This window comes from Cellulophaga sp. 3_MG-2023, from assembly GCF_030546975.1.
GTDB lineage: Bacteria > Bacteroidota > Bacteroidia > Flavobacteriales > Flavobacteriaceae > Cellulophaga.
The window spans coordinates 115,344-173,014 of sequence record NZ_JAUOPS010000005.1 but is presented as its reverse complement, the minus strand read 5'-3'; the positions used below and the strand labels follow the sequence as shown (position 1 = coordinate 173,014).

Genomic DNA, 57,671 nt, shown 5'->3' with positions numbered 1-57,671 from the left:
GGTGTCGTATTTTTTAAAACTAAATTATTTTTTACGAAACAGTCTACTTTGTGTTATTTTTTAACTTTTAATTAAGTTCAAGAACGTCTTTCATAGTAAAAACACCTGTTTTACCAACAATCCATTCGGCAGCAATTACAGCTCCAAGCGCAAAGCCTTCTCTGTTATGTGCTGTATGTGTAATGTCTATACTATCTACATCGCTATTGTAACTTACTGTGTGTGTGCCAGGAACTTCCGGAATCCTTTTTGCTACAATTGGAATGTTATTTTCGTCTGCCTCATTAAGCTGCCAGCCTTTGTATTTGGAGTGTTCTAAAACACCTTCTGCTAATGTAATAGCAGTTCCACTTGGAGCATCTAATTTTTTTGTATGATGAATTTCTTCCATAGTAACATTGTACTGTCCTAACGTTTTCATCATTTTTGCTAAGTAACTATTAAGTTCAAAAAATATATTTACACCTAGGCTAAAGTTTGATGCGTATATAAAGGCACCTTTTTTGTTAGTACACAATGCAACAGCATCATCATATTTATCTAGCCAACCTGTTGTACCAGATATTACAGGAATCTTATTGTTTATACATTTTTCAATATTACCAAAAGCAGCATTTGGCAGGCTAAAATCTATAGCCACATCTATGTTTGAAAAATCTATGTTTGTAGTATCTGCATCTATTTTTGCAACAATAGTGTGGTTTCGGTTAGTGGCTAACTGTTCTATCATTTTACCCATTCTTCCGTACCCGAACAAAGCAATATTCATACTCTAAAATTTTATTTGTAACGCAAATCCGTAATTAGGATCTGCTGTAATAGGATTGTACTCTAAATAAGGTTTAATGTTTAAACTAAGATTGTCATCTACATTAAACTGTCTAAGATGCGCTTTTACATTAGCTTCAATAATATTTAAAGCATACAAGCCAATAGTAATAAGTAAAGATAAATCTCTGTCTTCTTGGTAACGTTCTTGTGCTCTTTGTAAATCGTCATCACCTAACCTCGGATTTCCAGGATCTATTTCTTGACCGTTAAAGGTGTAAAACTCATCATCCATAAAACCAGCTTTTCTTCTTTTAAAAGCATCTCTGGTTCTATTGTATTGCTTATTGTTGTAAGTATATGCATATACACCAGTACCAATTGCAGCGTAAACCAAAGGAACTTTCCAAGTATCACCATTATAAACCTGACCTAAACCAGGTAAAATAGCAGAATAAAATGCAGCTTTACTAGGAGCTAACGGGTCTATTCTTCGGTTTTTGCTTAAAAGAACTTCGTCTACAAGTACTCCTTTTTCTTTTAAATCTTGTGTAAGTGAATCCTTTTCTTGTTTAGTTTTTTTTTGATCTTGTGACCAACCTAAAACAACAAAAAAACTAAAAAACAGTAGTGTAATTAGGTTTTTAAGCACCAGTAATTATTTTTTTTAATCGATCAAAATCTTCAGCAGAAGTAAAAGAAATTGTAATTTTTCCTTTTCCTTTTTCAGTTGCTGTAACAGCTACTTTTGTATTTAGATGTTTTTCTATTTTAGCAGAACCATCTTTTACAAAATCTGGAGATTTACTTGCTTTTTTAGTAGCGGATTTAGGTGTGTTACCACCTTCTTGATGTTCTTTTACAGCTTTTTCTGTGTCTCTAACAGATAAATTGTTTGATACAATTTTCTCGTATAAGTCTATTTGGTCAGACTTTTTATCAACGTTAACTAAAGCTCTACCGTGCCCCATACTAACAAAGCCATCTCTAATACCGGTTTGTATAATAGGATCTAGTTTTAATAGACGTAAATAGTTGGTAATAGTAGATCTTTTTTTTCCAACACGCTCACTCATTTTTTCTTGAGTCAGTTGTATTTCATCAATAAGTCTTTGGTATGATAATGCTATTTCTATAGGATCTAAATCTTGTCTTTGGATGTTTTCTACCAAAGCCATTTCTAAAGACTCTTGGTCATTAGCAATTCTAATATAAGCAGGTATAGTTTCTAGTCCAAGTAATTTAGAAGCTCTAAATCTACGTTCACCAGAAACAAGCTGGTACTTATTAAATTCTAATTTACGTACAGTAATTGGTTGTATAACACCTAATTCTTTTATAGACGTAGATAATTCTACTAACGCTTCTTCATTAAAGTGAGATCTTGGCTGAAAAGGGTTAACTTCTATTAAATCTAAATCTAACTCAATAATATTACCAACAACTTTGTCAGCATTTTTATCTTCAGCAGAATTAATATCATTTTCAGGATCTTTAAGTAAGGCAGATAAACCTCTACCAAGAGCCTGTTTCTTTGTTGCTTTCGCCATTATACTTTCTCCTTATTTTTTTTCATTATTTCGTTCGCCAAATTTAAGTAATTGGCAGCTCCTTTACTACTTGCATCATACTTAATAATGCTTTCTCCGTAACTAGGTGCTTCACTAAGTCTAACGTTTCTTTGTATTATAGTTTCAAAAACCATTTCAGAGAAATGTTTTTTTACTTCTTCTACAACTTGGTTAGATAGTCTTAATCTAGAGTCAAACATTGTAAGTAACAAACCTTCAATATCTAATTCTGGATTGTGAATTTTTTGTACACTTTTAATAGTGTTTAATAGTTTACCAAGCCCTTCCAAGGCAAAATATTCACATTGTATTGGAATTACAACAGAATCTGATGCAGTAAGTGCATTTAGAGTTAAAAGTCCTAAAGATGGTGCGCAATCTATAAGAATATAATCGTACTTGTCTTTAAGTTCCGCAATTGCTTTACGCATCATATACTCGCGTTGCTCCTTGTCTACCAATTCAATCTCAATTGCAACCAAGTCTATATGAGAAGGTATAAGATCTACATTAGGTGATGTTGTAGGCATAACTGTTTCAGAAGCAGATTTGGTGTGCTCTAACAGTTCATACGTACCAACTTCAACGCTATCAACATCTATACCTAAGCCAGAAGTTGCATTTGCTTGTGGATCTGCATCTATAAGCAATACTTTTTTTTCTAGTACGCCTAGGGAAGCGGCTAGATTAACAGAGGTGGTAGTTTTTCCAACTCCGCCTTTTTGATTAGCGATGGCTATTATTTTGCCCATTGTCATAGTAAGTTTAGTGGGGCTAAAAATACACTTTTTTACGACTATATAAAACCGAAGTTGTTAATAGTTTGCAAATAAAAAGCAGCTATAGGTAGCTGCTTTTGTTTTTTTAGTGCCAAAATCTGAGATAAATTTTAATTTTTTAACTCATTTTCAGCGTATTTTATTTTAAAATGAAATAAGTTTTACTCCATTAAAATTTCTAAAATTTGAATGGCAGCATCACTAATTTTTGTTCCAGGACCAAAAACGGCAACTGCACCAGCATCAAATAAAAACTGGTAATCTTGTTTAGGTACTACACCACCAACAATAACCATAATATCTTCTCTGCCGTGTTTTTTGAGCTCTTTAATTACAGCAGGAACAAGTGTTTTATGACCAGCAGCTAATGAAGAAACACCTAAAATGTGTACATCATTCTCTACAGCTTGTTTGGCAGCTTCTTCTGGTGTTTGAAAAAGTGGACCTATATCTACATCAAAACCTAAGTCTGCATAACCTGTAGCTACTACTTTGGCACCACGGTCGTGACCATCTTGTCCCATTTTGGCAACCATAATTCTTGGCCTTCTACCTTCTGTTTCTGCAAAAGCATCTGCCATAGCTAATGCTTTTTTAAAACTTTCGTCGTTTTTAATTTCTTTAGAGTACACGCCTGTAAATGATTGTATTTTTGCTTTATGTCTGCCAAAAACAGTTTCTAGAGCATCACTAATTTCACCTAATGTAGCTCTGTGCTTAGCAGCTTCTACAGCTAAAGCTAATAAATTTTTAGAAGTACTGTTATTTTTGCTAGCATTTTTACTCTCCTCAGCCGCTTTTGTTAAGTTGGCTAATGCAGTATTAACTAACTTAGTATCTCTTGTGGCTTTAATATGCTCAAGTCTTTCTACTTGTTGTTTGCGTACTTGTTCATTATCAACCTCTAAAATATGCAAGTCATCTTCGTTCTCTAATTGGTATTTATTTACCCCAACAATTACATCTTCATTACTATCTATACGTGCTTGTTTTTTAGCAGCAGCTTCTTCAATTCTCATTTTTGGTATACCAGCCTCAATAGCCTTAGTCATACCACCTAATTCTTCTACTTCTTCAATTAACTCCCACGCTTTTTGTGCAATTTCTTCGGTTAGTTTTTCTACGTAATAACTACCTGCCCAAGGATCTACTGTTTTTGTTATCTTGGTTTCTTCTTGTAGGTAAATTTGAGTGTTACGAGCAATTCTTGCCGAAAAATCTGTTGGTAGTGCAATTGCTTCGTCTAATGCATTGGTATGCAAACTTTGTGTGCCACCAAATGCTGCCGCCGCCGCTTCTATGGTTGTTCGGGCAACATTGTTAAACGGATCTTGCTCGGTTAAACTCCACCCGCTGGTTTGGCAATGTGTACGTAATGCTAAAGATTTTGCATTTTTAGGATTAAATTGTTTTACCAATTTAGCCCATAACATACGTCCAGCACGTAGTTTTGCAACTTCCATGAAGTGGTTCATTCCTATAGCCCAAAAGAAAGATAGGCGAGGAGCAAAACTGTCTATATCCATACCCGTTTTTAGTCCGGTTTTAATATATTCTAATCCGTCTGCTAAGGTATAAGCAAGTTCTATATCTGCCGTTGCACCAGCTTCTTGCATATGGTAACCAGATATACTTATGCTATTAAATTTAGGCATAAACTCACTAGTATATTCAAAAATATCTGCAATAATTTGCATAGAAGGTGTAGGTGGGTAAATGTAGGTATTACGCACCATAAACTCTTTTAAAATATCATTTTGTATAGTGCCAGCCAGTTGGTTTAAAGCAACACCTTGTTCTTGCGCGGCAACAATATAAAACGCCAAAATGGGTAAAACAGCACCATTCATAGTCATAGAAACCGACATTTTATCTAGAGGAATACCACCAAATAAAATTTTCATATCCTCTACGGAGTCAATAGCAACACCAGCTTTACCAACATCTCCAACAACACGTTCATGGTCACTGTCATAACCTCTGTGTGTAGGCAAATCAAAAGCAACAGACAATCCTTTTTGTCCTGCAGCTAAATTACGTCTGTAAAAAGCATTACTTTCTTCTGCAGTAGAAAAACCTGCATATTGCCTTATTGTCCAAGGTCTGCGTACATACATAGTAGAGTATGGACCGCGTAAATTTGGAGCTAAACCAGCAACAAAATTTAAATGATCTACACCATCTAAATCTTGCTTAGTGTATGTTTTTTTTACAGGAATACCTTCTGCAGTGTTAAAAATAGAAGTATCAGATTTTTTAGCACTGTCATCTATATTTAGTTCTAAGTGTTGTAAATCTTTTCTACTCATCTTTTAATCTGTTTTGTTCTAAGGTTTCTGCCAATCTTTTTTCAATAATTGGTTCTATAAGTGTTTTACGGGCATTTGTTTTTACAAACGGGTACAACTCTAAATCTTCCTTTATTTTGTCAGCTTTATTTATATACTTGTTAGTACCAACCAAGACTTCCTTTTCGGTATTAAAAAGCTCTTGTTCTTTAGCTGCACTTTCTTTAATTTTCTTTTGAATGCTGTGGTTTTTTAAGTTTGATAAAAATCCGCCACTAGCTTCTATCGATTTAAAAAGTTCTAATGCTTTTTCTGCTAATTGATGTGTTAGAGACTCTATATAATAAGCACCATCTGCAGGATTGGTAACTACATCTAAATAGCTTTCTTTTTTTAAAATAAGTAACTGATTCCTTGCAATGCGTTCTCCAAATTCATTATCCTTATGGTAAATAGCATCGTAAGCCAAATTGTATATCGTATCTGCACCGCCCATACTTGCTGCCATACACTCTGTAGTGGTACGTAGCATATTTACATTATAATCATACAATGTTTTATTTCGCTTACTTGGTACAGCTAAAATAGTACAGTCTGCATTTGTGTTGTATTCTGCAGTTAGTGTTTTCCACAGTAAACGTAATGCTCTTAGTTTAGCAATTTCAAAAAAGTAATTACCAGAAACACTAACTTTAAATGTAAAGTTAGGAATGGTATCTTCTTTAAAATAATTTAAATATTCGTTAGCGTGCGCCACAGCAAAAGCCAACTGCTGAACCATTGTGGCTCCTGAATTTTGGTATGTACTTACATTAACACCAACTGTATTGGTTACTTTTTTAGATATCTGAGTAAGTACCTCGTGGTCTTTCTCTAGATTATAATACCAATTGCCTGTAATGGCTAAATTACCAATTATGTCTATATTGTAATGTATATTTACTTCTTGTTTTTTACAGAATTCTTCAATTTTAGAAATATATTCTGATGATAAAAACTGTAGAAAAAAGTAAATTGTTTTATGTTTTAAATCGATGTTTTTTAATAGAACGTGAATCTTAATTTCATCATTAGGAATCGTAAAAATTAAGTCTTCAGCACCTCTTTCTAAAGCATTAATAGCTTTTTTATTTGCAGCAGCTTCGTTGTGCACAAAAATAGCCTGACCAACTTTCCAGTCTGGTGTAGCTACATTTGTTGTTTTGCCAGCAAGATCATCTTCATTGTAAAAAGGTTTAACCTTAATACCTTCTGGGGATTCCCAAACAAGCGTGTCATTATAGTCGGCACCTTTTAAATCTACCTGAATTTTTTGTTTCCATTCTTTGGTAGACACTTCAGAAAAATCATTAAACAATGTTTTTTTACTCATCTTCTTTAGTTTTAATGCTGTCTTGGTATTCTATTAAATAAATTTCTTCGTCTTTCTTTTTTAGAAAGTACTGCTCACGTGCAAATTTTTCTAATTCTTTAGGATCACTTAGTTTTTCAATAATTTTTTTGTCTCGTGCAATTTCATCCTTTAAATATTCTTTCTGCTTTTCTAGACTTTCAATCTGGTTTTGCAGTTCGTTGTGTATAAAGAGAGAGTTGGTGTCAAAAAAAATCATCCAAATAACAAAAACAGTAAGTACTAGCACATACATATTTGTAGCTACGCCAAACCATTTTTTACTTCTAAGCTTTTTAAAAATCATCTAAAAATTAAACTAATTTCTCGTTTATAATTGTACGTACAATATCTATGGCAACGGTATTGTGTTTGTTGTTTGGTATAATAATATCTGCGTATTCTTTACTAGGTTCTATAAACTCTGCGTGCATAGGTTTAATAGTACTTTGGTATTTTTCTAGAGTTTCATCTAAATCCCAACCTCTTTCATTAACGTCTCTTTTAATACGTCTAATTAAACGTTCATCAGAATCTGCGTGTACAAATATCTTAATATCCATCATTTTTCTAATTTCTGGATCTGTCATTATTAAGATACCTTCTACAATAACCACTTTTCTGGGTTGTGTAGGTACGGTTTCATCTGTTCTGTTACATTCTAAAAAAGAGTACACGGGCTGTTGTATGGTGTGTCCTTTTCTTAATTCTTCTAAGTGTTGCTTTAATAATTTAAAGTCTATTGATAGTGGATGGTCAAAATTCGTTTTTCTTCTTTCTTCTAATGATAAATGAGAAAGATCATTGTAGTAAGAATCTTGAGAAATTACGCATACTTCATCATCTGGTAATTCATTAATAATCTGGTTTACAACCGTTGTTTTACCACAACCTGTACCACCAGCTATCCCTATTATTAACATAAATTTAGTTTTTTTTGTCAAAAATACAATTTTGCTATTATATATTTTTGATTATTCCGTTTAGTATTGGTTTTATTACGTTAAACGCACTTACTTTAACTTAAAATTTAATGGGGTTAGCCTGTTATTTTAAAGCAAGTAGGTTATTTTTGCAGGATGCAAAAAAACTCTTCAAAAAAACAATTTGAATTTGTTGCCTTAATGGCCTCCTTAATGTCTATTGTTGCTTTAACAATAGATGCTTTATTACCTGCAATTTCTCATATAGGAGAAGCTATACATAGTTTAGACCCAACAAAAAATCAGATGTTAATTACAATGATATTTTTGGGGTTAGGAGTAGGGCAATTGTTTTTTGGACCATTATCAGATAGTTACGGTAGAAAACCAATTGTATATGCAGGTTTTACTATTTTTACTTTAGCAAGTATAGTTTGTGTAAATGCTACTTCTTTAGAGGTTATGATTGTTGGTCGTATTTTTCAAGGAATAGGATTATCTGCGCCTAGAACTATTACAATTTCTATTATAAGAGATAAATATAAAGGAGATTATATGGCAAAAATAATGTCTTTTGTTACTGCTTTTTTTATATTAATTCCTGTAATAGCACCGGCAGTTGGTAAAGCTGTATTAGATGTTTACAATTGGCAGGCAATTTTTTATGTACAATTATTTTTTGCTTTGGTTGTTTCTATTTGGTTTTGGAAACGACAAGAAGAAACACTGAAACTAGAATTTAAAATTCCTTTTACAGGGTCTATATTTTATGATGGATTAAAAGAGTTTGTTAAGCACAAAGAAACAGTTGCTTTTACATTTGTATCTGGACTTATTACAGGTGCTTTTTTGGTTTATTTAAGTGCAGCGCAACATATCTTTGAAGATCAGTTTAATTTGGTTGATGAGTTTCCATATATTTTTGCAGGCTTAGCTATATCTATTGGTTCTGCTACCTTTTTAAATGGTACTCTAGTTTTACGTTTTGGAATGCGTAAATTAATATTTATAGCACTAAGTTTATTTTGCGTAATTAGTATAACTTATTCACTTTTATTTTGGGGAAGTGCAAACCCACCTTTACCCATTTTAATAGGCTTTTTAGCTATACAGTTCTTTTGCTTAGGCTTTATTTGGGGTAACTCTAGATCTGTAGCAATGGAGCCAATTGGCCATATAGCAGGAGTGGGTGCTGCAATTAATGGATTTGTGGCTACAGTAATTTCTATACCAATAGCAACCTTAATAGGTAGTTATGTAGATACTACAGTCTTGCCTTTATTTATTGGCTTAGCGGTTTGTGGTAGCTTATCACTTTTGCTATTTATGTCTGTTAAAAAAACAAGAACAGCAGCTTTGTCTAAATAAAATTTACTGCGGAATATAAATTACACCACAACTAGAGTCTTTTTTTGCACCAGTAACCGATGCCAATGCATTGGGTCTTTCTAAGTGACGTAACACTCCCATAAATGCAAAAATTAAAGCTTCTTTAAATTCTATCACAGTTTTAGATGTAGTGTCTATTGTAAAGTTAACGCCTAATTTACTTTTTAAAGTGTTCATTAAAAAACCATTTAAAGCACCGCCACCAGTAACTAATAGTGAGTTATCTGTTTTACTTGATGCATTTAGTAAGTCTTTAGAAATAGTATCACAAATATGAATTACAGAGGTATGTAAAATATTCTCTGTAGCATCTTTAGTCTTTTCTATAATTGGAATAATCTCTTTTTTAAACCATTCATAGCCTGTAGATTTAGGGTAGGGCAGTTTATAATATTCTAAATTGTTTAATTTGTGTAGTAATTCAGTATTTACAAAACCGCTCTTAGCTAGCGCTCCGTTTTTATCGTACGCTAAGTTAATAGTATTAGTTACATAGTTTAGTAGCATATTAGCTATGCCAATATCATACGCTACTCTTTTGTTCTTTTGCTGAAAAGATACATTACTTATACCACCAAGATTTAGACAAAAATCGTATTCAGAAAACAAATGCATATCACCAATAGGAACTAAAGGAGCACCTTGTCCGCCAAGAGCAACATCATTGGTTCTAAAATCAGCAATAGTTGCTATACCGCAAGCATTAGCTATATGTTGTCCAGAACCAATTTGTAAGGTGAAGCCTTTTTCTGGTTTATGGTGTGTAGTATGCCCGTGACTAGCAATAAATTGAACTTCTAATTTATGCTCTTCTACAAATAGTTTTACTTGTTCTCCTAACCAAGTCCCGTAGGAGTTATGCAACTCTGTAAACTCTGGTACAGCTAAATTTATAGCATTTTTTAATTGTGCTTTAAATTGGGTTGTATAATCTACACTTTTTGTGTTTAGGATTTTAAACTCCCAAGTCTCATTTTTTTTAAAAAACTGACAATAAGCAAGATCTAAACCGTCTAAAGAGGTCCCAGACATTAGCCCTATTACGTTGTATGTTTGCATAAATTAATCTATTGTAACAGATAGTTTTCCTTTAGCATTTACCTTATCTAAAAAGTGTTCTGCTGCATTTTCCTGAAAAACAGAAAAGTCCTGGTATGCCACAATTATATTTTTAGCATTACTAGTGTCTATTTTTGTTAATACATAAGGGTTACCAAATACATATAATATTACATTTTTATTAGCCATTAAATTGGTTAATAATTCTAATTCATTATCAGATATACCAAAGTTATTTTTTGGTTTTATACTTGGCGGATATAAAGCTATAACCACATTTTCTTCAGTTTTTACATCTTCTTTTATTTTAGATATTGTAGTTTTAGTTGTGTTGTGGCTAACAAACTTTAATTCTTCTTTTATCCTATTAAAAAATGGATTCTCTTTATTACTGGTTATTTCAATACCAATAAAACCATCAGACTTAAAATTAGCAATAGTATTGGGATTACCTTTAACAACAGTTAAACTTTCAGTAGCTAAAACGGTATTTAAACTTTTAGCAGTATAGTAGTTTTTAGACGGACTAACAATAGTGTTCATTGCTTTTTCCTTAAGTTGCCAAACTCGTTTAAAGCTTTCTTCAATTTGTTGCTTTGTAGCATTTTTTAAAATAGTGGCAACACCTTCTTTAGGGTTTTCGGCAAAACATAAAACATCATTTCCAGCATCAAAAGCAATCCATTCTAACTCTCCTTTAACAGGGTATAGCTTAGAAACACTTTTCATATTTAAGGCATCAGAAATAACAATATTATTAAAATTCATTTCACCTCTTAAAAGTCCTTTTATTGTTTTTTTTGATAGGGTAGTGGGCGTATTTTTTTCTTCGGTTAGTGCAGGTACAGCTAAATGACCTATCATAACACTTTCTACTCCATTATTTATAAGTTGCTGAAAAGGGTATAACTCATTTGCTAGCAAAGCTTCTTTGGACTTATTTATTACAGGTAATCCAATATGTGAGTCTGTAGCTGTATCTCCGTGACCAGGAAAATGTTTAAGACAACTAATTATTCCTTGACTTTGCATACCATTAACAAAAGCAATGGCATTTTTAATTACTAGTTCTTTGTTTTCTCCAAAAGACCTATAACCAATAACAGGGTTATTTGGGTTGTTGTTTATATCTACAACCGGAGCCAAGTTCCAATGTATGCCTGCTTCTTTACAATCCTTAGCAATGTTTTTGCCAACTTCATATATAAGAGAATCTTTATTCTGTATTGCACCAAGTGTAATAGCGTAAGGATATTGCGGAGTGTTGTCTACACGCATTGCTAATCCCCATTCTGCATCAATAGCAATTAAGAGAGGATATTTTGCAGCTTTTTGATATCTTTTAATTAAAGATTTTAGCCTACTTAAACTAAGCGTATCGTTTTTATTTTGTCCGTCATAATTGGCAGCTGCGCTAGTTCTACTTTTAAAAAAGCAAAGCGCACCAATATTCTGGTTTTTTATAAGTTGCTCTAGTTTTACAATTTCTTCTTCAGTATCATTTATATAAGCAGCAGGCATAAAAAGTTGTCCAATTTTTTCTGCATTAGTAAGCTGTTCAGTAGCTTCAGCATATGTCTTAATTACTTGTAAACTTTTTGGTTTTTCTTCTTTTGCAACAGTTACTTCTTTAGGTTTGTTATTGCAACTAGCAAGTAAAATTACTGCAAAAACAAAATAAATTTGAATAGTGTTAAAGTAAGCTCTTAATTTAGGGTAAGTATGCATATCTAATTAAATAAGTTGTTATGCTAAAATAGGTTTTTTATAGCTTGATATTAAATGGACTTCTTAAAAAAGAGATATAAACAAGATTAAAAAACTTAAATTTGATTAATTTTTGATAAAACACTTCTATAAATGTTAGACTATACTAAAGTTACCGAAAGCTCATCAAACTATACAGATCTAGAATTAATGGACACTAGTACCATATTAACTAGTATGAATAATGAAGATAAAAAAATTGCAGATGCCGTTGCATTGTGTATTCCAGAGATATCTAAATTGGTTGATGCTTTAGCAGAACGATTTAATAAAGGAGGAAGGTTGTTTTATATTGGAGCAGGTACTAGTGGAAGATTAGGTATTTTAGATGCTTCTGAAATTCCGCCAACTTTTGGATTGCCACACACTAAAGTTATTGGTATAATAGCTGGTGGAGACGTAGCAATTAGGTTGCCGGTTGAAAATGCAGAAGACAATAAAGAACAAGCTTGGAAAGATTTAGAAGCTTATGATATTAACCAAAATGATACCGTTGTAGGTATTGCAGCATCTGGTACAACACCTTATGTAATAGGAGGGGTAACAAAGGCTAAGGAAAACGGATTGCTAACAGCTTGTATTACTAATAATCCAGGTTCGCCATTAACAAAAGCAGTAGAAATTGCAATTGCAGCTTTAGTAGGCCCTGAGTTTGTAACAGGTAGTACACGTATGAAAAGTGGAACATCACAAAAATTAGTGCTTAATATGATTTCTACAGCGCTAATGATAAAAATAGGTAGAGTTAAGGGAAATAAGATGGTTAATATGCAACTAAGTAATGATAAGTTGGTAGACCGTGGAGCACGTTATGTGGTAGAAGAATTAAATATTCCTTATGCAGAAGCAGAGGCTTTGCTAATTAAACACGGCTCTGTTAAAAAAGCAGTAGAATCTTATACTAAATAATTTTTTTTAAAAAGAATTAAAAAAGGGTTTGTAACGTCTATTGTTTAAAATAGGTGTATTAATTTTATTCACAATAAAATTAATTTAAACATAAAGTTTTAAACGCAGTAATTCATATATTTTTAATGAGTTACTGCGTTTTTTATTGCACATAAGTTACACGTGTAACTTAAAATTAGGTGTGACGTTCATCGAATTTTAAGTGATAGTATTAAAAATAGTTGTTATTTTTGTAGTAAATTACTCACCTTGTAGGGTTGTGAAATACGGCGTTAACTGTTGTATAATGTGCTTTTATAGATTAAATACATAAGAGCAGACACTATTTTACATTTTTTGGCGTTTATATAGACCTAAGAGTTTTAATAATTTAAAAATAAAGTTTTTATAAAATTACTCTAAGAGTTTATTGCAATTCCCCAAGTTGCCATACTCTTTACAAAAATTGACTTAACCTATGCAACCAAGTAAAAGAAAACTTGCGTTATGTGCTATGCTATTAGTTTTTGGCTTTATAGTATGTACTAGCGCTATTGCTAACCCTAAAGTTTACGACTTTATAACAGACGTAATAACTTTTGATGATGCTTTATTTAAAGCACTAACATTGGAGGAGAAAAAAGAAACTCCTGCCAAAGAAAAAACAAACTTCTCCAAGTTTACTACTAAAACAGAGACAAAAGCCAATACGCTGGCAGCACCTGTAATGTTTGCAACTATTATTAATGGAGCAAATGAAGAGAGTACTTGTCCTGATGATGGTAGTACACTTGCAAAATTCTTTTTATGTGGTACTGGGGATGATAGAACTGTGTCATTAAGTTCGTCAGGGGGATCATATGTATGGCAAAAATTAGGTTCAGGTTGTTCTTTTGTAGGAGCAGATGATTGCCCTACATACAATAGTGCTTGTAGTGGAGATTGGGTTACAGTAGGTAATGACCCAACTTATTTATTAGATGCTAGTGATGCAGGGGTAGAAGGGGAGTATAGAGTACGTATAGGCTCTGGAGTTTACTATCATTTTAGAGTAACATCTAACCCATTAGATCCTCAAATAACATCAAAAAATATTATTTGTGGTAACTCAGGTAATATAGAAGTTACTAATGTACCTGCTGGGTATGAGTATAGTTTAAATTCTTCAACAGGACCTTTTCAAGATAGTCCTTCTTTTGATATTACAGCACCTGGAGATTACCAAGTGTTTGCACAGTTAAAAGATGCGCCAGCAACATCTTGTATATTTCCATCAGAAGTAATTACTATTACAGAGGAAACAATGACAGTAGATGTAACCAAAACAGATATTGTTTGTAGTGGTGAAAAAGGGAACGTAGGAGTATCTGTTTCTGGAGCAACAGGTTTTTATAGCTATAGACTTTTAAAAGGTGGAGTAACATTAGATACCTTTGGTCCTAGTGCTAATACAAATCATACTTTTAATAATTTAGGTCCTGGTACATACTCTGTACAAGTAGAAACTAATGATTGTGATGTAACCGTAACAGAAATTGCAGGTGACCCAATAACAATAGGTAATGGTTTAGATCCTATAGAAGCTACAGCTTTTGCAACAGATAGTTTTGGTTGTGGAGCAACAAGTGTAGATGTAACTTTAGATGTATCTGGAGGAACGTCTCCTTTTCGTTATAGTTTAGATGCAGGTACAACTTATAGCTCTACTTTTGCTAGTTCGGTTGTATTTACAGTAAGTTCTGCAGGTACTTATAATATATTGGTAGAAGATGTAAATGGTTGTACAAAAGAAGCAGCCGTAGAAGTACAAAATATACCACCACCAGTTTTTAATGTAACGGCAGATGATGCTAATTGTGGTGGAGCCAATAATGGTAGGTTAACGGTGAACGTTACAAATAGTAATGGTTATGCATTAGAGTATAGTAATGATAATGGTGTAACTTTTCAAAATAGTAATGTGTTTTCTAGTTTAGCACCAGGTTCTTATGATGTTGTTGTTAGGTACGAGCAAGATACTTTTGTGTGTACAACAGCACCTGTAACACAAACAATAGGCACGCCTTCATCTATAATTTCATCTACATCAACAACAGCAGAACCAAGTTGTGGAAATGAAAACGGAGGAGAAATTACGTTTGCACCAGCAACAGGTGGTACAGGACCTTATGAGTATAGTATTGGATCTGGCTTTGTATTGGGTAACACTGTTTTTCCAGGGTTATCACAAGGAAGTACATATACGCCACAAGTTAGAGATAGTAATGGTTGTGTAGAAACATTGCCAGATGTAACTTTTGCGGCATTAAATAAACCAACAGATATAGATTTTACTGTTTCTAGTATAGACTGTGCTACAGGTACAGCAACTGTAACTTTAGCTGTTACAGACGGAGGAACAATAACAGATTATGAGATTATAGCTCCAAGTCCAGTATCAAACGGTACAAACAATATATTTACGGGTTTAGGTATAGGTAGTTATACATTTAGAGTAACAGATGCAGGTGGCTGTTCTTACACAGAAAGTTTTGCTATTACAGATATCAGTTCTATTAAAGTTACTGCGCAATTACAAGATAATGTTACTTGTGTGGGAGATTCTGATGGTCGTGGACGTTTTGTTGTAGACGGTTTTTCATCTTCATACTCATATCAAATTGATGCTAATCCAGTTGTTTCTGGAGAGACAGATAATCTAATAAATGTATCTAGTTTATCAGCTGGTAGCTACACAATTACTGTAACAGATGATGAGACCAGTTGTGTAGAAACTGCAACTTTAACAATAAATGAACCTACAGCAGCTTTGGCAATGGCTCCTACGCTAACTCCAATGAGTTGCGATAATAATAACAGAGGATCTATTAGAGCAAATGCATCTGGTGGATGGGGAGGTTATTCATATACATTAGAAAGACCCGGAACATTGTCAGATATAGGTCCAAGAAGTAACCCTAATTTTACAGGGTTAAGTTACCCTGGTGCCTATGTTTTAACTGTTGAAGATAGTGAAGGGTGTTCTACATCATTCAATTTTACGTTAACACCATTAAGTTCACCATCATTAGTGATAGATACTAGTGCATCAGATTTTTGTTTTGATAGTACAGATGCTGCAACTATAAATGTAACAGCTTCAGGAGGAGACGGAAATTATGAATATCGTGTAAATGGAGGAGCTTGGTTTGCAGGTTCAGCTACAGAAAATATTCCTGCTCCAGGTCCTGGTAGTTACCAAATACAAGTTCGTGATGGTAATGGCTGTACAGATACAGTAGGTAGAAACATTAGACCACAAACAACAACAACAGTTGCAATACAAAAAGAATTAACCTGTAGTTTAGTTCCGGGAGACGGAGATGCAGAAATAAGAGTAAATGTTTCTAACGGTAATACGCCTTACCAAACTTATGAAGTAAGTTATAATGGCGGAACTTACTCTCCAGCAGTACCTTTTACAGGAGCTTCATTTGTGTATACTACTGCTTTAGAAGGAACATATCAATTTAGAATAACAGATAATGAGGCTTGTACAGTAGAAACAAATGTAATAACATTAAATCCTACAGAGCCAATTGCTGCTACTGCCAATGTTACAGATCCTACTTGTGGAGATGATAGTACAGGTAGTGTAGAATTAATAGCAGATACCACAGTTGGTGTACCTCCTTATCAATATAGTGCAGATAACACAACATTTACAAATCAGCCTGTATTTAGTAATTTATCTCCAGGTAATTATACATATTACGTAAGAGATAGTAGAGGCTGTAATATAGGAGTTCCTTTTACAGTAGGTCCTGCAGCACCGGCGGTAGATGCAACAGTAGATTTTACACCTCCAACTTGTGGTGTAGCTCCAGCAGACGGAGAAATAAATGTTACAGCCGTATCTAATGGTACAGCGCCATTTACATACACATTATTAGACACAGCGGGTAATGTTTTAGCAACTGTTGGTCCTACAGCGGCAACAACAGCTAATTTCCCTGGTTTAGCAGAGGGAGATTATGTTGTAGAAACTACAGATGCTAGTACTTGTGAAGACAGAGACGTAATTAATTTAAGACAAAATAGTTTAACAATAACTCCAGTACCAACACCAGGGCCAGATTGCTCTACAGCTTTTACTTTTTTAGTAGATATTGCAGGTGGAACAGCGCCGTATTTAATAGGTTTGGTTGGTGAAACATTAGTGTCTCCAAATGTAGATGCAGATACGCACGATTTTACAGGGCAAGTTGAGTATGGAATAACATATTTTGTTGAGGTTGTAGATGATAATGGTTGTAGATATATACAACAGATAGATCCTTTACCAACACTAGACCCATTAACTGTAGACGCTTCATCTTCAGCAGCATCTTGTTCTGTGCCAGACGATGCAGATATAGATTATGTAATAGATGGTTTACCAAACGGATCTGATATTATCATTAGTTTAACAAATACAGATACAGGAGCAGTTATTAGTGGTCCTATAACAGAAACTAATGTTACATTTCCACATTCTGGAACTTTTACAGGCTTGCCTATAGGTAATTATCAAGTAATAGTAACAGAAGACACGGGTACAGCTAATTACTGTAATGCAAGTGCTTTGGTTTCAATAACAAATGATAATCCAACACCAGTTGTGGAGCGTAATACAAATGCAAACTGTTTAAATCCAAACGGACAGTTAGTGTTGCGTGGAGTTGGTGGGTCGCCAGTATATACTTTTGGAGTAGTGCCAACAGGAGATCCAGCACCAGCCTTAACAACAAATAATGTATACGATTTACCACCAGGAACATATGATGTTTATATACAAGATAGTAAAGGATGTACTTCTTTATTAACAGGTGTTGTAGTAGATATGGATCCAGCCTTGGCAGATCCAACAGTAGATGTAACTAACCAATGTGTTGCCGTAGCAAATTATACTATAGATGTTACTTCGCCTTTAACAACACCAGGTGGTCCAGAAACTACTTTTCAATATGATATTGGTAATGGTTTTCAAGATAGTCCTAACTTTACAGTGCCAAATGCAGGTTCATACACAGTAACTGTGCGTGATGGTAATGGTTGTACAAGTAGTACGATTGTAGAAGTTTTCGATTTCTTTTCAATCTCAGCAAGTGCTTCATCACAACCATCATGTAATAATGCAGATGGTATTGTAACAGTAGAAACCACTGGCGGTAGTGGTAGATTTAGGTATGAGTTAAATGACGGTACAACTACAGTAACTCACGAGCCTACAGATACAGATCCAGAAGTTTTTACAGGTTTAGCACCAGGTAGTTATAGTATTACTGTTACAGATTTGGACTCTAATACAGCTCCATTATGTTCTGATATTACTACGGTAGAAATTATTACAGTTAATACACCAATTATAAGTAATACTGTTGTAGAAAATGTGTCTTGTAATGGCGCTGATGATGGTAGTATAACTGTAGAGTTAGATCCTGCTTCTGCTACAGATGCACCATTTACATATAATATTTATGTAGGGGCAAGTACAACACCATTACAATCTATAGAAGATCCAACTTTTGAAAATTTAGCACCAGGTACTTATCAAGTTGAGGTAGTTTCGGATAGAGGTTGTGCAGTGAGGTCTTTAGATATTGTTGTAGATGAACCAACTGTTTTACAAGTAGCTGTAGATGCACCAGATTTTACTTGTAATCCTTCAGCAAATTCATTTAGTACAACAACCATTACTATTTATACAGATGATAATGGAGATGGTACAGGAACACCAACAGGTAATGGCTCATATAGCTATAGCTTAAATGATGGTACTCCTTTTTATGACGGTACTAATTTTCAGTCTTCAAACACTTTTGAAATTATTGATAGAGGTGTAGACCAAACTATTGATGTTATTGTAAGAGATGATAAAGGTTGTGAGACTATAGAAACTATTACAATATTAACGCCTACAGACCTAACATTTAATTTTAATTTGTTAAGTGGTATTACTTGTGATGCTACAGGTGCAGGTTCTGCTCCAGGACAGTTAGAAATAATAATAGATCAGGGTCCTGGTAATTATGAGGTGCAAGTTTTGCCCCTTGGTTCTCAACCAGCGCAATTATCTGGTGGTACAGATCGTGTAGTTTGGGATGTAACAGTTCCTGGAGATTATATTTTTGCGGTAAGGGATATAGATAGCGGTACGTGTTTATTTGTTACACCAACAACAACAGTTCCGGACTTTAATGTTATAGAAGCCGTAATAAGTGAAGTTAAACCAGTTTCTTGTTTTGGTGCTAGTGACGGTGAAATAGGTATAGTAGTTAACAACTACTCTGGCGCTTATAATTACGAAGTGTTTTTAGTAGATAATACAGGAGCAGAAGTAACTACAGGTGTTACGGGTTCTTTTGATACTACAGCACCAATAACAACACCAGAAATTATAACAGGTTTACCTGCGGGTAATTTAATTGTAAGAGTAGAGGCGTTACAAACTCCGTTTTGTGATACATCTAGTAATACAGCACCAGTAAGATCACCAGATAGGGCATTAACTACTATGGCAGAGCAGACTGCTTATGTTACTTGTGAGGTTCCTGGATTGGGAGAAATTACAGCAACAGCAGATGGTGGTTGGGGTACTTATGAATATCAATTAGAGAAAGAAACAGCAACAGCAGGTACATACACTGTTGAGGTTGCTTATGGGACTTCTCCAATTTTTAGTGACTTATCGGAGGGTAATTATAGAGTTAGTACAAGAGACGATGGTGGTTGTATTGTTTTTGATGATATAACACTTAGTTTACCAGTTGCAATAAACTCAGATATAGAAATAGTACAACCTTTACTTTGTCCTGGAGCAAATGATGGTGTAATTAGAGCATTTAATGTAACAGGTGGTGAAGATTTAGATGGTGACGGTGAAGAGTATTTATTTCAATTAAATAGATTAGATAGTTCTGGTACAATTACAAACACAAGTGGATTACAAGAGTCTGCTACGTTCCCTAACTTACCAGCAGGTTTTTATACCATTACGGTTTTTGATGGGTGGAGCTGTAGCTTTACAACACCACAAATATCAATAATAGATCCAGAACCAGTAGAGGCGGAGCTAGTGGAAATTACACCTCCTGGATGTGGAGATTTAGGAAGAATTGGTCTTAGTGTAACTAACCCAGTAGCCGGTATGGAGTATTTTTATAGAAGGTCAGGAACAACAGATGCTTTCGTTAGCTTTGGCGGTCCAGATGTGATATCAGTAGTTATTACTATTCCAGATATTGATGTAGATCCAGGACCATTCCAGTATGATGTTCAAAACGGAAACGGATGTCCAGAGCAACAATCTAATGAGGTTGGTTTGGATAAAGCACTTCCTTTGGTTGTAGCTTTAGATTTAGTTGATGCACAAATTAAGTGTCAAGGAGAAGCAACAGCAATTGTTAGATCAGAAGCATTTGGAGGAATAGGAAACTATAGGTATACTTTAGTTAATAACAATTTAGGAGGTGTGCCTACAGTACCAACCGCTGCAGATATAGTTAGTCCAGAACAAGAGTCTGGTGTATTTAGAAATTTATCACCAGGTACATATTATGTATATGCTACCAGTGGAGGTTGTTCTGCAATATCTGATATTATAGAGATAGAACCAAAAACACCTTTAGAGGTATTAGTAGCTGAGTCTAACCCAGTTAGTTGTACAGGAGATTTTGATGGTAGTATTAGAATTGAAGCTATAGGCGGAACAGGGGAAATTAAGTTTTCTATCTCAGATACTTTAAGTGAATTTTTTGTTGGTGATGAAAACCCTAACACAATTACTTTTGAAGATTTAGCACCAGGTACATACTCTGTTTTAATACAAGATTCTGTAGGTTGTAGTATACTAAGAGAAATTATTGTAGAGGAACCAGAAGTACTTGTTGTAGCAGATGTAGACACTACACCAGAGTTGTGTATTAACGCATCAGACGGTACAGCTACCTTGTCTATAGATGGTGGAACCCCTTTTGTAGACCCGGTAACTGGAGTTGAGTATTATGAAACAAGTGTAAACTCATCAGACCCAGCAGATTTTGTTAGAAATGACAACTTGTTTTTTGATAACCTAGCAGGAGGAGAAACGTATGTTGTGTTTATTAGAGATGCTAATTTGTGTGATACTAATGCTATTATAAATATAGATTACGGGGTAGATTTAAGTGCAACACCAATTATTGAATACGGTTGTAGTGGTATATTCCCTTTTAGTACAGTAACTATAGATATGGCAGATAGTAGTGTTATGTCAGATTTAATGTTTTCTTTGGATGTAGATGATATTGCTTTGGCAACGACACAAAATGTATTTGGAGATTTAGCACCTGATACCACGCATACAGTATATATATATCATAGTAATGGTTGTTCTACTTCAGTAGACTTTACTTTAGATGCTTATGATCCGTTAACTTTATCAGCAATTAAAACTGGTCCTAATGAGATAACAGCTTTAGCCCAAGGTGGGTACGGAGGATATACATATTTCTTTCAAGGAATTTCACAAGGAGACAACACAATATATCAGTTAAATGAAGACGAAACAGTAACTGTACGTGTAGAGGATGCTCAAGGTTGTGTAGTTGAGGTTAAGTTAGAATTTGAGTTTACTGGTAAAATAGAAATTCCTAATTTCTTTACACCAAATGGTGATAATGAAAATGATAGATGGGCACCTAAAAACAGAGAGTTTTTTCCAGACATAGAAATTATAATTTATGATAGGTATGGTAGAGTAGTAGCAAGGTTAGATGATGTTACTTCTTGGGATGGTACTTATGAAGGTAACGAGGTTCCTACTGGAGATTACTGGTATGTGGTTAATGCCAATGATAAAGAAAAACAACGTTATGTTGGTCACTTTACACTATATAGATAATTTTAAATTTAAAAGGCGCTATTAGCGCCTTTTTTAGTTAATAGAGTCAAAAGTATTGGGTAATTTTGTACTGTAATTTATTGCTGTTATGAATGAAGAAAGATTAAACACTGCCTCCCACGCTATAGGAGCTGTTTTAGGTGTAGTAGGTTTATTTGTGTTGCTCTATTTTAATACTAATAAAACAACATTTGCATTATTTAGTTTAGTAGTTTATGGAGCTTCTATAATAGTGCTTTACACAGCATCTACGTTGTATCATGCAGCAACAACCAAAGCTTTAAAAGAAAAATATAGAATATTAGACCATAGTAGTATTTATGTGCTAATAGCTGGCACATATACACCTGTGGCGTTAATAACATTAGAAAGTGGTAATGGTTGGCTTATTTTTTGGGTTGTATGGGGTATTGCGCTTTTAGGTATTATTTTAAAGCTTTTTTTTACTGGTAGGTTTGAGGCTATTTCTCTATTGCTTTACTTAGCAATGGGGTGGTTAATTGTTTTAGACTACAGTAGCTTAGTAGCAAGCGTAAGTCCGTTTGCATTAAATTTATTAATGTTAGGAGGAGCGTTTTATACTTTTGGTATTGTTTTTTATGCTATACATAAAATACCTTACAATCACTTTATTTGGCACTTGTTTGTGTTAGCAGGTAGTATTTCTCATTTTTTCTTTATTCTAACACTTTTATAAAGTTATTTTAAGATTTAATAATATCACTATAATCTTCAAAAAAAGCTTCAAACTTTTGCATATTTTCATTTAAAAAAACCATAGTTTCTTGCCATGTGTTTTTGTTGTGTATGCTAACATTTTCTTTAATTACATAAATTCTAGAAATCTCTTTTTTATTATCTAAGATATAAGAATCTTTAAAAATGGCACCGGGTAAAAAATCTGAAGTTAAAATAGACTTTAAAGAGGCTAGTTTTTCCCAAGTATCTATTTGTTTCTCTAAATCGTTATGTTCTAAATCTAAAGTAACCATTGCGTTTTTCTTATCAAAATAGAACTTAAAAGATAAATTTTTAATATCAGTGTTATATAAAGTCCATTTTCTTGGAAACGATTTTCCAAAAGAAATCCAGAATTCTTCACGCAATTTTTTAGATTCTTCTCTACTAAACATATCTTAAATAAAATAAGCAATGGCTATACCAAAAATAATAACTAATAACTTTCTTAAATTAAATTTGTGACCTTCGGAACTTTCAAATAAAATAACAGTAGAAATATGTAGTAATACCCCAATAACTAAAGCTGTTATTTGTATCTGGTATGTTTTTAGTATAGTTAAATTATTACTTAATAAACTACCTAAAGGAGTCATAAAAGCAAATAGGGTAATAAACAATATTGCTTGTGCTAATTTAATTTTAGAATTAAGTAAAAAAATACTTAAAATTATAGCAATAGGAATTTTATGTACAAGTATGCCATACACAAAATTATGATTGTGGTGGTGTCCTAATGGCATACCTTCTAATAAGGAATGTATAGATAAACTTATAAAAAGCATCCAAGGCAAATTAACGTTATCAATATTTAGGTGTACGTGACCGTGTTCTGCTCCTTTAGAAAAAAACTCTAAAAATATTTGTAGCAGTATACCTAACATAATAAAAACACCAACTTGTTTTGGGTGTCCGTGCTTGTATACCTCAGGAAAAAGTTCAAAAACAGTTATAGCCAATAAAAAAGCGCCACTAAAAGCTAGTAGTAATTTAAAAATTTCTTTATTTTTTGGTTTGGTAACGTAAACAAAAATAAAACTAAGTAATACCCCAAGAATAGGTAAAATATAAATCATATAAATACAATTTTGCAGACAAAATGCAATAAGGGGCAAAATTAATGTATTTTTGCGTATTCTTTAATATACCTATGGATAATTATAAAATGATAGCCAAAACCTTATTTGGTTTTGAAGAGATTTTAGCAAAAGAATTGCGCAACTTAGGCGCTTTAAATGTAAAAGAAGGCGTGCGTTGTGTCTTTTTTGAAGGAGATAAGGGTTTTATGTACAAAGCAAACTTATGCTTGCGTACAGCTATTAAAATTATAAAACCAGTAACTTCTTTTAAGGTTTATAATGAGCAAGATTTATATAGAAAAATGTACGCTATAGATTGGGGAGAGTTTTTAACAACTGATACCACTTTTGCTATAGATACAACTATAAAGTCTGATATGTTTACTCACTCTTTATATGTGTCTCAAAAAGTAAAAGATGCTATTGTAGATAAATTTAGAGATACAGAAGGCGAAAGACCAAATGTAGATGTTAAGTTCCCAGATGTACGTTTTAATATACATATTCAGAATGATACTTGTAATGTGGCATTAGATTCATCAGGAAGATCTTTGCACCAACGTGGTTACAGAACGGCAACCAATATAGCGCCAATAAATGAGGTTTTAGCAGCCGGTTGTTTGTTGTTAAGCGGTTGGGATGGTCAGTGTGACTTTATAGACCCTATGTGTGGTAGTGGTACTTTTTTAACTGAAGCTGCAATGATTGCCTGTAACATACCGGCAAATATTAATAGAAAAGAATTTGCTTTTGAAAAATGGTCGGATTTTGATGAAGATTTGTTTGAGAAGATTGTAGATAGTAGTTTAAACAAAACAAGAGATTTTCATTTTAAAATAAAAGGTTTTGATAAAGCACCTTCTGCTGTACGAAAAGCTCAAGACAACGTAGAAAATGCAAATTTAGATGATTATATAACTGTTGAGCGTAAAAACTTTTTTGATACAGAAAAAGAGATCAACGGTCATTTGCATATTGTGTTTAATCCGCCTTATGGTGAAAGACTAAATATAGAGATGGAAGAGTTTTATGCGAGCATAGGAGATACGCTAAAACAAAAATATCCAGGAACAGATGCTTGGTTTATAACATCTAACTTAGAAGCATTAAAACACGTAGGTTTACGTCCGTCTAGAAAAATAAAAGTGTTTAATAGTCACTTAGAATCTAGGCTTGTAAAATATGTTATGTATGAGGGCAGTAAAAAGGCTAAATTTAATAAAAGTGTAGATTAGTATTAATTAACTTTTATAAAGATATAAATACTAAAAAAGGTCAAAAACATATGTTTTTGACCTTTTTTATGTTAAAAATAACTTTTTATATTGTTTACTATTTTTTTAGAGATTTTCTAGGTTTGCTATCTTCTGTAGGTTTAGATTCTTCTTCGGTTTGCACAGGTTCCTTTTTCTTTTTAGCTCTTTTATATAATGGTATTAAGTAGCTAATACTGTAATTATATCCAGTTCCAAAATTACTCCCTTCTGTAGTTTTATTAAATCCTGGTATCCATATATTAGCAAAACCATCAGCTGTTTTATTACTTAATAAATACCCTAAACGTACACTAGCGCCTAAATATAAATTTTTAAATATCTCTACTTTAGTGCCTAAAACAAACTCTAACCAAGATGCATTTAAACCATCAAACTCAGATAAGTTTTCTGTACCAGGCAAAAAATCATCTTGCCAATACCTATTACTATCATAAATTTGATAACTGTTTACTTTTTGTTTAAATGTACTGTATGCGTATCTACCTCCAATGTAAATAGAGTTATTCATTCCATACCAATTATCGTATACATTTATATCTACACCTAGTTTTAAATAGCTACCTGTGGTGGTAAAATTAAAATTATCCTCATCTCTGGTGTTTTCTTCGTTACCAAGTTCTGCTGCAACATATAGGTTTTGAGACAGTCTATAATCTCCTGTAATTTCTAAACCCTTGTAATCTTCTCTGTAGAAATTTTGAGCAAGCCTATTTAAGTCAACCCCTAAACGTATACCGTAAGGTTGCTTATAAACAAGCGTATCTTTTTTGTTTAAATCAATTGTTTTACTCTGGGCAAAGCCGTTAAAAACAATACTAAAAAGGAAAATACTAGTGATAAATTTTAACATGTGTTACGGCTATGTTTTCTACTTTGGTTTCTACTACTTCTACATTTTTAATCCAATTATCTGCATCTGCAGTAAGTGTGCTTGTTAAATCATTGTAATGAATAACATATCCACAGGCTCTAGAAATATAGACTTCTTTAGTAGTGTAATTAAACGTTACAGTATCTGTGTTACCTGTTTCGTCTCCATCTTCATTATCAGCAGAGTTAGAGATTAAATTATAGGTTGTAGAGGTTTCATTTATACGCAAAGGAATACTAATGGTTTTTAAATCGGTCCTGTCTACAACTGTGTCTACAGTGGTATCTTTACCTTCACCAACAACTCTAAGTTTAGCTACTGCTTTTTCAGTTTCTTCCTCTGCTTCAAAATCATAAAAATTTATAATTAATAAAGCAGTGTCACCGTCTACACAAATATCATCTTTTTCACAAGATGTAAAGCCTGTAAACAAAATAATTGCGGCTAATATTCCTATTTTTTTCATCAATATATAGTTTGATTTCTTTTTAATTTGGAACAATTATTATGCCCTCTTTTTTAAAAGTACAACATTTTCTACGTGATGCGTTTGCGGAAACATATCTACGGCCTGTAATCTAGTAATCTCATACATATCATTCATTAATTCTAAATCTCTTGCTTGCGTAGCACTGTTGCAACTTACGTAAACCACTTTATTAGGGGCAATAGCTAAAATTTGTTCAACTACATCTTTGTGCATACCTTCTCTTGGTGGATCTGTAATAATTACGTCTGGTGTACCGTTTTGAGAAATAAACTCAGGATTAAAAATCTTTTTCATATCACCAGCATAAAAAACAGTATTATCTATTTTATTATGCTTAGCATTGGCTTTAGCATCTTCTATAGCTTCTGGTACAGCCTCTATACCAACTACTTTTTTTGCTTTTTTAGATACAAACTGAGCAATAGTTCCTGTACCTGTATATAAGTCATATACTAGTTCATCACCGCTAAGTTCTGCAAAATCTCTAGTAATTTTATACAACTCATATGCTTGTTCTGAGTTAGTTTGATAAAAAGACTTTGGATTTATTTTAAATTGAAGACCTTCCATTTCTTCAAAAATATGATCTCTACCAGCAAAACAGACAATGTCTTGATCGTAAATAGTATCGTTATGTTTTTGGTTAATTACATACAATAAGGCAGTAATTTCTGGAAACGTAGTAGCCAAGTGGTTTAAAAGTGCTTCTCTGTTTTCTTTATGATCATCAAAAAACTGAATAAGTACCATAATTTCTCCTGTAGAAGAAGTACGTATCATTAACGTACGTAACTCACCTGTATGGTGTCTAGGGTTAAAAAATGTCATATTAGTTTTTGTAGCAAACTCTTTAGTTTCTAACCTAATTGCGTTAGATGGGTCTGCTTGTAAATGACACTTTTTAATGTCTAAAATTTTATCCCACATACCAGGAATATGAAATCCTAGGGCATTACGGTCTTCAATTTCTTTGTCTGATTTTACTTCGTCTAAAGTTAACCACCTACTATCAGAAAAAGAAAACTCCATTTTATTGCGATAAAAATATTGTTTCTCAGATCCTAAAATAGGAGTAATGGTAGGCAATTGTAAGTGTCCAATTCTTGTTAAATTGTTTTCTACCTCTTTTTGTTTGTAAAACAATTGGTGCTCATAACCCATATGTTGCCACTTGCAACCACCACAAACGCCAAAATGTTCGCATTGTGGTTCTGTTCTTTTATCAGATAAAGTATGGTAATTTATGGCAGTACCTTCAAAATATGCCTTTCTTTTTTTTGTGGTTTGTACATCTACAACATCACCAGGAACGGCGTTGTTTAAAAAAATAACACGTCCGTCAGGAGCTTTTCCTATAGTTTTTCCTTTTGCACCAGCATCTACTACTTCTACATTCTCAAAAACTACTCTTTTTGTTTTTCTTCGCATAGCGCAAAAATAGTAGAATTATTTGTTATCTAAATACTTGCTTATTATTAATTATGAATAAAATTACAGCTAAATTTAATTTATTAGTTTCAATATTATTTTGACGAATTATAAATTAAAGACTAATTAATTATTAATGTCTTAATTTTTTTATGCCCCGTTAGCAATTTGTAATTTGCAGCACATTAAAAAATAAGGTTGATTTCTCTCCTTAAAGCAGGAATCGTTTAAGTTTTATATTTAAAAGAATTAGATTATGTCAATTATTCAAGGATCGGCATCTGCAGACGCAATTGCATTAGAAGAAAAGCACGGAGCACACAACTACCACCCATTACCTGTTGTATTAAACAAAGGAGAAGGTGTGTATGTATGGGATGTAGAAGGTAAAAGATACTACGATTTTTTATCTGCTTATTCTGCAGTAAATCAAGGTCATTGTCACCCAAAAATAGTTGGTGCAATGGTAAACCAAGCACAAACATTAACACTTACATCTAGAGCATTTTATAATGATATGTTAGGTAAATTTGAAAAATTTGCCACAGAAACATTCAACTATGATAAGTTATTGCCAATGAATACTGGTGCAGAAGCAGTAGAAACGGCACTTAAAATATGTAGAAAATGGGCTTATGAAGTTAAAGGGATACCTGAAAATGAAGCGGAAATTATAGTTTGTGAAAATAACTTTCATGGACGTACTACTACAATAATATCATTTTCTAATGATCCTGTTGCTCGTAAAAACTTTGGACCATACACAGATGGTTTTATAAAAATTGAGTACGATAATTTAGCAGCATTACAAACAGCATTAGAGGGTAATAAAAATGTTGCAGGATTTTTAGTAGAGCCTATACAAGGAGAAGCTGGCGTTTACGTTCCTAGTGAAGGCTATTTATCAGCAGCTAAAGAATTGTGTAAAAAACACAATGTATTGTTTATTGCAGACGAAGTACAAACTGGTATTGCACGTACAGGCCGTTTATTAGCTACTTGTGGTAATTGTACTTGTGCAGATAAAAATTGTTCTGGAACTCCAGAGGTTAAAGCAGATATTTTAATTTTAGGTAAAGCATTGTCAGGAGGGTCATACCCAGTTTCTGGTGTTTTAGCTAATGATGATATTATGAATGTTATTACTCCTGGTAACCACGGTAGTACATTTGGGGGTAACCCTGTAGCAGCTGCAATTGGTATTGCTGCTTTAGAGGTTGTTAGAGATGAAAAATTAGCAGAAAACGCTCAGGTTCTTGGTGAGTTGTTTAGAGAAGAATTAGGTAAGTTTATAGAAACTAGCGATTTAGTTACGTTAGTAAGAGGTAAAGGTTTATTAAATGCTATTATAATTAACGATACAGAAGATAGTTCTACTGCTTGGGATATTTGTATGGCATTAAAAGAAAACGGTTTACTAGCTAAACCAACACACGGTAACATTATTAGATTTGCGCCACCATTGGTAATGACTAAAGAACAGTTGTTAGAGTGTGTTGCTATTATTACAAAAACTTTAAGTGAGTTTAAAAAGTAATAGTTACTTCTAAAAAAAAATAATAAAATTAAAGCACGGCTTTTTCTGTGATGGTTAACGTCATAGAGGCCGTGCTTAATTTTGCATTTACACCAATAGGAAATGTAAAATTTGCAGGTATATGCCCAAAAGACATTCCGTATACCGTAGGTATATTTAAAGGTTGTAACCTATCTATAATAACTTCTTTTAGCTTAAATGTTTTTGTTTTATTTGTTGTTTCACAGCCCGCAAAAACACCTAATACTAAGCCAGCAGCATTTTTAAAAGTTTTACCTTCTATTAGTTGTGTCAACATACGGTCTATACGGTAAGGAGACTCTTCTACATCTTCAATACATACAATTTTATTTGTAAAATCTATTTCATGCGGTGTGCCAATTAAAGCGTTAATTAATGTTAAGCTTCCGCCAACCAAAATACCCTTAGCATTACCGGGTGTAATAACATATCTATTATACTCTGTATCTTGTTTTTGTTCTTCCGTTAAGTCAGAATTATGAATAACAACATTCTTTTTAGGATTAATTACTAGTTGCTCTAGCATAGAAATTCCGTACTCGTTATCTAACGTAGTGCCAACAGGGCCGTGAAAACCAACCAAGCCAGTTTCTTTATAAAATCCGTTTAGTAAGGTTGTGATATCACTAAAACCAATAAAAACTTTAGGGTTGTTTTTAATGATGTCATAATTTATCATTTGCATAATACGTGTACAGCCATAACCACCACGTGCACATAAAATACCATCTACATTTGGGTTGGCAAACATTTCGTTTAAGTCTGCAGCTCTTTCTGTATCAGTATTACTAAAATAACCATAATTGCCAATAATACGGTCTGTGTGGTAGGGTATAAAACCCATTTTGCGTAGTGTAGTTTTGGCGTGTTCTAGTCCGTCTGAAGAAATAGCATAACCAGGAGCAACCAAACCAATAGTGTCTCCTCTTTTTAAATTTTTACCTTTTAATATGTGATTTTTAGTAGTGTTAAAATCACTGTTAATTATAGTAATTGGCAACATACTAGCTGCAGCCGTACTAAGGGTAGATGTAATAAATTTTCTTCGTTTAAGCATAGTAATAAATTGTATTTCTACTACTAATATACTCTTTTATGGTTTTACATCAGAACCATTGCCTTTTGATCTTTTTAACTGTCTATTAATTTTTTTTATGGCAGACTCAATAGATTTTTCTGGTTCTATAATATTGTATTCTCCCCAAAAGTTAGGATCTGAAAAACCTACAGCTTCATCACCTAAAATTATAGACATTTTAACTTTATCTTTTCCTTTAGGTAAAACATTGTTTGTATTTTTTTTCCAATCTGTAACTGCCATTTCACAGCTCATACTATAAACAGAGTTAAATAAACGACTATCCCAATCAATTTTAAATTCTAAAATAGCGCTACTGTAGCCGTAGTACCATTTGTTGTTTTTTTCTCTGTAGTCTACACGGTAAGCAACATCTGTTGGCCAAACTTTAGCTTTGTTTGGTTTTTTACGTACAAATAATTTAGCAGCTTTTTGTTTATCTGTAATGTTTAAAGAGTAAATAGCACTGGTAAGTATCTTTTTTTCTGCATCTATGTAAAGTTTTCCTTTATAAAGTGGGTCACTAGTTTTATCATTTTGTTTAAAACTAATAACATATACTAGTCGGTTATTAATGCGCGTAGAGTGGTCAAAAGCAAACTCGTAATATTTTAATGCATCTAGACCAAATATATATTGCGGATACTTCATTACATCTACATACAATGCATTAAAAGGTCCGCCTTGTAATTTTAAAGCAAGTGTATCCATTTTAGAGTAATTGGTGCTCTTTCTTGTTTTATAAAGCTCAACCGCATCTTTACGAGAATTAGAATAAGGAGCTTTGTAAATATTAACTACAGCTTCAGACAGTGATATGTTTTTTCTTCTTTTTTTTATGCTTTCTCTATAAAAGGCAGTCATTAAAGTAGGATCTTCAAAATAATTTTCACCTCTTTTTTTAAGTGTTTCCAAAACTAAAGTTCTAGGATCTTTTGGTGCAGATATATTTATTTCAGTTAAAGCAGTCACTGTAATGTCTAAATATATTTTATTGTTTCCAGATGTTTTTAAATCTTTAATAGCTATGGTTTTAGTTTTATAGCCTAAAAATGAGATAACCAATTGCTTTGTAGAATTCTCTTTTGGTATTTTTAATGAAAACTTACCTTCTGCGTTACTAATACTACTTATGTTAGAGTTTGCAACAGATAAAGTTGCAAAAACAAGTGGTTTTTTAGAGTCACTATCTAATATTTCTCCTTTAAACAAATTAAAATCTTGGGCACTAACATTCATCACCCCTAAAAAAAACAGCATAAAACTGAAAAGAAAATGGTGTAAGACCGACAATTTTACGGGTTTAGTTTGTAAGAGTATCATAGAAAAATGGTTTTTAGTTTGTTAATTACTGAGAATCACAGCCTTTTAAAGATACGTTTTTTTAACATATATTAAGGTTTTTTTAGCAATGATTTATAATAATCTAAGTCTAAAAACAACAAGAAACTTACAAATGAATGCTTAGTTTTATCGTTTTTTTAAACACAGTTTTTATTTAGAATAGATTGGTAAAGAGTTTTATCTTTGCCTTTATATAATCGTATTTATGAAAGTTAGCAATATTCCGTACCACAAAACAGGTTACTTCTCTAGTTTAATGTGCGATTATTTAGAAGAGAAGAAAGAGTTACAACCTTTTTATAATAGATTTCCTAATCTAGAAAATTTTAAACTTCAGATTGAAGAAAAGGCCAAAAACTTTCCAGTAGATAACAGGCTAGTACTAGCCAATGCTTTAGTAAACCAGTATGCAAACATTAATGCATCAGAAAAAACTAAAACAAATATATCTCTATTACAAGAGCAAAATACGTTTACGGTAGTAACTGGTCATCAGCTAAATTTATTTACTGGGCCTTTATATTTTTTATATAAAATTATATCTACCATTAATTTAACCGAAGAGTTAAAAAGGACGTATCCAGAGAAAAATTTTGTTCCTATTTATTGGATGGCTACCGAGGATCATGATTTTGATGAGATTAACTATTTTAATTTTAAAGGGAAAAAGTTACAGTGGAATAAAAATGCATCTGGCGGAGTAGGGAGGTTAAAAACAGATGGTTTAGACCAAGTTTTTAATGCTTTTTCTAGTGATATTGGAGGAGGTAAAACAGCAGAAGAATTAAAATCTTTATTCACCAAAGCTTATTTAGAGCACTCTAACTTAACAGAGGCTACAAGATATTTAGCTAATGAGCTTTTTAGTAGCTACGGTTTGGTTATTGTAGATGGAGATGATAAGGAGTTGAAGAAATTACAAATTCCGTATGTTAAAGAAGATCTATTAAACCATACAGGATTTTCTAAAGTTGAAGAAACAATTACAAAGCTTAGTGCAGTTTCTGAGAGTTACAAAATACAAGTAAATCCAAGAGAAATTAATTATTTTTATTTGGTTGATGGTGTAAGAGAAAGAATTATTAAAAAAGATGATTTGTATCTTATTAACAATACAGAAACAACATTTACAGAAGAGGCTATTTTAAAAGAGCTAAATGAGTTTCCTGAGCGTTTTTCTCCTAATGTTGTTGGTAGGCCATTGTATCAAGAAATTATATTGCCAAACCTTTGTTACATAGGTGGCGGCGGAGAATTAGCTTATTGGTTAGAGTTGAAAACATATTTTGAGAGTCAGAATGTTACTTTTCCTATGTTATTGCTTCGTAATTCTGCTTTATTAATAACAAAGAAGCAATCAGAAAAACTAGAAAAATTAAATGTAAGTATTGAAGACTTATTTTTAAAGCAAAATAGTTTAGTCAATAAAAAAATAAGAGAAATATCTAATGTAGATATAGATTTTGCTCCTCAAAAAAAGCATTTAGAAGAGCAATTTAAAAATTTGTATACATTAGCAGAGCAAACAGATAAAACTTTTTTAGGGGCAGTAAAAGCTCAAGAAATAAAACAAAAAAAAGGATTACAAGCATTAGAAGACAGATTAATGCAAGCACAAAAGCGAAAGTTAAAAGACCACGTTATTCGCTTAACAGATATTCAAAACCAATTATTTCCAAATAAATCCTTACAAGAAAGAAGTCATAATTTCTCTGAGCCTTATTTGGAGTTTGGACCTAATTTAATAACACAACTAGTAGCACAATTAAAGCCATTAGATGGTAACTTTTTAATATTAGAATTATAAAATAAATGCATAAGATAGATTTAGGTTTGGTAGAAATGACAATGGATGTAATGAAATATGCCATTGACAGAATATCTGCAACCGAAAGGGAAATAGGAAAACCAGTTAATGCTGATGAGTTAAAAAAAATGGTTGGCGAAACCATTACTAGTACAGGAATTGGTGGCGAAAATGCATTTAATTTATGGAAAAAACATTTGGCAAATGCAAATGTGCAAATAGACCATCCTAGACATTTAGCATTTGTACCTGCATCACCAACAAGAGCATCTATAATGTTTGATTTGGTTACTTCTGCATCTAGTATACACGGAGCTTATTGGATGGAAGGCGCAGGTGGTATTTTTTGTGAAAATGAAGCAATGAAATGGATTGTTTCTTTAACTGGTCTGCCAGAAGGTGCTTTTGGTGTTTTTACAAGTGGTGGTACGGCAGCAAATTTATCTGCATTAGTTACAGCAAGAGAACATTTTAGAGAAAAAGAAGAAAACAGAGGTAAAAAAGGTTTAATAATAGCATCAATTGGCGCGCACTCATCTGTAAAGGCAATGGCCAAAGTTATAGATGTAGATATACTTTTAGTAGATTCAGAAGAAAGTTTGCATCAATCAGAATTAGAAGAAACAATTGCAAATTTATCTACAGAAGAGCGTAACAGGCTTTTTGCAGTAGTAGCAACAGGTGGTACAACAAATGCTGGTATTATAGATGATTTAAGTGGTATAGCAACAGTTTGTAAGCAAGAAAATTTATGGTTTCACGTAGATGCTGCTTATGGTGGTGGAGCCTTGGTTGCAGATTCTGTTAGGCACTTGTTTAATGGTATAGAGCAAGCAGATAGTATAACTATAGATCCGCACAAATGGATGTTTTCTCCGTATGATTGTGGAGCTGTGCTTTATAAAAATATGCAGTTAGCTAAAAATGCGCATTCACAACAAGGATCCTACCTAGATATTTTTAAAGATGAAGGTGCTCACGGATTTAATCCAACAGATTATCAAATACAGTTAACACGTAGAGTAAGAGGGCTTCCTTTATGGTTTTCATTAGCAATGCACGGTACAGATAGGTATAAAGAAGCTGTAGAACGCGGATTAGAACTTGCCCAAATAGCAGGTAAAATGATAGAAGAACACCCAGATTTAGAATTGGTTAGAGAACCAAGTTTATCTTGTGTCTTGTACAGAAGAAAAGGATGGAAACCAGAAGATTATACGCATTGGACTTATGAGAATCATAAAAAAGGATTTGCTTTGGTAACACCAACAAAATACAAATTAGGAGATACTTTTGAGACTGTTTCTAGATTCTGTTTTATAAACCCTGATACTACAGAAAAAGACATAGAAATGATATTAGAAACTATGGTTTAAATTTTCAATAGTTTCGTTTAACTTTTTTATAATTAAATATTACTTTTGCGCATGCAACATGACAAGGTATTAATATTAGACTTCGGATCGCAGTACACACAACTTATTGCGCGTAGAGTTAGAGAGCTTAACATCTATTCCGAGATTCACCCATTCAACAAAATTCCAACAAACTTAAAAGAGTACAAGGCGGTTATCTTATCTGGTAGTCCAATGTCTGTACGTTCAGATGATGCTTTTCATCCAGACTTAAAAGGTATTAGAGGAGAAAAACCAATGCTAGCTGTATGCTATGGCGCACAGTATTTGGCACACTTTTCTGGTGGCGAAGTAGCCCCTTCTAATACAAGAGAGTACGGTAGAGCAAACCTAAGTTTTGTAAAAGAAGAAGAAACTTTTCTTAAAAATATAGAAGTAGGTAGTCAAGTTTGGATGAGTCATAGTGATACTATAAAGTCATTACCAATAAACGGAACTTTGCTAGCAAGTACACATGATGTACAAAATGCAGCTTATAAAATAGAAGGTGAAAATACGTATGCAATACAATTTCACCCAGAAGTTTACCATTCTACAGACGGAAAACAATTATTAGAAAACTTTTTAGTAGATATAGCAAGTGTAAATCCAGATTGGACACCAAATGCTTTTGTTGAAGAAACAGTAGAAGCACTACAACAAAAAATTGGAAACGATAAGGTTGTTTTAGGTTTGTCTGGAGGTGTAGACTCTTCTGTAGCAGCAATGTTATTGCACAAAGCTATTGGAGAAAACCTGTACTGTATATTTGTAAACAATGGTTTATTACGTAAAAACGAATTTACAGATGTATTAGAGCAGTACAAAGGTATGGGCTTAAATGTTAAAGGAGTAGATGCTTCGGCACGCTTTTTGGATGCTTTAGCTGGGTTAAGTGACCCAGAACAAAAGCGTAAAGCTATTGGTCGTGTATTTATAGAGGTTTTTGATGATGAGGCACACCAAATACAAGGTGTTAGTTGGTTGGCACAAGGAACAATTTATCCAGATGTTATAGAAAGTGTTTCTGCAACTGGTGGTCCTAGCGCAACAATTAAAAGTCACCATAATGTAGGAGGCTTGCCAGATTTTATGAAACTTAAAATAGTAGAGCCATTAAAAGCTTTGTTTAAAGATGAAGTAAGGAGAGTAGGAGCATCTATGGGAATGGAAAAAGACCTTTTAGGGCGTCATCCTTTTCCAGGACCTGGACTTGCAATTCGTATTTTAGGTGATATTACTCCAGAAAAAGTAGCTATATTACAAGAGGTAGATGCTGTTTTTATTGGAGAACTTAAAAAAAGTGGCTTATATGACAAGGTTTGGCAGGCCGGAGCCATACTTTTACCCGTAAATAGTGTAGGAGTTATGGGAGATGAGCGTACATATGAAAAATGTGTAGCTTTGCGTGCTGTAGAAAGTACAGATGGTATGACCGCAGATTGGGTTAATTTGCCATATGAGTTTTTACAAAAAGTGTCTAATAATATAATAAATAAAGTAAAAGGTGTAAATAGAGTAGTTTATGATATTAGCTCTAAGCCACCTGCAACTATAGAATGGGAATAATTATGAATAGTAAATTTTTTAAAACAGTTCTTTCTTTTTTGTTTATTCTTTTGGTTACAGCCAACTCTTATGCACAAAAGTATAAGACACACCCTGTAAAAAGAGGAGAATCTTTAGAGAGTATATCTAAAACGTATAATGTATCTATTGATGATATTTTAGTTTATAATAAAGAGATTAAAAAAGGACAAAAACTGACTCCTAATACTATATTAATTGTTCCGTTAGATAAAAAAATGGCAGCTGTAACAGCTTCTTTATCTGGAGATAAACCAGTTGTAGAGGTAAAAAAGACAGTGCAAGAAGAACCAATTCGTTTTATAGAACATAAAGCTAAAAAACGAGAAACCTTGTATAGCCTTGCAAAACAGTACAATGTTACAGAAGATGATATAAAACGATACAATAAACAATTGTATGCAGAGCAGTTAAAAAAAGGAACTGTTTTAAAAATTCCTGTTTATAAAAAAGAGGTTGTAGATACTTCTGTATCTACAACAACTAATACTGTTTCTGAGGTTTATGAAGATACTCCGTATAAGTTTACAGATTATAAGGTTAAAAAAAGAGAAACACTTTATGGTATCTCTAAGCAATTTAAACTTACTCAAGAACAAGTTAAAAAGTACAATACTAGTTTGTATGCTGGAGATGTAAAAAAAGGAATGGTGTTAAAGATTCCTCACTTTAAAAAGGTAGAAGTTAAAGAGGTTGTTTTAAAATCTTACGTTGTAAAAGCAAAAGAAACACGTTGGAGCATAGCAAACAAGTACGGTATTACCGTAGATAGTTTGTTGTTGTTAAATCCAGAATTGCCAAAATCATCTAGCTATTTAGCAGTAGGACAAGAATTAAAAATACCAGAAAAAAATATTTTAGTTAGAGATAGCATTGCTAAAACAGGAGCGCAAGAAGTACCTGCTTTTGTAACGTATACAGTACCTCCAAAAATGACTTTTTATAGGTTAGAAAAAGCGTATGGCGTTACTGAAGAAAAAATAAAAGAAGTAAACCCATTGGTTAAGGAAAAGGGTCTTCAGGAAGGAATGAAGATAAAAATTCCAACACTTAATGGTCAGGTTTCAGTAGATAGTCAGGCGGTAAACTCAGAGAATTTTATTTTTTACGTAGTGCGTCAAGGTCAAGGAGAAATGGCTTTAGAAAGAGAGTTAGGAGTTTCTTACAGTGAGTTAACAACATTTAATCCATCATTAAAAGATGGTATTAAGTCTGGTATGGTTTTAAAGTTGCCAAAAACTAGAAGTAGTAACTTTACGGTAAAGAACTCGTTAATACTACCAAAAATTAATTTGGCAGATAGTGTAAATGTTGCTATTAGACCAAAAGTAATGGTTTTATTGCCATTTAGGTTAGATTTAATTGATGTAAACAATTCTTCTTCAGCTAAAAAAAATATAGAAAAAAGAACAGATACTAATATTAGTTTAAGTCTATACTCTGGTATGCAACTGGCTTTAGAAACAATGAAGAAGAAAGGTGTTTCTATAGATGTTAGTGCATTTGATACTCAGTCTACCAGTAGTGTAGATAAAGTAAAAGAGATTCTAGAAAATGAAAATGTATCAGATTACAATGCAGTCATTGGACCTCTAGATCCTAAGTCTATACAAGAAGTTGCTAAAAAAACTTCAGGATTACATATTCCTGTTATATCTCCAAATTTAACAGAACAGGAAATAGGTTTTGGTAACACTTTTTATTCTTTACCATCAGATGAAGCATTAAGAACAAAAGTACTAGATTATGTCTCTAGCATTTACACAAATCAAAACATTATAATTATTGCAGATTCTAAGCACAAAGCAGAATCTGATGCAATAACGGCAAGATTTCCAAAAGCTAAAAAAGTTAGTTTGATTAAAGATTTAACTATAAATATTAATAAATTAAAGTATTTATTGGTTAGAAATGCAGATAACTTTGTTTTTGTAGAGACTAGTAATTTGGCTTTATCTAAGCATGCTACTTCTGTTGTAAACTCTTTAAATACAAAACAGAATAAAATTAGAATGTTTACAACAAACCTAAACAAAGCTTTTGATAGAAATAAAGTAGATAATATGCTTTTGTCTAATTTAAACTTTACTTATCCATCAGTTAATAAGGAAATTAAAGATGATGAGTTTAATAAAAATTATAGATCTAAATTTGGGACTAATCCAAACAAATACGCTGCAAGAGGTTTTGATATTATGTATGATGTTTTGCTAAAGCTAGCTTATAAAAACGACTTATTTGAAGTTTCTAAAATTGTTGGAGAAACAGAGTATGTTTCAAACAAGTTTAATTACGTAAATAAGAAAAATGCAGGCTTTACAAATACAGCTGTATATGTTATGCAATATAATGATATGAAGATTGAAGAAGTAGAACCTAAAAAATAAAGGTATGCTTTTCTTTAAAAAAATAGTTTTTTTAATAATTGTGTTTACATTTTTTAATGTTTCAGCTCAAAATCAAGAAACTATTATATGGAAACCAGGAGTAAAGTTATCTTGGTCTAATTTTAAGGGTAAAGCACCAGTAGGTAACAGAGCAGCAGCAATGACGGCTAGTGGGGTAAACTACAAATACACGACATACTTTGATAAAAAAAATGGCAATAAATTCACTTATGAAGTTATTGCCATTTTTTATCCCAGAAAATCTTGGTATAGACCTAAAATATGTACGGATATTACATTAAGTCATGAGCAAATACATTTTGATATTGCAGAGCTTTATGCACGTAAAATGAGAGAAAAGTTAAGTAAAGTAGTGCCTTCATCTAATACATACAAGCAAGCAAGGGCTATTTATACTTCTGTAAACAAAGAGTTAGAGGCCTATCAAGATTTGTACGATAAAGAAACAAATTATTCCAGAGACCTAGAAAAACAACTCTTTTGGCAAGAAAAAGTGAAGAAAGAGCTTCAGTTGAAGTAGTTAATAAAGTAAAAAAGCGACACAAAGTGTCGCTTTTTTTATATGAGTTATAGTTATTTAATCTATTCTTTAATTAATGTAATAACTAATGTTCCTTTAGTATCTAAATCTACACCACCAGTAGTTACAATTCTATTAACCTCAGTTTGTAAAACTAAGTTTTTATTAGTTAAGCTAATTACTTTGTAAGTTCCGTTTACAGTGTCATTAGCATCAAGTTGTAATGTATCATCATCAAATGACCAATCTCCAGAACTCAGTGGGCTCTCAGATGTTATGGTTTCTGTATAATCAGTTCCTAAAAAAGAAAAATTAATCAATGTAGTATATTCACCAGTACTTACAATTTTATTAGGTTCTTCTGTAAAAGTAACATTAGAGTTTTCATTAGTAGATTTTGCTGTATACTCTAACGGATAGGTTTGATTGTTAACTACTGTACTTGCAGTACCGTTATCTATTGTTGCGCTAACTAATACCCAAGTACCAAGTAGAGAAGATTTTACATCAACTTCATCTTTAATTAATGGGTTTGTTCCTGCGTTTAATTCATCAATGTTACTAAAACCATCTGCATCACAGTCTAAGTTGTTCCAAATATCACTAGTATCAACTGTTTGGCTATCTAGTAAAAATGAACAATTACTTAAAGGGTCTGTACTATTGGTTAATTCTGTGCCATCAATTACACCATCACCGTCTGTATCTACTATTAAAGGATTTGTTTTATTTTCTTTTTCGTCACCATCATTTAAACCATCATTATCAGAGTCAGGATTTAATGGGTTAGTATTGTCCTTTTTTTCATCGCCATCGTTAACACCATCCTCATCAGTATCTGATACTAAAGGATTTGTTTTGTCTGTTTTTTCAATTCCATCATCAACACCATCGTTATCTGTATCTGGTTTCTCAGGGTCAGTTCCATCTTTTTTTTCATCTTCATCAGTTACACCATCATTGTCAGTGTCTAAGGTTGCAGAATCTTCGGTATTTTTAACTATGTCGTATAATTGCTCACTATCATTATTATTGCAGGCAGAAAGCATCAGTAGAAATATGTATAAAGCAATTACTTTTTTCATAGTTTTGTGGCGTTAAAGTTGATTTGTTATTTTAAATAAATGTAAAATATTGTTATTGATTTATTTACGACTCAAAATTGCTTTTAGATCATTACATTTATGTTAAAAAACGATAATAAAAAACTAATAGAGTTAGCACATTACAGAATGCCATTTGGAAAATACAAAGGTTGGTATTTAGTGCACTTACCAGAGCGGTATTTAATATGGTTTAATCAAAAGGGTTTTCCTGAGGGTAAACTAGGTGTTTTGTTAAAATCTATGTTAGAAATTAAAATAAACGGATTAGAAGATATCATTCTAAAAATTCAGAAAGATTTTCCTAAAGAATAGACCGCTTTTGTAATAGCAATTTGCTATTTTTGCTTGCGTTAAGAAAACAACCTAACGCTACATGGCAAACACTAAGTACATATTTGTAACCGGAGGGGTTACATCTTCTCTAGGAAAAGGAATTATAGCTGCATCTTTAGCTAAATTATTACAAGCTAGAGGATATAGAACTACTATTCAAAAATTGGATCCATACATAAATGTAGATCCAGGAACATTAAACCCTTATGAACACGGTGAATGTTACGTTACTGACGATGGTGCAGAAACGGATTTAGACCTTGGGCATTACGAGCGTTTTTTAAATGTTAGAACTTCACAGGCAAACAATGTTACAACTGGTAGAATTTACCAAAGTGTAATAGAAAAGGAGCGTAGAGGAGAGTTTTTAGGGAAAACAGTACAGGTTGTACCTCATATTACCAACGAAATTAAAGAACGTATTCAAATACTTGGAAAAAGTGGTGATTACGATATTGTAATTACAGAAATTGGTGGTACTGTTGGTGATATAGAATCTTTGCCTTATATAGAATCTGTTAGACAATTATTATGGGAGCTAGGTGATAATAATGGTATTGTTATACATTTAACCTTAGTACCATATTTATCTGCTGCTGGGGAGTTAAAAACAAAACCAACACAACACTCTGTAAAAACATTAATGGAAAGTGGTATTAAGGCAGATATTCTTGTATGTAGAACAGAGCACGAAATTTCTGATGAAATAAAACATAAACTTGCTTTATTTTGTAATGTTAAAAGAGAAGCGGTTATACAATCTATAGATGCATCTACTATTTACGATGTACCTTTATTAATGCAAGAAGAAGGCTTAGATACTGTTGTTTTAGAACGATTAGCTTTGTCAGACACAGAAAAACCAGATTTAACTACCTGGAACCAGTTTTTAAAGCGTCATAAAAATCCAAAAAATCAAGTTACTATTGGTCTTATTGGTAAGTATGTAGAGTTACAAGATTCTTATAAATCTATTTTAGAAGCATTCATACACGCTGGTGCAGAAAATGAGGTAAAAGTAGTAGTTAAGTCTATACATTCTGAACATATTTTAGGTAAAAATATGTCTGAAGAGTTAAAAGGTTTAGATGGTATTTTAGTAGCACCTGGTTTTGGAGAAAGAGGTATAGAAGGTAAAATAGAAGCTGTACAGTTCGCAAGAGAAAATAAAATTCCGTTTTTAGGTATTTGTTTAGGTATGCAAATGGCAGTTATAGAATTTTCTAGAAACGTTTTAGGTTTAGCAGATGCTAACTCTAAAGAAATGGATGAGGATACTCCTAATCCTGTTATTAACTTAATGGAAGAACAAAAAACCGTAGTAAACAAAGGAGGTACTATGCGTTTAGGTACTTGGGCTTGCCATTTAGAAGATAATAGCTTAGTTAAAGAAGTTTACAGTGGTAAAGCAGATATATCTGAACGTCATAGACATAGATACGAGTTTAATAACAAGTACAAAGAACAAATTACAGCTGCAGGTTTACAGGCATCTGGTATTAATAAAGATACAGGTTTGGTAGAGATTGTAGAATTGCCAAAAGAAGTACATCCTTGGTTTATAGGTGTACAGTATCATCCAGAGTACAAGAGTACAGTTGCAAATCCGCACCCATTATTTGTAGGTTTTGTTAAAGCTGCATTAGAACACAAAAAGCAATAAAAGAGTGCCACTTTGGCATAAAGTGTACATTTGGACATATATTTGCAAACTGTAATTTATTATTAACAATATAGATTTATTAGTTTTTACTATAAAATCTTTGACATATTAGAATGGAAGAAAAGAAATTTGATGTAAAAACCCTTATTGGTTTTTTACTAATTTTTGGATTGTTTGTATTATGGTTTAATACCACACAACCAACTGCAGAGGAGCTAGAAGCACAAAAACAAGAAGAGCAAAAAACAGAAGCAGCAGCAACTGAAAGTAAAGAAGAGAGTGAAAAAGTTGCTGAAGAACCTGTATTAAATTTAGCAGATTCTACTGCAGTTGCTAATTATAAAAGTAAAATAGGTGCTTTTGGTTATACGCCAGCAACAGAAGGTACAACGGTTTTAGAAAACAATGTTCTTTATTTAAGAGTAAGCAATAAAGGAGGACAAATAGTAGAAGCAAAGATGAAAAACTTTGTAACTTATGATTCTCTTCCTGTACATTTAGTAAAAGATAACAACGCTAGTTTTGGGTTAACTTTTTCTACTTCTGATAATAGAGTTTTAGATACTAAAGATTTATTTTTTGAACCTACAATATCTAAAAACGGAAACAACACTGTTCTCTCTATGAAAGCAAAAGTTTCTGCAACAGACTTTTTAGAATACAGATATGAGATTAAGCCAGATGAATACCTGTTAGATTTTAATATTAGATCTCAAGGTTTAAATGGTGTATTAAATAGTGCTGCACCAATTGCTTTAGTTTGGAAACAAAAAGGAATTAGACACAGTAAAAGTGCAACTTATGAGAATAGGTATACACGTTTAACTTATAATCATGATGATGGTGATATTAGTAAATTATCAGAAAGTAGTGATGATGAGGAAGATGAAGAAGTAGATATTAAATGGTTATCATACAGACAGCATTTCTTTAGTTCTATTTTAGCATCAGATAAACATTTTGAAACAGCTAAATTAAGTTCTGTAAATCTAGTTGAAGATGACACTCCAGAAACTAAGTTTACAAAAGAGAATACATCAATATTACCTTTAAAAACAGAAGCAGGTGAGTTAGCTTATAATATGAACCTGTATTACGGGCCAACAGATATTAAAGAGCTGTCTAAATATAAAGAGCTTGGTTTAGAAGATTCTATACCTTACGGATGGGGTATATTTGGATTTATAAACAGATATGTGTTTACACCAGCGTATACATTTTTAAGCGGATTTTTACCTTACGGTATTGCTATTATTGTAATGACAATTTTAGTTCGTTTACTAATGTCACCAGTAACATACAAATCTTACTTATCACAAGCAAAAATGAAGGTTTTAAAGCCTGAAATTGCAGAATTAGGAGAAAAGTACAAAGATAATCCAATGAAAAAGCAGCAAGAAACTATGAAGCTGTATAACAAAGCAGGAGCCAGTCCTATGAGTGGTTGTTTGCCAGCATTGGTGCAGTTACCAGTTTTTTATGCCTTATTTATGTTCTTCCCAACTTCTTTTGCATTACGTCAAAAGCCGTTTTTATGGGCAGACGATTTATCTTCTTATGATATTATAGCAGAATTACCATTTAAAATTCCGTTGTATGGAGATCACGTAAGTTTATTTCCAATATTAGCTTCTATTGCTATTTTCTTTTATATGATGATGACATCTGGGCAAAATATGCAACAGCAGCCAGGAATGCCAAATATGAAGTTTATACTTTATTTATCTCCATTAATGATGTTGGTATTCTTTAATAGTTATGCAAGTGGACTTAGTTTGTACTACTTTGTATCTAACTTAATTACAATATTTATAATGTTGGCAATTAAGAAGTTTATTATAGACGAAGATAAAATACACGCTAAAATTCAAGAGAATAAAAAGAAACCTAAGAAAGAAAACAAGTTTCAGAAGAAGATGCGTGAAATGATGGAGCAAGCAGAAGAGCAAAAAAAGAATAGATAATATTCTTTATACTACATATAAAAAAATCCTGCTTCATAAATGAAGCAGGATTTTTTTTAGTTGTTTATTTAAATAAAAAAAGCTCCTATTTCTAGGAGCTTTAGCACTAAGTAGGTTAAGCTTAGTAACATTTGGGACTCCAAAGATGCAACCTATTAGAAGCTTAAAAAAAGTTTAGTTGTAAAAGCCGCTTTTTTGTATGTTAATTAGAGTCATTTTGTTGTTTGGTTTACGACTAAGTTTTTAGTAGATTTTTAATCGATTTAAAACATCGATAAACGGTACATTTCTTTATGAAAAATTAAAGATTTATGGGTGTTAATAGAAATACAAAGCATTTTAGATTTTTGTATTTTTGCAATTCAGAATATAAAAAATGAAAAAAGTAGTAGTAGGACTTTCAGGAGGTGTAGATTCTAGCGTTACAGCTTATCTTTTAAAAGAACAAGGTTATGACGTAATTGGGCTTTTTATGAAAAATTGGCACGATGATTCTGTAACCATTTCTAATGAATGTCCTTGGTTAGAGGATAGTAATGATGCATTAATTGTTGCAGAAAAATTAGGTATTCCTTTTCAAACAGTAGATTTAAGTGCAGAATACAAAGAACGTATAGTAGACTATATGTTTAATGAGTATGAAAAAGGAAGAACACCAAACCCAGACGTACTTTGTAACAGAGAAATTAAGTTTGATGTGTTTATGAAAATTGCAATGCAACTGGGAGCAGATTATGTTGCTACAGGTCATTACTGCAGAAAAACATCGTTTGTAAATGAAGAAGGTAAAGAAATTCATCAGTTATTAGGTGGTAAGGATGATAATAAAGACCAGTCTTACTTTTTATGTCAACTATCACAAGAGCAACTAGCAAAAACATTATTTCCTATTGGAGATTTGCTAAAACCAGAAGTGCGTAAAATTGCAGCAGAAAACGATTTAATTACAGCAGATAAAAAAGATTCTCAAGGTCTTTGTTTTATAGGTAAAGTTCGTTTGCCAGATTTTCTTCAACAAAAACTAAAACCAAAACAGGGAGTTATAGTAGAGGTTTCTTCTAATTTAGAACAATACAATACTGCAATACCAGAGTTTACCACCAAAGAAGAAGAACTGTCTTATTATGCTACAAAACCAGTTTACAATGTAGCAGACGGTAAAGTGGTAGGTGAGCATCAAGGAGCGCATTATTTTACTAAAGGACAGCGTAAAGGTTTGGCTGTTGGTGGTACCAAAGAACCTTTGTTTGTTATAGAGACAGATGTTAATGAGAATGTAATATATACCGGTCAGGGTAAAAAACACCCAGGATTGTACCGTAGAACACTTTTTGTTTCTAATGAAGAATTGCACTGGGTGCGTACAGATATGGCTTTACAGGTTGATGAAACAATGGAGGTTATGGCACGTATACGCTATAGACAAGCTTTGCAAAAAGCAACTTTATATAAGGTTGATGCTGGTTTGTATGTAGATTTTGAAGAAGAACAATCTGCTATGGCAGAAGGACAATTTGTTGCTTGGCACATAGGAGATGAACTTATAGGTTCTGGAGTTATATCATAATAATTTTAAGTTTGATAAAATAAGAATATGCAAAATAGAATAACATCATTATTTAATATTGAATATCCAATTATACAAGCCGGAATGATTTGGGCTAGTGGTTGGAAACTTGCGTCTGCTGTTTCTAATGCAGGTGGTTTAGGAATAATTGGTGCTGGGTCTATGTATCCAGATGTTTTAAAAGAGCATATTTTAAAATGTCAAAAAGCTACAAACAAACCTTTTGCCGTTAATGTTCCAATGTTGTACCCTAACGTAGAGGAGATTATGAAAATAATTGTAGACTTGGGTGTAAAAATAGTATTTACATCTGCAGGTAATCCTAAAACGTGGACAGGTTATTTAAAAGAAAACGGAATTATAGTAGTGCACGTTGTTAGTAGTTTAAAATTTGCATTGAAATCTGAAGCTGCAGGAGTAGATGCTGTTGTTGCAGAAGGTTTTGAGGCAGGCGGACATAACGGTAGAGATGAGACTACTACCTTGGCATTAATACCAGCTGTAAAAGAACAATTAAAAATACCATTAATAGCAGCAGGAGGTATTGCTACAGGTAAAGCAATGTTGGCTGTTATGGTTTTAGGTGCAGATGGTGTGCAAATTGGTAGTCGTTTTGTGGCAAGTGACGAGGCATCTTCTCATCAATTATTTAAAGAGAGTGTAGTAGCTGCACAAGAAGGAGATACGCAGTTAACATTAAAAGAACTTGCGCCAGTACGTTTACTTAAAAATAAGTTTTTTGTAGAGGTACAAGATGCTTACGCAAAAGGAGCAACACCAGAAGATTTAAAAACACTTTTAGGTAGAGCACGCGCCAAACGTGGTATGTTTGAAGGCGATATGGAAGACGGTGAATTAGAAATAGGACAAGTAGCCGCTATTATTCATAAAATAATGCCAGCGGCAGATATTGTTAAAGAAATAGTAACCGAGTTTCAGTTGGCTAAAAATGCAGCTGTAAATTTATAATCTAGTAGTGTAAAGACTTAAAATAGATAAATGCATCTAGTAGTCTGCTACCATACCAAGAAAAGTATTCGCCATCTACCAACTCAACAGTTGTAGATGGCATTATTTTTTTAATCTCATCTATATGTTCTCGCTTAAATGGATAAGGTTCTGATGATAGTAAAATGCAATCAGGGTTTAGTTCTTTAATAGTTTCTAAAGTAGCCTTAGGGTACCTTAAACTGTCTTTAAAAACATTTTTATACTTGTTTAGGCTAAGCATATGATCTATAAAAGTTTCTTTGCCAGCTGCCATATATGGATCTTTCCAAATTAAATAGGCTACTTTTTTAGCAGGTTTGTCTTTTATAAAATTTTTAAAAGAATTTGCTTCATTTCTAATAGTGCTAACAATTTTAGTAGCATCTAAAGAGCTATTAAAAATAACACCATATTGGGTAATTAAATCTAGCGCATCTTCTAAGTCATTAATGTCTGATACGTGTACGGGGTATATTTTTTCTAGCTGCTCAACAATTTCTTTTGTATTTTCTTCTTTGTTGCATAAGATAATATCTGGTTTCACAGCTTCAATTTTAGCTAAGGAAATTTTTTTTGTACCACCAACTACTTTTTTAGACATACGTAGATGTTTAGGATGAATACAAAATTTTGTAACACCTACAATGTACTCTTCTAAACCTAAATCTACCAACAGCTCAGTTTGTGATGGCACTAGAGAAATAATTCGTAAGGGACTTTTTGGGCATTCAAATTGCCTCCCCATTTGATCTGTAATCTTTTGCATATGGGTAAATATACCTTAATTATTAGCTGTAATGTTTATATATCATCAGGAAACATAAAAAAGCTTTTAAGTATATCTCTTAAACCGTCTGGCGTAAGTGGTTTACTTTTAAAATCGTTTATTTGGGTAAAACCTAGAGCTCTAGCTTTATCATCAGGATTTAAAGATGTTGTTAGCATAACAATTACAGTTTCTGCCATTTGGTTTTCTTCAAGCTTTTTATACTCTTGTAAAAACTCCCAACCATTCATAATAGGCATATTAATGTCTAATAAAATTAAGCTTGGTTGCGGAAAAACACCATCTTTTTCTGTTTTAAGGTAATCTATGGCTTCTTGTCCGTTAGTTTTAACAATAACATCATTTGTACAATTAAGCTTTTTAATAACCATTTTGTGCAAAAAATTAGTTGCCTCATCATCATCTATTAACAATATACTTTTTAGCATGTTCATTCTTGTTTTTTAATAGTAAATTTAAATTCGCTCCCTTTATTTGGTTCAGATGTTACCCATATTCTACCTTGGTGCATTAGTACAATTTTTAAGCAATGCGTAAGCCCTATTCCTATTCCTTCATAAACGTCTTTAGAATGTAAGCGTTGAAACATAGAAAATATTTTATCTTGATGCTTTTTTTCTATACCAATACCGTTGTCTTTTATACTAAATTCCCAAAAATCTCCAAGGTCTTTTGCTTTTATTTCTATTACGGGTGTTGCGCCTTCTTTTTGGAATCTAATAGCATTTGATAGCAGATTTTGAAATAGAATACGTAGCTCTGTTTTTTGGCCTTCTATTTTTGGTAACTTTTTATAGTGTATTACAGTATTGGTTTCTTTAATAATATGGTCCATTTCTGCAATAACCTCATTAAGTAATTTATTAGTTTTTACCTTGCTAATTTCATTTTTGGCTCCAATTCTAGAATAGTCAAAAACGGCTTTAATAAGCAAGCTCATTCTTGTAGATGCTTGTCTAATAAAGTTTAAATAAGTAATACCATTTTTATCTAACTTGTCACTATACTCTTCTTTAAATAGTTGAGTAAAGTTCATTACGGTACGTAAAGGTTCTTGTAAGTCATGAGATGCAATAAAGGCAAACTGTTCTAGTTCTTTATTTTTTTGACTAACAGCATAATGAGCATTTTTTAATGCGGTAAGTCGTATTTGTTCTTTTTTATGGGTAGATATATAGTCTAACATAATGCCAATAAATGGTATAGCATATGATATTGCTTTTAAAGAATGGGCTATGTTAAAGTTAGAGTCATGTAAATGTTCAGACCCAAAAGCCATATACATTTGTGTAGCTATAGCAGGTATCATACTCCATAAAAGAGCATTAGAAAATATATTGTTTTCTTTTTTATGGAACTTTGGAAATAAGTATAATGCTAAAAATGAAAATAATACAAGCGGAATTAAATCATAGGGCCTTGTAATAAAACTATTATGTATTGTTGTAGTTGGTAAAGATTTACTTAGGGCAGAAAAATATACAGTTAAAAATACAATTAGACCAAAAATTAAGGTCACAATAAATACAAAGCGCCTTCCGTTTTTTGGAAGCATCCTTTTCTTTTGTAACAAAATTATACTAACACCCAAAATTAAAATTACACTATTAAATATTCTAGATAGTGCCCAAGTAAATGGTAAAAAATTTTCATTACCAGTAGCTGGATTTATTATTTTAATAGCTGCCAAAGCATGAAAGGCATCTATGAAACCAGCACATAACAATGCGCCTCCAATAATAGGAGTAGTTGGGTTGTTTGTTATTCTGTATTGTATAAAGGCTAATACGGCAGTTGCAATGGCAATACAAATTGCTGTCCATTCTAAAATTAAATGTGTAAAAGTGCCTCTTAAATGAGTTAAAACTAGATCTTGAGAAGCATGGTCTAAGGCGACTTTTTCTCCGTTAGCATTAAATATGATATTTATGTTTCCAAAATCAACTCCAATTAACTGAAGTATAAAAGGAAAAATACATATAACTAAAATGGTAAGAATTAAAGTTTTGGAAAACCTTAATTCTTTAAACTGGGGGGAAGTTTTCATATGTAAATAAATACTTACTTGTAATTAAATGTTACGTGTAAGATATTACAGGTTTTAGTTTTATTGCCTAACACTACTACTTTTTATTGTTTTTAAGCAGTAATTAGGTAATATTTCTGGTTGTTATTTTTTAAAATGACTTTTTATTAATTCTAAAGCTTTTTCTGCTTCATCATTATGTACATATAAGTCTTGTTCTCCAGGTATAGCAGAAGCAAAACCAGCTAATCTTCCAGATTCTGACTCGTCTTTTACAACGCCTTCTATATTTATTGAATGTAATTTTTCTACAATAGCTTTTACATCAAATTGGTTTCCGCTATATATTTTTTGGTAGTTTGATTTTAACATAGGTTGTAATTATGGTTTAAAATATATAATATAGGGAAAAATAAAGAAATTTTACATTAAAACTATTTATTTGTAGTACTTTTTTAAGTATTATTTGTAAGTGGTTCTGTTACAGAAGCTAACTTTTTAGTTTTAACTTTTATAAGAGTCCTCTAGCTTTAATTTCTAAGTATTTATTAATGGTGTTAATAGTAAGCTCTTCTGGCTTGGTAAGTATTGTTTGTATGCCGTATTGTTGCAGTTCTTTTTGCATTAATCTTTTATCCATAGAAAACTTTTCTGCAATAGTTTTATGGTAAATACCCTGTATGTCTTCTGCATCAGAATTTATTAAGCTTTCTAATTCTGTATTTTCAAAAAATATAACAACTAATACATGCTTTTTTGCAATAGCAAGCAAATATGGTAACTGCCTGCGCATTGCTGTTATATGTTCAAAATTAGTATATAGTAATAATAAGCTTCTATGGTTTACTTTACGTTTTAAATGTGCATAAAGTAATCCAAAATCAGAATCTACGTAGTCTGTAGTAATATTATAAAGCTTTTCTAGTATGGCATTTAAATAAGTAGGCTTTTGCATAGCAGGTAAAAATGACTCTATGTTTTTAGAGAAAGATATCATTCCTGTTTTGTCATTCTTTTTAAGAGCTACATTAGAAAATGCTAGCGTACTATTTATGGCATAATCTAAAAGTTTTAAACCATTAAAGGGCATTTTCATTACTCTGCCAGTATCTATTACAGAGTAAATGGGTTGTGATTTTTCATCTTGATATTGGTTAACCATTAACTGGTTACTTTTAGCTGTAGCTTTCCAGTTTATGGTTCTAAAGTCATCACCAGGAACGTACTCTTTAATTTGCTCAAACTCTTGCGTATTACCTATACGTCTAATTTTTTTCATTCCAAATTCAGATAATTTATTGCTGATAGCTAAAAAATCATATTTCTGCATTTGAATGATAGATGGATACACTGGAACCATCTGGTTTTTAAGGTACAAAAATCTACGTTTTACAATGCGTAGGGGAGAAGAAGCATAAATATTTAAGTTGCCAAAATAATATTCACCACGTTCTACTGGTCTAACTGTATATTCAAAAGTTTTAGGTTCTTTTTTTGTAAGTATTGTATTGTATTTAAAATCTCTTTTTTGAAATTGAATAGGCAATTCTTCAACAACAGATACACCAGTTTTAAAAGCATAAGTACTTATAAACTGCATAACAATAGGGTTATGGTCACTGTTTGATAATTTTTGCGGTAGTGTTCTGCTTGCTTTTACACTGTTTTTAGATGCGAATAGTAAAACTATATCAAATAAAAACAAGGCAATTAAAACCATAGTACAAAGCCATGCAATAGGGTATAGCCATTTGTACCAGTACGATGTCATGAACATTGCGGCAAGTATGGCTAAGTACCAAAAAAAGGTGTTATGTATGTAAAACGATTTTAAAAAACGCATGTATTATCTAGGTATTTCTACAGATTCCATAATCATATGTACAACACTTTCTGTTGTCATACCTTCCATTTCGCGCTCTGGAGTTAAAATAACTCTATGGTTAAGTACAGGTGTTAGTGCTTTTTTTACATCTTCTGGAGTAACAAAGTCTCTACCATTAATGGCAGCAAAAGCTTTTGCTGCATTTAAAGTTGCTAAGGATGCTCTAGGAGAACCACCAAGATATAAATGTGGGTGGTTACGTGTTTTAGAAATTATTTCTGCTATGTAGCGTAGAATTTTTTCTTCAACAATTACCTCTTGTATGTTTTTTTTGTATTCCTTTAATTTTGCAGGAGACAACACATCTTTTATAAGTGTTTGCGGCTTTATGCCTTTACGTTGGTGGTGTGTTGTTAGTATTTTTATTTCTTCTTCTAGTGTTGGGTATTCTACTTTAATTTTAAACAAAAAACGGTCTAATTGTGCTTCTGGTAGGGCATAAGTACCTTCTTGTTCAATTGGGTTTTGTGTGGCTAAAACCATAAAAGGAGCCTCCATTTTATAGGTTTTACCGTCCATAGTTACTTGTGTTTCTTCCATAATCTCAAACAAAGCAGCTTGTGTTTTAGCAGGAGCTCTATTTATTTCATCAATCAAAATAATATTAGAAAAAATAGGCCCTTGTTTAAACTCAAATTCAGACGATTTTACGTTAAAAATAGAAGTACCTAAAATATCACTAGGCATTAAATCTGGTGTAAATTGTATACGACTAAATTCTGTTTTTAAAGTTTTAGCAAATAATTTGGCAGTAACCGTTTTTGCTATTCCAGGTACACCTTCTATTAAAACGTGACCATCTACTAATAGCGAAACGATTAACAACTCTACAAAACGATCTTGACCAATAATTACCTTAGCCAGCTCTTGCTTAATTTCGGTAACAGCATTTTTTAAATCTTCTAAAGGTATTCTATTATCAAAATTGATATCGTTATTTGCTTCCATTTGCTTTGTCTTTAAATTGTTCTATTTTTTTATCTAATGCTATTAGCTGGTCATTAGTTATATTTTGTTGTTGTAAAAGTTGATCAAAATATGAAAACAACTTTGTAGTTTCTTCTTTGTTATGAAAACTTCTTGCAGAAACGGTATTGTAAAAATCATCGTTCTTTTCTAAAGTATTTACATGAAATTTAGAGCGTACATAATCCATAAAAAAGTTAATCTTATGCTCTGCAATTTCTTTTTGCCTGTTTCTTTGGTAATACATATCTGCAATAGTACGGGTAAATGCCAAAGTCTGATTTTTTAAAGGAGTAACTATTGGTATTGCACGTTGTTTTCTTTTTCCTTCAAAAAACACATAAAATAAAGCGCCAATTAGAGCTATATAATATGCCCATTTTAATTCTTTTGCGCTTAAAAATATACGCATTGGAGATGTGTAAAAGGTTTTTCCTGATTTATGGTGATTATCTATGTAAATATTTTTAGAAGTGTCTATATAAGCTAATAAAGACGATGTGTAATCTGTATTGTTTTCATTATCTAAAATAAAAAAATTGGTAAATGCGTAAGGAAAATGATTTAAAATAACGGTTCCTTTACCATAGTCTTGTTTTATGATGTTTGCATTTTTTATAGAGATTGTTTCAAAATCATCTATAACACCCAACACTTTTGCGTTTAGAGTATCTATTTTAGAAAAATAATTAATATCGGATTTTTTACTAAAAATAATAGGTTTTTTAGTTTTTATAGACGGATTAACTAAATGCATATAAAATTTATGATCTAATTCATCTGTGTAAAGTGTTTTTGTGCTAAAATTAAGCTCATGTTCTAAAGCGTTACCAAAACTAGAGCCTGCAAGGTAAAGTGTATTTCCTTTGGCAGTCCACTCTAATAATTTACTTACTTCGCTTTTGTCTAATTCAAGGTTGTTATTTATTAGCAAATATGTACCTGTTATAGTGTCGTTTTTATTTAAAAATATAAAAGGTGGCTCGTAAACAGATGTTGTTTTATCTCCTAATTTATTTTCTAAAATATCATTAAAAACCTTAGTGCCAAAAGGAATTTTATGGTGAGTAGCAAAAGAAGGAAACCAGTTGACCTCTTTAGGTTTACTATACTCTAAAGCCAAGTAAACAATAAGTGTTACTGCTATAATGATGATATATGAGCTTCCTTTTTTTATCACTTTTTAATGATGCTATTTTGTAGTTTAATAAATTCTTCTGCTGCTTTATTGTACTTAAGTTCATCTATAGTAAAATCTCCATACCAAACATAATCATATAATCTTGTTATGGTTATAAAAGAGTTAGCGTAAGTAGAGCCGCTTAGCTCTTGTTGGTAATCATCATTAGTTTTTTGTAATTGCCAATCTATAAGTTCTTTGTCGCTCATTATTTTTAAAATATGCAAGTAGTAATATCTAATGGCTAATCTGTAATTTTTATCCTCTAAAGCCTTTTTTATAAGTTGTTGTATGTCTTCGTTCTTAATAATATTTTCTTCTTCAGACAAGGTAACAGAACTTTGATTTTTTTTAGATAAGTGTATACTGTTTGCGTTTACCTTTAAAAAGAATTTTATACCAATAAAAATTAATATTCCAAGCAGTACGTACGGTATAATTTTTAAAAAAGCAGCTAAATAGCCTACAGCTTTTGTTCCTCCAAATAGCCACTGAAAAAAACGTAACCAATAGGAGTAAAGCCAAGATTTAAATTTATCCCACCAAGAGTTATCTGCTTTTTCTAAAGTATAATTATAGCTAGAGTCATCTTTATAAGATTGTAAGTCTTCTTTTGTTATTTTCTTTACAGATAAAGGTGCATCATCATAATCTACCATAGTAGAGTCTTGAAAACTATACGCAGATAAAGAAAACGTGATACTAATAAAAAAAGAAAAAAGAAGTTTTTGCATATTATAAATCGGTAGTATTTCCTAAACTTTTAATACGCTCCATAGTACCCGTTAAATTTTTTCTTTCGTTTAAATCAAAATATATTAAAGCACCTGCAACAACTGTAATAATACCCAGTAAATATTGAAAAAGAGCTGCTATAACATTTATAAAAATCCCTATAGGATCTATTAATGTATCTCCCATATTACTTGGGTCTATTTCTGCAGAAAATACCCCCATTTTAGCGTACATATATATGGCAGAAGGTACACTAAATGCATAACCAGCTACAGCTACAACAATACCAACTACTAAAAGAGTAGCAAAAGTTATCCACCAATAATCTTTAACTAAACTAAAGCTATCACTAAAGGCATCACCAACAGATTTTTGGTTAAAAATAAGGATGCTAAAAGCAAGTGTTAATGGTACATACAAATATATTCCAGGTATTAAGCAAAACATTAAACCAACAATTACGCAAATACCTACTAAAAACGCTAATCCTATAAACTTCCAAAAAGTACTGTATACTTCAGATTTTATTTGATCAAAATTAATAACCCCGTTGTTTTCTACATAGCTTTTTATGTAGTGTAACGTTACAGATTGCGCCATTGCGTAGGCTACACCAGTAGAAACGAGAAATAAAAATACAGATGTTAACATCATAAAAATTTCAGAGGCTTCATCCGAACTTTCAACATTAAAATTCATACTACCACCAATGGTATAAGTGTAAAAGGCATTACATATTAAAAAAACAACCAAATACGGACCAGCTATTTTAAAAAAGGTGTTAAAAAATGGTTTTAATTGAGTTCTTAAAAAAGCAAAAGTGTCGCCTAAAATTTCACCTAAATCTCTTTTCTTTTTAAACTCTACGTAATTGTTATTCTGCATGGTTGGTTCTTTTGTGTAATAAATAAGGATAAATAACGTAATAATATAATATTAAAGCTAATGAGCTTGTAATAATTAATATAGCAAGCCAATCTGGCATTTCTGTATGTCTGGTAACAAAACCCTCTAAAAAGCCAGCTACAACAAAGAAAGGAACAGTAGATAGCATTATTTTTAAGCCGTTTACAGTGCCTCTTTTAAAAGATTCTAGTCTTGTATAAGTGCCAGGAAAAAGAATCCCTTTTGCTAAAACAAGTCCGGCACAACCAGCAATTATAATTACAGATATCTCTATAGTGCCGTGTATCCAAATAGTACGTGCAGACTCCCATAGCAATCCTTTTTCATAAAACATATACTGAAAGCTACCTAGCATAATGCCATTTTGCATCATCACAAATAAAGAACCTATGCCAAGCAAAATGCCATATATAAAAGCCATCATAGCTACTTTTATATTGTTAATAGTGATCCCTAAAAACATTTTAAATTCACTTTGCTGTTTGTAAACAGCCATAGGATCATCATTGGCAATATTTTCTAAAGTCATATTTACATAGCCATCGCCTAAAAAAGATCTAACAAAATCACCATCATTAGCAGCAGAGAAAGCTCCTACTGCGCAAAAAAATGAAAAAACTAGAAATGCAATTAGTAATTCACGACGATTGTGATAAAATAATGTGGGAAATTCTGTTTTCCAAAAGCTGATTATTCTGTTTTTTGGCTCTTTTTTGGTCTTATATATTTTTTGATGAGCTTCTGAAGCCAAAGAATTTAAAAAAAATGCGGTGTTGCTACCAGGGTAGAAAGTCTTGGCATAGCTAAGGTGATCGGTAATTTCGATATACAAATCTGATAATTTGTTTGGGTCAATTTCCGTTTTCTTTGCCAGGACACTTTCAAAAGTAGTCCATTTGTCTTTATTTTGCTTTACAAAGGCAGCTTCGCGCATTGGCTTTAAGATTTGTACCAAAGAAACTAAAATATGAACGAAATTCAAATAGAAACTGCTCAAAATATTAGCATTCATCAAAATGCTGCACATTTGGGTGATAGGATGCTGGCCTATATTATAGACAGCATTGTTATTTTTGTTTACACGTTACTTATGATTCTTTTGTTGGTATATATGAATATCCATTTTAAAGATATGTGGCATTTATATTTAATTGTAACATTACCAGCTTTCTTCTATTATTTATTGTTAGAGTATTTTATGAATGGCTCTACGGTTGGTAAAAAAATAATGTCTATTAGAGTTGTAAAACTAGATGGGTCTAAACCAAATTTTTCTAGCTATTTTATACGTTGGATTATGCGTATTGTAGATGTAGTTTTGTCTACCGGAGGTGTTGCTGTACTTACAATATTGTTAAGAGGTAACGGACAGCGTTTGGGAGATATAGCTGCAGGAACTACAGTAATTACGGAAAAGAAAAAAGTGAAATTGCAAGATACAATGGTGGCTAATTTACCAGAAAATTACTCGCCAAGTTACCCGCAGGTAACTGTGTTTAAAGATCCAGAGATGCAAACTATAAAAGAATTATATAGCTCTGCAAAACGTAATGGAGACCACAACGTTATAGTATCTTTGTCTAATAAAATAAAGGAAGTTACTAGTATAACTACAGATAAAAAACCTTTAGAATTTGTAGACACTGTTATTAAAGATTATATCTACTATACTCAAGAATTATAAGCTTATGTTTTATCTAGTTATAGATATTTTAGGAACAATAGCATTTGCTATATCTGGTGTTTTGGTAGCAATGGATAAAAAACTGGATCCTTTTGGAGTTTTTATTGTGGCCTTTGTTACAGCTGTTGGTGGTGGTACATTAAGAGATTTGTTGCTTGGTAATACACCTGTAACTTGGTTACTGCAACCAATTTATATTTATACAATTTTAACTACGGTAGTGCTCTCTATCATTTTTAGAAAACAATTAAAATACTTAAGAACTTCTCTTTTTTTGTTTGATACCATAGGTATTGGTCTTTATACTTTAGCAGGAGTAGAGAAGGGACTAGATGCAAATCTACTGCCAATTATGTGTATTGTTGTTGGTACAATAACTGCCTGTTTTGGAGGTGTTATACGCGATATTTTATGTAATGAAATTCCTGTGATATTTAGAAAAGAAGTGTATGCAACAGCTTGTATAATAGGGGCTAGCAGTTATTTTTTATTGATAAAATTACCTGTGAAACCTAATTATATACACGTAATTTGTATTTTTATTGTAATTACAGTGCGTTTGTTGGCTGTTAAATT

46 protein-coding genes (1 of these 46 only partly in view) are annotated in these 57,671 nt (G+C 32.3%); 18 read left to right on the top strand and 28 right to left on the bottom strand.

The window, feature by feature from the left end:
- Nucleotides 1–67: 67 nt before the first annotated feature.
- The 8 genes from dapB to udk form a co-directional block, all read right to left on the bottom strand.
- The gene (gene dapB, locus Q4487_RS13530) at nt 68–769 is read right to left on the bottom strand and encodes a 4-hydroxy-tetrahydrodipicolinate reductase (protein WP_303543399.1); all 702 of its coding nucleotides are present in this window, start codon (nt 767–769) and stop codon (nt 68–70) included.
- Nucleotides 770–772: 3 nt separating this feature from the next.
- A complete protein-coding gene (locus Q4487_RS13525; protein WP_100895404.1) occupies nt 773–1,420 on the bottom strand; it encodes a DUF5683 domain-containing protein in 648 nt (215 codons plus the stop codon).
- Nucleotides 1,413–2,318 carry a ParB/RepB/Spo0J family partition protein gene (locus Q4487_RS13520; RefSeq protein ID WP_303543402.1) on the bottom strand — a complete coding sequence of 302 codons (906 nt, stop codon included), beginning with the start codon at nt 2,316–2,318 and terminating at the stop codon, nt 1,413–1,415. Before Q4487_RS13520 ends, Q4487_RS13525 begins: the two co-directional genes overlap by 8 nt.
- The gene (locus Q4487_RS13515) at nt 2,318–3,091 is read right to left on the bottom strand and encodes a ParA family protein (protein WP_303543404.1); all 774 of its coding nucleotides are present in this window, start codon (nt 3,089–3,091) and stop codon (nt 2,318–2,320) included. The genes Q4487_RS13520 and Q4487_RS13515 overlap by 1 nt, the downstream gene beginning before the upstream one ends.
- A 188-nt stretch (nt 3,092–3,279) precedes the next feature.
- Nucleotides 3,280–5,427, bottom strand: a complete 2,148-nt coding sequence (gene scpA / locus Q4487_RS13510; RefSeq protein ID WP_303543406.1) for a methylmalonyl-CoA mutase — start codon at nt 5,425–5,427, stop codon at nt 3,280–3,282.
- On the bottom strand, nt 5,420–6,778 hold the full coding sequence (locus tag Q4487_RS13505; protein ID WP_303543407.1) for a methylmalonyl-CoA mutase subunit beta: 1,359 nt from the start codon (nt 6,776–6,778) through the stop codon (nt 5,420–5,422). Before Q4487_RS13505 ends, scpA begins: the two co-directional genes overlap by 8 nt.
- Complete coding sequence (locus Q4487_RS13500) at nt 6,771–7,103, bottom strand: septum formation initiator family protein (protein ID WP_100895408.1); 333 nt, start codon at nt 7,101–7,103, stop codon at nt 6,771–6,773. Before Q4487_RS13500 ends, Q4487_RS13505 begins: the two co-directional genes overlap by 8 nt.
- Nucleotides 7,104–7,110: 7 nt before the next feature.
- On the bottom strand, nt 7,111–7,719 hold the full coding sequence (udk, locus tag Q4487_RS13495) for a uridine kinase (protein WP_100895409.1): 609 nt from the start codon (nt 7,717–7,719) through the stop codon (nt 7,111–7,113).
- Between the two features lie 156 nt (nt 7,720–7,875).
- Between udk and Q4487_RS13490 the strand changes: the two genes are divergently transcribed.
- Nucleotides 7,876–9,087, top strand: coding sequence for a multidrug effflux MFS transporter (locus Q4487_RS13490; protein WP_303543410.1), 1,212 nt, complete (start codon nt 7,876–7,878; stop codon nt 9,085–9,087).
- Between the two features lie 3 nt (nt 9,088–9,090).
- Here the strand turns inward: Q4487_RS13490 and Q4487_RS13485 are convergent, their stop codons facing one another.
- The gene (locus tag Q4487_RS13485; RefSeq protein WP_303543411.1) at nt 9,091–10,167 is read right to left on the bottom strand and encodes an anhydro-N-acetylmuramic acid kinase; all 1,077 of its coding nucleotides are present in this window, start codon (nt 10,165–10,167) and stop codon (nt 9,091–9,093) included.
- A 3-nt stretch (nt 10,168–10,170) separates the two neighbouring features.
- Nucleotides 10,171–11,895 carry a glycoside hydrolase family 3 protein gene (locus Q4487_RS13480; RefSeq protein WP_303543412.1) on the bottom strand — a complete coding sequence of 575 codons (1,725 nt, stop codon included), beginning with the start codon at nt 11,893–11,895 and terminating at the stop codon, nt 10,171–10,173.
- A gap of 132 nt (nt 11,896–12,027) precedes the next feature.
- Here Q4487_RS13480 and murQ point away from each other — a divergent pair, with 132 nt between their 5' ends.
- From murQ to Q4487_RS13465, 3 genes are all read left to right on the top strand, one after another.
- Nucleotides 12,028–12,843, top strand: coding sequence for an N-acetylmuramic acid 6-phosphate etherase (gene murQ / locus Q4487_RS13475; protein ID WP_100895413.1), 816 nt, complete (start codon nt 12,028–12,030; stop codon nt 12,841–12,843).
- 457 nt (nt 12,844–13,300) lie between these two features.
- Entirely contained in the window at nt 13,301–21,724 is an 8,424-nt protein-coding gene (locus Q4487_RS13470; RefSeq protein WP_303543413.1) for a T9SS type B sorting domain-containing protein, read from the top strand.
- An 88-nt stretch (nt 21,725–21,812) separates the two neighbouring features.
- On the top strand, nt 21,813–22,421 hold the full coding sequence (locus Q4487_RS13465) for a hemolysin III family protein (protein WP_303543415.1): 609 nt from the start codon (nt 21,813–21,815) through the stop codon (nt 22,419–22,421).
- A gap of 7 nt (nt 22,422–22,428) precedes the next feature.
- On the opposite strand, the gene Q4487_RS13460 is transcribed toward Q4487_RS13465, so the two are convergent.
- Together Q4487_RS13460 and Q4487_RS13455 are read right to left on the bottom strand one after the other, a co-directional pair.
- Complete coding sequence (locus Q4487_RS13460; protein ID WP_100895416.1) at nt 22,429–22,857, bottom strand: DUF4268 domain-containing protein; 429 nt, start codon at nt 22,855–22,857, stop codon at nt 22,429–22,431.
- Nucleotides 22,858–22,860: 3 nt separating this feature from the next.
- Entirely contained in the window at nt 22,861–23,538 is a 678-nt protein-coding gene (locus tag Q4487_RS13455; protein WP_303543418.1) for a ZIP family metal transporter, read from the bottom strand.
- Between the two features lie 74 nt (nt 23,539–23,612).
- Here Q4487_RS13455 and Q4487_RS13450 point away from each other — a divergent pair, with 74 nt between their 5' ends.
- Nucleotides 23,613–24,776 carry a class I SAM-dependent RNA methyltransferase gene (locus tag Q4487_RS13450; RefSeq protein WP_303543420.1) on the top strand — a complete coding sequence of 388 codons (1,164 nt, stop codon included), beginning with the start codon at nt 23,613–23,615 and terminating at the stop codon, nt 24,774–24,776.
- Nucleotides 24,777–24,873: 97 nt separating this feature from the next.
- Here Q4487_RS13450 and Q4487_RS13445 read toward each other — a convergent pair whose 3' ends face one another.
- The 3 genes from Q4487_RS13445 to rlmD are packed head-to-tail and all read right to left on the bottom strand — an operon-like array spanning nt 24,874 to nt 27,607.
- Nucleotides 24,874–25,668, bottom strand: coding sequence for a DUF6048 family protein (locus Q4487_RS13445; protein WP_303543422.1), 795 nt, complete (start codon nt 25,666–25,668; stop codon nt 24,874–24,876).
- A complete protein-coding gene (locus Q4487_RS13440) occupies nt 25,649–26,155 on the bottom strand; it encodes a DUF6452 family protein (protein WP_303543423.1) in 507 nt (168 codons plus the stop codon). The genes Q4487_RS13445 and Q4487_RS13440 overlap by 20 nt, the downstream gene beginning before the upstream one ends.
- A 39-nt stretch (nt 26,156–26,194) precedes the next feature.
- Nucleotides 26,195–27,607: a 23S rRNA (uracil(1939)-C(5))-methyltransferase RlmD gene (rlmD, locus tag Q4487_RS13435; RefSeq protein ID WP_100895421.1), complete on the bottom strand. Its 1,413-nt coding sequence runs from the start codon at nt 27,605–27,607 to the stop codon at nt 26,195–26,197.
- A gap of 256 nt (nt 27,608–27,863) precedes the next feature.
- On the opposite strand from rlmD, the gene rocD reads away from it, so the two are divergent.
- On the top strand, nt 27,864–29,144 hold the full coding sequence (gene rocD / locus Q4487_RS13430) for an ornithine--oxo-acid transaminase (RefSeq protein WP_100895422.1): 1,281 nt from the start codon (nt 27,864–27,866) through the stop codon (nt 29,142–29,144).
- A gap of 28 nt (nt 29,145–29,172) precedes the next feature.
- On the opposite strand, the gene Q4487_RS13425 is transcribed toward rocD, so the two are convergent.
- Both Q4487_RS13425 and Q4487_RS13420 read right to left on the bottom strand, forming a co-directional pair.
- Entirely contained in the window at nt 29,173–30,222 is a 1,050-nt protein-coding gene (locus Q4487_RS13425; protein WP_303543426.1) for an LD-carboxypeptidase, read from the bottom strand.
- 36 nt (nt 30,223–30,258) lie between these two features.
- Nucleotides 30,259–31,566, bottom strand: a complete 1,308-nt coding sequence (locus tag Q4487_RS13420; RefSeq protein ID WP_303571896.1) for a carboxypeptidase-like regulatory domain-containing protein — start codon at nt 31,564–31,566, stop codon at nt 30,259–30,261.
- A 226-nt stretch (nt 31,567–31,792) separates the two neighbouring features.
- On the opposite strand from Q4487_RS13420, the gene bshC reads away from it, so the two are divergent.
- Genes bshC through Q4487_RS13395 form a run of 5 tightly spaced genes read left to right on the top strand, consistent with a single transcriptional unit; the run spans nt 31,793 to nt 39,303 of the window.
- Nucleotides 31,793–33,394, top strand: coding sequence for a bacillithiol biosynthesis cysteine-adding enzyme BshC (bshC, locus tag Q4487_RS13415; RefSeq protein ID WP_303543430.1), 1,602 nt, complete (start codon nt 31,793–31,795; stop codon nt 33,392–33,394).
- Between the two features lie 5 nt (nt 33,395–33,399).
- Nucleotides 33,400–34,770: an aminotransferase class V-fold PLP-dependent enzyme gene (locus Q4487_RS13410; RefSeq protein ID WP_100895426.1), complete on the top strand. Its 1,371-nt coding sequence runs from the start codon at nt 33,400–33,402 to the stop codon at nt 34,768–34,770.
- Between the two features lie 51 nt (nt 34,771–34,821).
- Nucleotides 34,822–36,357 (top strand): glutamine-hydrolyzing GMP synthase, encoded by a 1,536-nt coding sequence (gene guaA, locus Q4487_RS13405; protein ID WP_303543432.1) that lies wholly within the window; start codon nt 34,822–34,824, stop codon nt 36,355–36,357.
- A 2-nt stretch (nt 36,358–36,359) separates the two neighbouring features.
- Nucleotides 36,360–38,762: a LysM peptidoglycan-binding domain-containing protein gene (locus Q4487_RS13400; RefSeq protein ID WP_303543434.1), complete on the top strand. Its 2,403-nt coding sequence runs from the start codon at nt 36,360–36,362 to the stop codon at nt 38,760–38,762.
- Between the two features lie 4 nt (nt 38,763–38,766).
- The gene (locus tag Q4487_RS13395) at nt 38,767–39,303 is read left to right on the top strand and encodes a DUF922 domain-containing protein (RefSeq protein WP_100895429.1); all 537 of its coding nucleotides are present in this window, start codon (nt 38,767–38,769) and stop codon (nt 39,301–39,303) included.
- A 62-nt stretch (nt 39,304–39,365) separates the two neighbouring features.
- Here the strand turns inward: Q4487_RS13395 and Q4487_RS13390 are convergent, their stop codons facing one another.
- Nucleotides 39,366–40,388, bottom strand: coding sequence for a hypothetical protein (locus tag Q4487_RS13390; protein ID WP_303543437.1), 1,023 nt, complete (start codon nt 40,386–40,388; stop codon nt 39,366–39,368).
- A gap of 99 nt (nt 40,389–40,487) precedes the next feature.
- Here Q4487_RS13390 and Q4487_RS13385 point away from each other — a divergent pair, with 99 nt between their 5' ends.
- The 5 genes from Q4487_RS13385 to Q4487_RS13365 all read left to right on the top strand — a co-directional run bounded on the left by Q4487_RS13385 (nt 40,488) and on the right by Q4487_RS13365 (nt 46,905).
- On the top strand, nt 40,488–40,721 hold the full coding sequence (locus Q4487_RS13385; RefSeq protein WP_100895431.1) for a DUF3820 family protein: 234 nt from the start codon (nt 40,488–40,490) through the stop codon (nt 40,719–40,721).
- Between the two features lie 61 nt (nt 40,722–40,782).
- Nucleotides 40,783–42,405, top strand: coding sequence for a CTP synthase (locus tag Q4487_RS13380; protein WP_303543440.1), 1,623 nt, complete (start codon nt 40,783–40,785; stop codon nt 42,403–42,405).
- 113 nt (nt 42,406–42,518) lie between these two features.
- Nucleotides 42,519–44,369, top strand: a complete 1,851-nt coding sequence (gene yidC, locus Q4487_RS13375) for a membrane protein insertase YidC (protein ID WP_303543442.1) — start codon at nt 42,519–42,521, stop codon at nt 44,367–44,369.
- 376 nt (nt 44,370–44,745) lie between these two features.
- The gene (gene mnmA, locus Q4487_RS13370) at nt 44,746–45,936 is read left to right on the top strand and encodes a tRNA 2-thiouridine(34) synthase MnmA (RefSeq protein WP_100895434.1); all 1,191 of its coding nucleotides are present in this window, start codon (nt 44,746–44,748) and stop codon (nt 45,934–45,936) included.
- A 27-nt stretch (nt 45,937–45,963) separates the two neighbouring features.
- A complete protein-coding gene (locus Q4487_RS13365; protein WP_303543444.1) occupies nt 45,964–46,905 on the top strand; it encodes a nitronate monooxygenase family protein in 942 nt (313 codons plus the stop codon).
- 1 nt (nt 46,906) lies between these two features.
- Here Q4487_RS13365 and Q4487_RS13360 read toward each other — a convergent pair whose 3' ends face one another.
- From Q4487_RS13360 to Q4487_RS13315, 10 genes are all read right to left on the bottom strand, one after another.
- Nucleotides 46,907–47,692 (bottom strand): ABC transporter substrate-binding protein, encoded by a 786-nt coding sequence (locus tag Q4487_RS13360; RefSeq protein ID WP_303543446.1) that lies wholly within the window; start codon nt 47,690–47,692, stop codon nt 46,907–46,909.
- Nucleotides 47,693–47,727: 35 nt separating this feature from the next.
- The gene (locus tag Q4487_RS13355; protein ID WP_100895437.1) at nt 47,728–48,147 is read right to left on the bottom strand and encodes a response regulator; all 420 of its coding nucleotides are present in this window, start codon (nt 48,145–48,147) and stop codon (nt 47,728–47,730) included.
- The gene (locus Q4487_RS13350) at nt 48,144–49,760 is read right to left on the bottom strand and encodes an ATP-binding protein (RefSeq protein ID WP_303543448.1); all 1,617 of its coding nucleotides are present in this window, start codon (nt 49,758–49,760) and stop codon (nt 48,144–48,146) included. The genes Q4487_RS13355 and Q4487_RS13350 overlap by 4 nt, the downstream gene beginning before the upstream one ends.
- Before the next feature lie 123 nt (nt 49,761–49,883).
- The gene (locus tag Q4487_RS13345; RefSeq protein ID WP_303543450.1) at nt 49,884–50,111 is read right to left on the bottom strand and encodes a DUF2007 domain-containing protein; all 228 of its coding nucleotides are present in this window, start codon (nt 50,109–50,111) and stop codon (nt 49,884–49,886) included.
- A gap of 139 nt (nt 50,112–50,250) precedes the next feature.
- On the bottom strand, nt 50,251–51,582 hold the full coding sequence (locus tag Q4487_RS13340) for a DUF58 domain-containing protein (protein WP_303543452.1): 1,332 nt from the start codon (nt 51,580–51,582) through the stop codon (nt 50,251–50,253).
- Between the two features lie 3 nt (nt 51,583–51,585).
- Nucleotides 51,586–52,572 carry a MoxR family ATPase gene (locus Q4487_RS13335; RefSeq protein ID WP_100895441.1) on the bottom strand — a complete coding sequence of 329 codons (987 nt, stop codon included), beginning with the start codon at nt 52,570–52,572 and terminating at the stop codon, nt 51,586–51,588.
- Nucleotides 52,559–53,770 (bottom strand): DUF4350 domain-containing protein, encoded by a 1,212-nt coding sequence (locus Q4487_RS13330; RefSeq protein ID WP_303543454.1) that lies wholly within the window; start codon nt 53,768–53,770, stop codon nt 52,559–52,561. Before Q4487_RS13330 ends, Q4487_RS13335 begins: the two co-directional genes overlap by 14 nt.
- The gene (locus Q4487_RS13325) at nt 53,767–54,504 is read right to left on the bottom strand and encodes a DUF4129 domain-containing protein (RefSeq protein WP_303543455.1); all 738 of its coding nucleotides are present in this window, start codon (nt 54,502–54,504) and stop codon (nt 53,767–53,769) included. The genes Q4487_RS13330 and Q4487_RS13325 overlap by 4 nt, the downstream gene beginning before the upstream one ends.
- Before the next feature lies 1 nt (nt 54,505).
- Complete coding sequence (locus tag Q4487_RS13320) at nt 54,506–55,390, bottom strand: hypothetical protein (protein ID WP_303543457.1); 885 nt, start codon at nt 55,388–55,390, stop codon at nt 54,506–54,508.
- Nucleotides 55,380–56,345 (bottom strand): stage II sporulation protein M, encoded by a 966-nt coding sequence (locus Q4487_RS13315; protein WP_303543459.1) that lies wholly within the window; start codon nt 56,343–56,345, stop codon nt 55,380–55,382. The genes Q4487_RS13320 and Q4487_RS13315 overlap by 11 nt, the downstream gene beginning before the upstream one ends.
- Before the next feature lie 33 nt (nt 56,346–56,378).
- On the opposite strand from Q4487_RS13315, the gene Q4487_RS13310 reads away from it, so the two are divergent.
- On the top strand, nt 56,379–57,095 hold the full coding sequence (locus tag Q4487_RS13310) for an RDD family protein (protein ID WP_100895446.1): 717 nt from the start codon (nt 56,379–56,381) through the stop codon (nt 57,093–57,095).
- A 4-nt stretch (nt 57,096–57,099) separates the two neighbouring features.
- Nucleotides 57,100–57,671, top strand: the 5' portion of a protein-coding gene (locus tag Q4487_RS13305) for a trimeric intracellular cation channel family protein (protein WP_100895447.1). 49 nt of this gene lie beyond the right edge of the window; the window shows 572 of its 621 coding nt (coding positions 1–572); it begins with the start codon at nt 57,100–57,102; its stop codon lies beyond the right edge, outside the window.

Bases quoted from the DNA above. Each gene is read 5' to 3' on its own strand.
- dapB (WP_303543399.1), bottom strand. From the start codon at position 769: ATGAATATTGCTTTGTTCGGGTACGGAAGAATGGGTAAAATGATAGAA.
- Q4487_RS13520 (WP_303543402.1), bottom strand. From the start codon at position 2,318: ATGGCGAAAGCAACAAAGAAACAGGCTCTTGGTAGAGGTTTATCTGCC.
- Q4487_RS13515 (WP_303543404.1), bottom strand. From the start codon at position 3,091: ATGGGCAAAATAATAGCCATCGCTAATCAAAAAGGCGGAGTTGGAAAA.
- scpA (WP_303543406.1), bottom strand. From the start codon at position 5,427: ATGAGTAGAAAAGATTTACAACACTTAGAACTAAATATAGATGACAGT.
- Q4487_RS13505 (WP_303543407.1), bottom strand. From the start codon at position 6,778: ATGAGTAAAAAAACATTGTTTAATGATTTTTCTGAAGTGTCTACCAAA.
- Q4487_RS13500 (WP_100895408.1), bottom strand. From the start codon at position 7,103: ATGATTTTTAAAAAGCTTAGAAGTAAAAAATGGTTTGGCGTAGCTACA.
- udk (WP_100895409.1), bottom strand. From the start codon at position 7,719: ATGTTAATAATAGGGATAGCTGGTGGTACAGGTTGTGGTAAAACAACG.
- Q4487_RS13490 (WP_303543410.1), top strand. From the start codon at position 7,876: ATGCAAAAAAACTCTTCAAAAAAACAATTTGAATTTGTTGCCTTAATG.
- Q4487_RS13485 (WP_303543411.1), bottom strand. From the start codon at position 10,167: ATGCAAACATACAACGTAATAGGGCTAATGTCTGGGACCTCTTTAGAC.
- Q4487_RS13480 (WP_303543412.1), bottom strand. From the start codon at position 11,895: ATGCATACTTACCCTAAATTAAGAGCTTACTTTAACACTATTCAAATT.
- murQ (WP_100895413.1), top strand. From the start codon at position 12,028: ATGTTAGACTATACTAAAGTTACCGAAAGCTCATCAAACTATACAGAT.
- Q4487_RS13470 (WP_303543413.1), top strand. From the start codon at position 13,301: ATGCAACCAAGTAAAAGAAAACTTGCGTTATGTGCTATGCTATTAGTT.
- Q4487_RS13465 (WP_303543415.1), top strand. From the start codon at position 21,813: ATGAATGAAGAAAGATTAAACACTGCCTCCCACGCTATAGGAGCTGTT.
- Q4487_RS13460 (WP_100895416.1), bottom strand. From the start codon at position 22,857: ATGTTTAGTAGAGAAGAATCTAAAAAATTGCGTGAAGAATTCTGGATT.
- Q4487_RS13455 (WP_303543418.1), bottom strand. From the start codon at position 23,538: ATGATTTATATTTTACCTATTCTTGGGGTATTACTTAGTTTTATTTTT.
- Q4487_RS13450 (WP_303543420.1), top strand. From the start codon at position 23,613: ATGGATAATTATAAAATGATAGCCAAAACCTTATTTGGTTTTGAAGAG.
- Q4487_RS13445 (WP_303543422.1), bottom strand. From the start codon at position 25,668: ATGTTAAAATTTATCACTAGTATTTTCCTTTTTAGTATTGTTTTTAAC.
- Q4487_RS13440 (WP_303543423.1), bottom strand. From the start codon at position 26,155: ATGAAAAAAATAGGAATATTAGCCGCAATTATTTTGTTTACAGGCTTT.
- rlmD (WP_100895421.1), bottom strand. From the start codon at position 27,607: ATGCGAAGAAAAACAAAAAGAGTAGTTTTTGAGAATGTAGAAGTAGTA.
- rocD (WP_100895422.1), top strand. From the start codon at position 27,864: ATGTCAATTATTCAAGGATCGGCATCTGCAGACGCAATTGCATTAGAA.
- Q4487_RS13425 (WP_303543426.1), bottom strand. From the start codon at position 30,222: ATGCTTAAACGAAGAAAATTTATTACATCTACCCTTAGTACGGCTGCA.
- Q4487_RS13420 (WP_303571896.1), bottom strand. From the start codon at position 31,566: ATGATACTCTTACAAACTAAACCCGTAAAATTGTCGGTCTTACACCAT.
- bshC (WP_303543430.1), top strand. From the start codon at position 31,793: ATGAAAGTTAGCAATATTCCGTACCACAAAACAGGTTACTTCTCTAGT.
- Q4487_RS13410 (WP_100895426.1), top strand. From the start codon at position 33,400: ATGCATAAGATAGATTTAGGTTTGGTAGAAATGACAATGGATGTAATG.
- guaA (WP_303543432.1), top strand. From the start codon at position 34,822: ATGCAACATGACAAGGTATTAATATTAGACTTCGGATCGCAGTACACA.
- Q4487_RS13400 (WP_303543434.1), top strand. From the start codon at position 36,360: ATGAATAGTAAATTTTTTAAAACAGTTCTTTCTTTTTTGTTTATTCTT.
- Q4487_RS13395 (WP_100895429.1), top strand. From the start codon at position 38,767: ATGCTTTTCTTTAAAAAAATAGTTTTTTTAATAATTGTGTTTACATTT.
- Q4487_RS13390 (WP_303543437.1), bottom strand. From the start codon at position 40,388: ATGAAAAAAGTAATTGCTTTATACATATTTCTACTGATGCTTTCTGCC.
- Q4487_RS13385 (WP_100895431.1), top strand. From the start codon at position 40,488: ATGTTAAAAAACGATAATAAAAAACTAATAGAGTTAGCACATTACAGA.
- Q4487_RS13380 (WP_303543440.1), top strand. From the start codon at position 40,783: ATGGCAAACACTAAGTACATATTTGTAACCGGAGGGGTTACATCTTCT.
- yidC (WP_303543442.1), top strand. From the start codon at position 42,519: ATGGAAGAAAAGAAATTTGATGTAAAAACCCTTATTGGTTTTTTACTA.
- mnmA (WP_100895434.1), top strand. From the start codon at position 44,746: ATGAAAAAAGTAGTAGTAGGACTTTCAGGAGGTGTAGATTCTAGCGTT.
- Q4487_RS13365 (WP_303543444.1), top strand. From the start codon at position 45,964: ATGCAAAATAGAATAACATCATTATTTAATATTGAATATCCAATTATA.
- Q4487_RS13360 (WP_303543446.1), bottom strand. From the start codon at position 47,692: ATGCAAAAGATTACAGATCAAATGGGGAGGCAATTTGAATGCCCAAAA.
- Q4487_RS13355 (WP_100895437.1), bottom strand. From the start codon at position 48,147: ATGAACATGCTAAAAAGTATATTGTTAATAGATGATGATGAGGCAACT.
- Q4487_RS13350 (WP_303543448.1), bottom strand. From the start codon at position 49,760: ATGAAAACTTCCCCCCAGTTTAAAGAATTAAGGTTTTCCAAAACTTTA.
- Q4487_RS13345 (WP_303543450.1), bottom strand. From the start codon at position 50,111: ATGTTAAAATCAAACTACCAAAAAATATATAGCGGAAACCAATTTGAT.
- Q4487_RS13340 (WP_303543452.1), bottom strand. From the start codon at position 51,582: ATGCGTTTTTTAAAATCGTTTTACATACATAACACCTTTTTTTGGTAC.
- Q4487_RS13335 (WP_100895441.1), bottom strand. From the start codon at position 52,572: ATGGAAGCAAATAACGATATCAATTTTGATAATAGAATACCTTTAGAA.
- Q4487_RS13325 (WP_303543455.1), bottom strand. From the start codon at position 54,504: ATGCAAAAACTTCTTTTTTCTTTTTTTATTAGTATCACGTTTTCTTTA.
- Q4487_RS13320 (WP_303543457.1), bottom strand. From the start codon at position 55,390: ATGCAGAATAACAATTACGTAGAGTTTAAAAAGAAAAGAGATTTAGGT.
- Q4487_RS13315 (WP_303543459.1), bottom strand. From the start codon at position 56,345: ATGCGCGAAGCTGCCTTTGTAAAGCAAAATAAAGACAAATGGACTACT.
- Q4487_RS13310 (WP_100895446.1), top strand. From the start codon at position 56,379: ATGAACGAAATTCAAATAGAAACTGCTCAAAATATTAGCATTCATCAA.